The 57,392-nt window shown below is 56.2% G+C and carries 50 protein-coding genes (2 of these 50 only partly in view); 26 read left to right on the top strand and 24 right to left on the bottom strand.

The features are described 5' to 3' along the window. A protein-coding gene (locus ACYASS_RS08805) for a PepSY domain-containing protein (RefSeq protein WP_122665952.1) crosses the window boundary here: on the bottom strand, positions 1 to 175 show its 5' portion. 134 nt of this gene lie to the left of the window's left edge; 175 of the gene's 309 nt are visible here — the first part of the coding sequence; the start codon lies at positions 173 to 175; its stop codon lies beyond the left edge, outside the window. Between the two features lie 431 nt (positions 176 to 606). On the opposite strand from ACYASS_RS08805, the gene ACYASS_RS08800 reads away from it, so the two are divergent. Together ACYASS_RS08800 and ACYASS_RS08795 are read left to right on the top strand one after the other, a co-directional pair. Next, positions 607 to 1,917 (top strand): MFS transporter, encoded by a 1,311-nt coding sequence (locus ACYASS_RS08800; RefSeq protein WP_463585844.1) that lies wholly within the window; start codon positions 607 to 609, stop codon positions 1,915 to 1,917. A 629-nt stretch (positions 1,918 to 2,546) separates the two neighbouring features. Then, on the top strand, positions 2,547 to 3,257 hold the full coding sequence (locus ACYASS_RS08795; RefSeq protein WP_463585843.1) for a hypothetical protein: 711 nt from the start codon (positions 2,547 to 2,549) through the stop codon (positions 3,255 to 3,257). A gap of 5 nt (positions 3,258 to 3,262) precedes the next feature. Here ACYASS_RS08795 and ACYASS_RS08790 read toward each other — a convergent pair whose 3' ends face one another. Further along, complete coding sequence (locus ACYASS_RS08790; protein WP_463585842.1) at positions 3,263 to 4,348, bottom strand: diguanylate cyclase; 1,086 nt, start codon at positions 4,346 to 4,348, stop codon at positions 3,263 to 3,265. A gap of 160 nt (positions 4,349 to 4,508) precedes the next feature. Then, complete coding sequence (locus ACYASS_RS08785; protein ID WP_463585841.1) at positions 4,509 to 5,705, bottom strand: MFS transporter; 1,197 nt, start codon at positions 5,703 to 5,705, stop codon at positions 4,509 to 4,511. A gap of 111 nt (positions 5,706 to 5,816) precedes the next feature. Between ACYASS_RS08785 and ACYASS_RS08780 the strand changes: the two genes are divergently transcribed. Next, positions 5,817 to 6,725 (top strand): LysR family transcriptional regulator, encoded by a 909-nt coding sequence (locus tag ACYASS_RS08780; protein WP_463585840.1) that lies wholly within the window; start codon positions 5,817 to 5,819, stop codon positions 6,723 to 6,725. A 233-nt stretch (positions 6,726 to 6,958) separates the two neighbouring features. On the opposite strand, the gene ACYASS_RS08775 is transcribed toward ACYASS_RS08780, so the two are convergent. The 3 genes from ACYASS_RS08775 to ACYASS_RS08765 all read right to left on the bottom strand — a co-directional run bounded on the left by ACYASS_RS08775 (position 6,959) and on the right by ACYASS_RS08765 (position 10,385). Next, entirely contained in the window at positions 6,959 to 7,537 is a 579-nt protein-coding gene (locus ACYASS_RS08775; RefSeq protein ID WP_463585839.1) for a DcrB/PsbP domain-containing protein, read from the bottom strand. 785 nt (positions 7,538 to 8,322) lie between these two features. Beyond that, positions 8,323 to 9,678 (bottom strand): ATP-binding protein, encoded by a 1,356-nt coding sequence (locus tag ACYASS_RS08770; protein ID WP_463585838.1) that lies wholly within the window; start codon positions 9,676 to 9,678, stop codon positions 8,323 to 8,325. Beyond that, a complete protein-coding gene (locus ACYASS_RS08765; protein ID WP_463585837.1) occupies positions 9,675 to 10,385 on the bottom strand; it encodes a response regulator in 711 nt (236 codons plus the stop codon). The genes ACYASS_RS08770 and ACYASS_RS08765 overlap by 4 nt, the downstream gene beginning before the upstream one ends. A 169-nt stretch (positions 10,386 to 10,554) precedes the next feature. On the opposite strand from ACYASS_RS08765, the gene ACYASS_RS08760 reads away from it, so the two are divergent. Both ACYASS_RS08760 and ACYASS_RS08755 read left to right on the top strand, forming a co-directional pair. Next, positions 10,555 to 11,343, top strand: a complete 789-nt coding sequence (locus ACYASS_RS08760; RefSeq protein WP_463585836.1) for an MlaA family lipoprotein — start codon at positions 10,555 to 10,557, stop codon at positions 11,341 to 11,343. Next, a complete protein-coding gene (locus ACYASS_RS08755; protein WP_463585835.1) occupies positions 11,333 to 11,569 on the top strand; it encodes a hypothetical protein in 237 nt (78 codons plus the stop codon). Before ACYASS_RS08760 ends, ACYASS_RS08755 begins: the two co-directional genes overlap by 11 nt. A gap of 35 nt (positions 11,570 to 11,604) precedes the next feature. Here the strand turns inward: ACYASS_RS08755 and ACYASS_RS08750 are convergent, their stop codons facing one another. After that, complete coding sequence (locus ACYASS_RS08750; protein ID WP_463585834.1) at positions 11,605 to 11,940, bottom strand: topoisomerase DNA-binding C4 zinc finger domain-containing protein; 336 nt, start codon at positions 11,938 to 11,940, stop codon at positions 11,605 to 11,607. 282 nt (positions 11,941 to 12,222) lie between these two features. Between ACYASS_RS08750 and ACYASS_RS08745 the strand changes: the two genes are divergently transcribed. The 5 genes from ACYASS_RS08745 to ACYASS_RS08725 all read left to right on the top strand — a co-directional run bounded on the left by ACYASS_RS08745 (position 12,223) and on the right by ACYASS_RS08725 (position 16,986). Continuing rightward, complete coding sequence (locus tag ACYASS_RS08745) at positions 12,223 to 13,410, top strand: hypothetical protein (protein WP_463585833.1); 1,188 nt, start codon at positions 12,223 to 12,225, stop codon at positions 13,408 to 13,410. Between the two features lie 783 nt (positions 13,411 to 14,193). Next, positions 14,194 to 14,589: a hypothetical protein gene (locus tag ACYASS_RS08740; RefSeq protein ID WP_463585832.1), complete on the top strand. Its 396-nt coding sequence runs from the start codon at positions 14,194 to 14,196 to the stop codon at positions 14,587 to 14,589. A gap of 260 nt (positions 14,590 to 14,849) precedes the next feature. Continuing rightward, positions 14,850 to 15,500 carry a glutathione S-transferase family protein gene (locus tag ACYASS_RS08735; protein WP_463585831.1) on the top strand — a complete coding sequence of 217 codons (651 nt, stop codon included), beginning with the start codon at positions 14,850 to 14,852 and terminating at the stop codon, positions 15,498 to 15,500. Between the two features lie 86 nt (positions 15,501 to 15,586). Then, positions 15,587 to 16,345 carry a methyltransferase domain-containing protein gene (locus tag ACYASS_RS08730; RefSeq protein WP_463585830.1) on the top strand — a complete coding sequence of 253 codons (759 nt, stop codon included), beginning with the start codon at positions 15,587 to 15,589 and terminating at the stop codon, positions 16,343 to 16,345. A gap of 158 nt (positions 16,346 to 16,503) precedes the next feature. Next, positions 16,504 to 16,986, top strand: coding sequence for a hypothetical protein (locus ACYASS_RS08725; RefSeq protein ID WP_463585829.1), 483 nt, complete (start codon positions 16,504 to 16,506; stop codon positions 16,984 to 16,986). A gap of 281 nt (positions 16,987 to 17,267) precedes the next feature. Here ACYASS_RS08725 and ACYASS_RS08720 read toward each other — a convergent pair whose 3' ends face one another. Next, positions 17,268 to 18,293, bottom strand: coding sequence for a PDDEXK nuclease domain-containing protein (locus tag ACYASS_RS08720; RefSeq protein ID WP_463585828.1), 1,026 nt, complete (start codon positions 18,291 to 18,293; stop codon positions 17,268 to 17,270). A gap of 362 nt (positions 18,294 to 18,655) precedes the next feature. Continuing rightward, on the bottom strand, positions 18,656 to 19,210 hold the full coding sequence (locus ACYASS_RS08715; protein WP_463585827.1) for a BRO-N domain-containing protein: 555 nt from the start codon (positions 19,208 to 19,210) through the stop codon (positions 18,656 to 18,658). 374 nt (positions 19,211 to 19,584) lie between these two features. Between ACYASS_RS08715 and ACYASS_RS08710 the strand changes: the two genes are divergently transcribed. The 5 genes from ACYASS_RS08710 to ACYASS_RS08690 all read left to right on the top strand — a co-directional run bounded on the left by ACYASS_RS08710 (position 19,585) and on the right by ACYASS_RS08690 (position 27,300). Next, on the top strand, positions 19,585 to 21,153 hold the full coding sequence (locus ACYASS_RS08710) for an McrB family protein (RefSeq protein WP_463585826.1): 1,569 nt from the start codon (positions 19,585 to 19,587) through the stop codon (positions 21,151 to 21,153). Beyond that, entirely contained in the window at positions 21,150 to 22,442 is a 1,293-nt protein-coding gene (locus ACYASS_RS08705) for an McrC family protein (protein WP_463585825.1), read from the top strand. The genes ACYASS_RS08710 and ACYASS_RS08705 overlap by 4 nt, the downstream gene beginning before the upstream one ends. A gap of 91 nt (positions 22,443 to 22,533) precedes the next feature. Further along, positions 22,534 to 24,477, top strand: coding sequence for an ATP-binding protein (locus tag ACYASS_RS08700; protein ID WP_463585824.1), 1,944 nt, complete (start codon positions 22,534 to 22,536; stop codon positions 24,475 to 24,477). Between the two features lie 10 nt (positions 24,478 to 24,487). Continuing rightward, positions 24,488 to 25,705 (top strand): PP_RS20740 family protein, encoded by a 1,218-nt coding sequence (locus ACYASS_RS08695; RefSeq protein ID WP_463585823.1) that lies wholly within the window; start codon positions 24,488 to 24,490, stop codon positions 25,703 to 25,705. 323 nt (positions 25,706 to 26,028) lie between these two features. After that, entirely contained in the window at positions 26,029 to 27,300 is a 1,272-nt protein-coding gene (locus ACYASS_RS08690) for a DNA cytosine methyltransferase (protein ID WP_463585822.1), read from the top strand. Between the two features lie 234 nt (positions 27,301 to 27,534). On the opposite strand, the gene ACYASS_RS08685 is transcribed toward ACYASS_RS08690, so the two are convergent. The 3 genes from ACYASS_RS08685 to ACYASS_RS08675 all read right to left on the bottom strand — a co-directional run bounded on the left by ACYASS_RS08685 (position 27,535) and on the right by ACYASS_RS08675 (position 34,670). Continuing rightward, on the bottom strand, positions 27,535 to 28,782 hold the full coding sequence (locus ACYASS_RS08685; protein WP_087272475.1) for a ribonucleotide-diphosphate reductase subunit beta: 1,248 nt from the start codon (positions 28,780 to 28,782) through the stop codon (positions 27,535 to 27,537). Positions 28,783 to 29,521: 739 nt separating this feature from the next. After that, a complete protein-coding gene (locus ACYASS_RS08680; RefSeq protein ID WP_463585876.1) occupies positions 29,522 to 30,229 on the bottom strand; it encodes a methyl-accepting chemotaxis protein in 708 nt (235 codons plus the stop codon). Positions 30,230 to 31,757: 1,528 nt separating this feature from the next. Then, positions 31,758 to 34,670 carry a ribonucleoside-diphosphate reductase subunit alpha gene (locus ACYASS_RS08675; RefSeq protein WP_463585821.1) on the bottom strand — a complete coding sequence of 971 codons (2,913 nt, stop codon included), beginning with the start codon at positions 34,668 to 34,670 and terminating at the stop codon, positions 31,758 to 31,760. Between the two features lie 864 nt (positions 34,671 to 35,534). Here ACYASS_RS08675 and fhuF point away from each other — a divergent pair. Next, complete coding sequence (gene fhuF, locus ACYASS_RS08670) at positions 35,535 to 36,212, top strand: siderophore-iron reductase FhuF (protein ID WP_463585820.1); 678 nt, start codon at positions 35,535 to 35,537, stop codon at positions 36,210 to 36,212. A 77-nt stretch (positions 36,213 to 36,289) separates the two neighbouring features. On the opposite strand, the gene ACYASS_RS08665 is transcribed toward fhuF, so the two are convergent. Both ACYASS_RS08665 and ACYASS_RS08660 read right to left on the bottom strand, forming a co-directional pair. Further along, positions 36,290 to 37,033 carry a 4'-phosphopantetheinyl transferase family protein gene (locus ACYASS_RS08665; RefSeq protein ID WP_463585819.1) on the bottom strand — a complete coding sequence of 248 codons (744 nt, stop codon included), beginning with the start codon at positions 37,031 to 37,033 and terminating at the stop codon, positions 36,290 to 36,292. A gap of 193 nt (positions 37,034 to 37,226) precedes the next feature. Beyond that, complete coding sequence (locus ACYASS_RS08660; protein ID WP_463585818.1) at positions 37,227 to 38,018, bottom strand: dienelactone hydrolase family protein; 792 nt, start codon at positions 38,016 to 38,018, stop codon at positions 37,227 to 37,229. 187 nt (positions 38,019 to 38,205) lie between these two features. On the opposite strand from ACYASS_RS08660, the gene ACYASS_RS08655 reads away from it, so the two are divergent. The 5 genes from ACYASS_RS08655 (at position 38,206) to ACYASS_RS08635 (ending at position 43,903) form a co-directional block, all read left to right on the top strand. Then, the gene (locus tag ACYASS_RS08655) at positions 38,206 to 38,583 is read left to right on the top strand and encodes a hypothetical protein (protein ID WP_463585817.1); all 378 of its coding nucleotides are present in this window, start codon (positions 38,206 to 38,208) and stop codon (positions 38,581 to 38,583) included. Between the two features lie 204 nt (positions 38,584 to 38,787). Continuing rightward, entirely contained in the window at positions 38,788 to 39,465 is a 678-nt protein-coding gene (locus tag ACYASS_RS08650) for a response regulator (RefSeq protein WP_463585816.1), read from the top strand. Continuing rightward, positions 39,462 to 40,808, top strand: a complete 1,347-nt coding sequence (locus ACYASS_RS08645; protein WP_463585815.1) for an ATP-binding protein — start codon at positions 39,462 to 39,464, stop codon at positions 40,806 to 40,808. Before ACYASS_RS08650 ends, ACYASS_RS08645 begins: the two co-directional genes overlap by 4 nt. A 446-nt stretch (positions 40,809 to 41,254) precedes the next feature. Next, a complete protein-coding gene (locus ACYASS_RS08640; protein WP_122665898.1) occupies positions 41,255 to 42,613 on the top strand; it encodes a dicarboxylate/amino acid:cation symporter in 1,359 nt (452 codons plus the stop codon). A gap of 108 nt (positions 42,614 to 42,721) precedes the next feature. After that, a complete protein-coding gene (locus tag ACYASS_RS08635; RefSeq protein ID WP_463585814.1) occupies positions 42,722 to 43,903 on the top strand; it encodes a CaiB/BaiF CoA transferase family protein in 1,182 nt (393 codons plus the stop codon). Positions 43,904 to 44,316: 413 nt separating this feature from the next. Here ACYASS_RS08635 and ACYASS_RS08630 read toward each other — a convergent pair whose 3' ends face one another. Both ACYASS_RS08630 and ACYASS_RS08625 read right to left on the bottom strand, forming a co-directional pair. Continuing rightward, entirely contained in the window at positions 44,317 to 44,811 is a 495-nt protein-coding gene (locus tag ACYASS_RS08630; RefSeq protein ID WP_463585813.1) for a SprT family zinc-dependent metalloprotease, read from the bottom strand. Positions 44,812 to 44,993: 182 nt separating this feature from the next. Further along, positions 44,994 to 45,596, bottom strand: a complete 603-nt coding sequence (locus ACYASS_RS08625) for a Yip1 family protein (RefSeq protein WP_243245367.1) — start codon at positions 45,594 to 45,596, stop codon at positions 44,994 to 44,996. A 291-nt stretch (positions 45,597 to 45,887) separates the two neighbouring features. Here ACYASS_RS08625 and ttcA point away from each other — a divergent pair, with 291 nt between their 5' ends. Continuing rightward, positions 45,888 to 46,712, top strand: a complete 825-nt coding sequence (ttcA, locus tag ACYASS_RS08620; protein ID WP_122665894.1) for a tRNA 2-thiocytidine(32) synthetase TtcA — start codon at positions 45,888 to 45,890, stop codon at positions 46,710 to 46,712. Positions 46,713 to 46,807: 95 nt separating this feature from the next. On the opposite strand, the gene ACYASS_RS08615 is transcribed toward ttcA, so the two are convergent. Genes ACYASS_RS08615 through arsC form a run of 4 tightly spaced genes read right to left on the bottom strand, consistent with a single transcriptional unit; the run spans position 46,808 to position 48,873 of the window. Beyond that, positions 46,808 to 47,479, bottom strand: coding sequence for a DNA-3-methyladenine glycosylase I (locus ACYASS_RS08615; protein ID WP_463585812.1), 672 nt, complete (start codon positions 47,477 to 47,479; stop codon positions 46,808 to 46,810). Between the two features lie 29 nt (positions 47,480 to 47,508). Further along, positions 47,509 to 47,925 carry a DUF2069 domain-containing protein gene (locus tag ACYASS_RS08610; protein WP_463585811.1) on the bottom strand — a complete coding sequence of 139 codons (417 nt, stop codon included), beginning with the start codon at positions 47,923 to 47,925 and terminating at the stop codon, positions 47,509 to 47,511. After that, positions 47,918 to 48,523, bottom strand: a complete 606-nt coding sequence (wrbA, locus tag ACYASS_RS08605) for an NAD(P)H:quinone oxidoreductase (RefSeq protein ID WP_122665891.1) — start codon at positions 48,521 to 48,523, stop codon at positions 47,918 to 47,920. Before wrbA ends, ACYASS_RS08610 begins: the two co-directional genes overlap by 8 nt. Continuing rightward, positions 48,520 to 48,873, bottom strand: a complete 354-nt coding sequence (gene arsC / locus ACYASS_RS08600) for an arsenate reductase (glutaredoxin) (protein ID WP_243245364.1) — start codon at positions 48,871 to 48,873, stop codon at positions 48,520 to 48,522. Before arsC ends, wrbA begins: the two co-directional genes overlap by 4 nt. Positions 48,874 to 49,170: 297 nt before the next feature. On the opposite strand from arsC, the gene ACYASS_RS08595 reads away from it, so the two are divergent. After that, positions 49,171 to 49,638 carry a TlpA disulfide reductase family protein gene (locus tag ACYASS_RS08595; RefSeq protein ID WP_463585810.1) on the top strand — a complete coding sequence of 156 codons (468 nt, stop codon included), beginning with the start codon at positions 49,171 to 49,173 and terminating at the stop codon, positions 49,636 to 49,638. 187 nt (positions 49,639 to 49,825) lie between these two features. Here ACYASS_RS08595 and ACYASS_RS08590 read toward each other — a convergent pair whose 3' ends face one another. From ACYASS_RS08590 to ACYASS_RS08575, 4 genes are all read right to left on the bottom strand, one after another. Further along, positions 49,826 to 50,230: an META domain-containing protein gene (locus tag ACYASS_RS08590; RefSeq protein ID WP_463585809.1), complete on the bottom strand. Its 405-nt coding sequence runs from the start codon at positions 50,228 to 50,230 to the stop codon at positions 49,826 to 49,828. Next, complete coding sequence (locus ACYASS_RS08585; protein ID WP_122665887.1) at positions 50,227 to 50,664, bottom strand: hypothetical protein; 438 nt, start codon at positions 50,662 to 50,664, stop codon at positions 50,227 to 50,229. The genes ACYASS_RS08590 and ACYASS_RS08585 overlap by 4 nt, the downstream gene beginning before the upstream one ends. Positions 50,665 to 50,719: 55 nt before the next feature. After that, positions 50,720 to 51,709 carry a 2-hydroxyacid dehydrogenase gene (locus ACYASS_RS08580; protein WP_463585808.1) on the bottom strand — a complete coding sequence of 330 codons (990 nt, stop codon included), beginning with the start codon at positions 51,707 to 51,709 and terminating at the stop codon, positions 50,720 to 50,722. Between the two features lie 167 nt (positions 51,710 to 51,876). After that, positions 51,877 to 54,630, bottom strand: a complete 2,754-nt coding sequence (locus tag ACYASS_RS08575; RefSeq protein WP_243245360.1) for a response regulator — start codon at positions 54,628 to 54,630, stop codon at positions 51,877 to 51,879. Between the two features lie 258 nt (positions 54,631 to 54,888). Between ACYASS_RS08575 and cysM the strand changes: the two genes are divergently transcribed. The 3 genes from cysM to relA all read left to right on the top strand — a co-directional run. Continuing rightward, positions 54,889 to 55,791, top strand: coding sequence for a cysteine synthase CysM (gene cysM / locus ACYASS_RS08570; protein ID WP_463585807.1), 903 nt, complete (start codon positions 54,889 to 54,891; stop codon positions 55,789 to 55,791). Beyond that, positions 55,791 to 57,146, top strand: a complete 1,356-nt coding sequence (gene rlmD, locus ACYASS_RS08565; RefSeq protein WP_463585806.1) for a 23S rRNA (uracil(1939)-C(5))-methyltransferase RlmD — start codon at positions 55,791 to 55,793, stop codon at positions 57,144 to 57,146. Before cysM ends, rlmD begins: the two co-directional genes overlap by 1 nt. Positions 57,147 to 57,304: 158 nt before the next feature. Beyond that, a protein-coding gene (gene relA, locus ACYASS_RS08560) for a GTP diphosphokinase (RefSeq protein WP_463585805.1) crosses the window boundary here: on the top strand, positions 57,305 to 57,392 show its 5' end (the start). The gene runs 2,156 nt beyond the window's last position; 88 of the gene's 2,244 nt are visible here — the first part of the coding sequence; the start codon lies at positions 57,305 to 57,307; the stop codon falls past the right edge of the window.

The following is a 57,392-nucleotide window of genomic DNA, read 5'->3' as shown; positions in this document are numbered from 1 at the left end:
CATGGATGGTAAAACCAGGGTGCTTGTCCTGCGCCAGCTTGTTCAACTTTTCGAAGTCCATGATCGCGCCCGATTTGAGCAGGCCGGGGATCTGATCTGGACGAACGTCTGCCTGGGCAGCGCCAGCGGCGGCAGTAAGGGCAACAGCAGCAAACAAGGCATTCAACGTTTTCATGAGTACTTCCTTATGGTTGATCTGGTGATATTGATCGAGGGGCAACTGAATCGTTCCGTTGCCTGTTGAAACCAGATTAACCACTGATACTTAATTCACGCTTAATAATAAACGTGGGCGTCATTGCTGGTTTTAAACCCCCTGTCTTCCTGCAAGTTTTTCGGTCCCACGACATCGCGCCAATACCTGGAATCACGCAGAACCTGTGAGAGATTTTATGTTTGCCTGCAAGCGATCTCTTGATCTTGTGGGACCGGCCGGGACTGCGTGGGTTCTGTGGGAGCCGAGCCTGCTCGCGATTGGCGCGCCTCGGTTTCAGGCAGTACCACGTCACCACTCATCCAAACCCCTAGCCATTAGCCTCCTTTTTGCTATTCTTCGCGCCCTGCGACGCAGTGTCGCGTTCTCACTCTTTCGTGTCCGGGGTCCTTATGACGGCCATTGCTCGACCACGTCCTCAGCCGCTGTCCCGGGCTGACTATAAAACCCTGGGCCTCGCGGCGCTGGGCGGGGCGCTGGAAATCTATGACTTCATCATTTTCGTCTTCTTTGCGCTGACCCTCAGCCAACTGTTCTTCCCACCAGAAATGCCCGAGTGGTTGCGTCTGTTGCAAAGCTTCGGGATCTTCGTGACCGGCTATCTGGCTCGTCCGCTGGGCGGCATCCTGATGGCCCACTTCGCTGACCGGTTGGGACGCAAGCGGGTGTTCAGCCTGAGCATTCTGATGATGGCGCTGCCGTGTCTGCTGATCGGAGTGATGCCAACGTACGCGCAGATCGGCTATTGGGCGCCGTTGATCCTGCTGGCGTTGCGTATCCTGCAAGGTGCAGCGGTGGGTGGCGAAGTCCCAAGCGCGTGGGTATTTGTTGCCGAACACGCCCCCAAAGGTCATCGCGGTTACGCACTGGGCATTCTTCAGGCGGGTTTGACGTTTGGTTATCTGCTGGGCGCACTGATCGCTACCTGGCTGGCCAAGGTCTTCACCCCGGCGGAAATACTCGACTATGCCTGGCGCATACCCTTTCTGCTGGGCGGCGCTTTTGGTGTGCTCGGCGTATGGCTGCGCCGCTGGTTGAGCGAGACCCCTGTGTTCATGGCCATGTACGCCCAGCGCGAAGCAGCGACGGAGTTCCCCCTGACAGCGGTACTGCGCGAACACCGTCAGTCGCTGTTGCCCGCCGCCTTGCTGACGTGCGTACTGACCTCAGCGGTGGTGGTGTTGGTGGTCATTACCCCGACGGTCATGCAAAAACGTTTCGGCATGAGCGCCAGCGATACGTTTGCCCTCAGCAGCCTGGGTATCGTGTTCCTGAACATTGGTTGTGTGCTGGCGGGCATGCTGGTGGATCGTATCGGCGCCTGGCGTGGCGTGATTGTCTACAGCATGCTCCTGCCGCTTGGCATCGGACTGCTTTACGCCAGCCTGATCGGCCAATGGCTCGCTCCGGGCATCGCCTATGCACTGGCGGGTCTGGCCTGCGGCATCGTCGGGGTCGTGCCTTCGGTAATGGTCGGATTGTTCCCGCCCACTATTCGCGTTTCAGGTATCTCATTCACGTACAACATCGCTTACGCACTGTGGGCCAGCACTACGCCGTTGGTGCTCATCGCACTGATGCCATGGAGCCCATGGGTGTGCGTTGGCTACGTCGCGATCATGGGCGCGGTGGGACTGGCGACCGCCGCGGTATTTGGTTTGCGTCGCGGCATGAAAGTCGATGCGGTGTTCGTCAGCAACTGACAGCCTGCGCACTTGTTTGGTCGGGATGAAGCTCGTCTTTATCCTCGACTGAACGAGGGCAGGGCATGAATCCCTACCGTCCTAACCCGCACCACGATCAGCCCTTCAGTGTCCAGGCCAAAACCCCTGAGCGGACCGTTGAGCTTTTTAAAAAGCCCTCGCTGCCTCAATGTGCGGTAAAGATATTTAAATAATCAAAAGTCTGTCATCTCACAGCTAGTCAAGGTGTGGGAATATTCTTGTTGTGCGTATTCATAATGGGATTTGTTTTGTAGGCATCAAGATGAACAATATATTTGTAACGATTGGTTGTAATTGTTATTCCGAATGTTTATCGTTTCTGTCTATACAAGTCGTCGCCATTAAATTTTTAAACAGTGTTTGAGTTATTTATAAGAAGTATTCCATGTGTGTTGTAGGAATATTCTGCTAAGCGTTGTATCAGCTATGCGCGCCGTCGATACAAGGAAGGTAAATAAAGAATTCTCCTACGGATTCATCAGGGAAGAGAGTGTGACTACGCCCTTTTTATCCGTGGAACAGGTTGCTGCCCACCTGTCTCAGTGATCTGCGAACCAACAATAAAAAACTGCACACCATAAACACGTCAATAAAAAGGGAGTTATGTCATGAGCGTTTTGCTTACTCAGGGGGATGAACACGCGTGGGAGCAATCTATGCATGTACCGCTGACCGACGTGGTGCTGGGTTTTCAGCAACTGGTCGCCAGACAGGTAGCTACAACCCAAGCCCGGCTGTGTGACCAGCAAGCAGCGCTGCTTGGGCCTCAAGGCAAGTTGTCGATATTCTCCCGGCAGGTAGCGACTCAGGGGCGACAAGCGCCAGGGCTCGTTAACTTGCCGGAGTTTGACGATGTCGAGCGTCAGCAGGAGGTTGAAAAAGCCGTCGATTTTGCTTTGGGCTTCCACCAGCGCCGGACGCTGAGCGCTAACCCCTTTCACGATCTGTCACGCTCGCTGCTGTGCTGCATGGTGTTCGATGATCTGGCTGACTATACGCTGGCTGAGCGTTTCGCCGCTTACGAGGCCTTGCGTCAGCGTGATAGCCAGTACTTCATCAAACTTATCGCCACTACCCGGCACACCGTCGAGCGGCGTCTGGTTTTTACCGGGTTGCTGGAGCATTTCGATGCGCTGTTACCCATAGAGCAGAGCATTTATCCCGCCCATTACCGCCGCGCTCAGCAAAAGCATCTGGAACGTGAAGAAGCGGTTTATGGCAGGCTCGAACTGAAAAGAACCGTGAGTGAACTGCTTGAAGAGCACACGCCCGAGTGGATATTGACGCACCTGTGCACTAGCACGAGTGCTACCGATTGAACGCATCAGGACGCTGACGTTTCAGCCCCCAGGCGAGGGTAATCAATCACGGCCGGGGCTGCGGAACAGACCCGGTTTCGGCCAGTGGTTTTGGCGATATACAACGCTTTGTCGGCTTCATTGAGCCACATGGCCGCATCGCTGATATGCGGGCCAAAGGTCGAGATGCCAATACTCAGGCTCAACTGCAGGTGTGGCAGTTGCGGGTCGCGCAAGTCATTAACGTCCCGGCGCAGTTGCTCAAGGATTTCCCACGCCAGGGCTGCGCTAGTATTGGGCAGGATGACGCAGAATTCATCGCCACCGTAGCGACCTGCCAGGTCCGAATCCCGCAGGTTTGCCAACAGTGCTGTACTCAGGCGCTTGAGCACGTTGTCACCAATGATGTGGCCTTGGGTGTCATTGATCGCTTTGAAGTGATCGATGTCGATCAAGGCGATGGACGCCTGGCGGGACAGCAACTGGCTTTTGTTGAACTCAAGCTGCAACAGGTCTTTCCAGGAACCGTGGTTGATCAGGCCGGTCAGGCTGTCGGTACGGCTGAGCTTGCCCAAAATGTGCTTATGCTCGCTGAGCTTCACCGCCACCCGATAGCTCATGTAGCCGACGAACATGGGATAAAACACCAGGACCGGCAAGCAGGCGTAGATCTGCATCGGGGTACTGACGGACACGAACGGTTGTCGAAACAGGTAGAGAGAGATCGATGCGCCAATGATCTGCGCTATGCAGCCCTGCAGAAACAGACGTTTGCCGCCTGCCGCGAGGTTATGCATCGCCATCATTGCCAGCACCGTCACCGTAGGCAACGGGTTGAAACCCATTGCCCCGGCCCAGAAACCGCCTGCGAGAGAGTCGCAGAGGATGTTGCGTCGTTCTGCGTAAAAGGGTTGGCGAGAGCGGGTGGCCAGCCATAGGGCAATCGGCGGCCAGATGATCGAGTTGCACAGCATCAGTACCCAGACCCAGGCGGGAGGATGCAATAGGTACATGGTGGCCGCGACACTGAAGAACCCAATGCCTACACCAACGCTGCGAACCCAATATATTCGTTTGGCAAAGGACATTCCTTTGCCGTCGTGATTTCTCATGGCGCTCTACCGGAATCGATCTGAGGACCTTCTGGTCTTAGGTCAGAACGAAATATCGGATTTTGGCCCGCCGACAGGGAATTAGGAAGAGCCTTTTGCCATTATTGAGCAATACCGCCGTAAAAAGTCGCTGGCGGTATTGATTTGCGCCGTTCGTCGCTCATCGCCCCTTCATTTGCAGGGCTATGAGCGCCGTCGCGATGGCCAGCAGCGAGACGAATGCGGCCACATAACCCACATAACTCAGGCCTAACTGATCAATAGCCAGCCCGCCAATTACCGAGCCCAGACCAATCCCTGCGTTTGCCGCCGAGACGTTCAATGTACCTGCCAGAGCCTGGGCATGAGGAGCGGTTTTCATCACGCGGATCTGGCAGATCGGGAACAGCGCGGTATGGGCAATGCCCCAGACCAGCAAGACTACACACAGCAACGGGATGGAGCCTGCCGCTGGCACCGAGGCCGTCATGCCTATCCCCAGTAACAGCGCAAAGACGATGGTCGAACCCAATGGGCTGCGATCCACATAACGGCCGCCCAAGGTATTACCAATCAAGCCCACTGCCCCGAAGCCCATCAACCACCAGCCGACCTGTGCGGGGGCGATCTGTGCAATGCGTTCCAGCGTATCGGCCAGGTAGGTGTAAGCGGTAAACATTGCGGTAAACAACAGGATCGACAGCAGCAAGTTGACGATGAACTGCGGGTCACCGAGGATTTTTGCCTGCTTGGCCAAGCCAACCTTTTCTGTTTTAGCAATGGAGGGCATTGAGATCCACAGCAGCAAGGCCATCAACAGCGACAACAGCGTCAGGGCCCAGAAAGCGCCACGCCAGCCAACCGCGTCCGCAAACAAAGTACCCAGCGGAATGCCGAAGAGCATGGCCGCAGAAATGCCCAGGTAAACCCGCGCCACTGCTTTACCGGCGTTTTGCGGACCGGCCATCAAACTGGCGGTTTCGCTCGCTGTGCCCCAGAACACGGGCAACGCCAGAGCCGGGATAAACCGGGCAAACGCCAGCACCCAGATATTGCTGGACAGCGCAGCCAGTGCGTTGGAAGCAGCGAAAATCAGCAGGATCGCCACAAAGGTCTTTTTGCGATCAAGGTGTGAAAGCATCGCCGTCAATGGCGGCCCGAACAGCATCACCGTGAAGGCGAACAAGGTCACCAGCAAGCCCGCGTCGGAGATTGAAATCCCCAAGTCTCGGGCCATGCCTGGCAGCAGGCCAATGATCAAAAATTCGGTGGTGACGATTACAAAACCGGCCAGCGCCAGAATGGCAATCGCCAAATTGGCGCCAGTGGCGCTTGCGCCGCTGGCAGAACCAGCAGCGGTAGTGTCTACAGAAGGCATGGGTTTAACTCGAATTGAAATAATGCTGCTAGCCTATTCGAGAAACCTCTTCTTATCTTTGGTGGTTTTTCCGTGCACTATGGAATTAATTTCACTAGTTGATGCAGGCTTATGATTTCCGCTGACCGCCTCAAAGGTATCTCAACGTTCGTGGCTGTCGCCAATGCGGGCAGCTTTACGGCCGCAGCCGAGCGCTTGAGCCTGACCAATTCCGCCGTCAGTAAAAGCATTGCCCGGCTTGAGGGGCGGTTGGGCATGCGCCTGTTCGAGCGCACTACCCGCAGCCTGGCCCTGACGGAAGAGGGCACGGCGTACTACGCCGTCTGTACCCGCATCCTTGATGAACTGGCCGATGCAGAAACGGCAATGGCGGCACAGCGCTCGGAGCCCGCCGGGCATCTGCGCGTAGATTTGCCTGCCTCGTTCGGGCGCATTCACGTGTTGCCGCTTTTGCTGGGGTTTGCCGATCAGCATCCCAAACTGCGCCCGCATGTATCGTTTACCGATCGCTTCGTCGACCTGATCGAAGAGGGGGTCGATGTGGCCGTGCGCATTGGCGGCCCGTCTGCCTGGCCGTCCACCTTGGGCCATCGTTATCTGGGGACCGAGCGAGTGATCTTCTGTGCCGCTCCGGTCTATCTGCATCGCCACGGCACGCCGAAGACTTTTGATGAGTTGGCCGATCATGCTTGCGTGCTGTATGGCAAAGACCATGGCGGCACCAGCCCGTGGGTCATCGTCGACGCCACTGGGCAAACCCAGTTGCGCATGATCGAAGGACGAATTGTCGTCGGCAATGGTGAAGCTCAGGTTGCAGCGGTGGTGGCGGGCAGCGGGGTGGCACAACTGGCGACCTGGCTGATCAAAGACCAGTTGCAGCGCGGCGAACTGGTAGAAATCCTCCCGCATCTCGCTACCGAAGGCCTCGATCTGCACCTGGCCTGGCCCCGCAACCGGGAGTCACTGCCCAAAGTGCATCAGTTGGTGGAATTGCTGTCGGCGACGCTGCGGATGGATTGACACCATCGTAGGCGCCAACACGTTGGCTCTTATAAAACGACATGCAAACTACTGGATTGAAATGCATTTTCCTGTAGGAGCTGCCGAAGGCTGCGAAGCATTGACCCTGACACACCGCTATCGCAGCCTTCGGCAGCTCCTACAGGGGCGCATGTTTGCTGCGCAACAGCGTGGCTTCGAAGGCGGAGCGACGCCTCCTACGGAAAAGCAGGTCGGCTCTCTACCGGGATCCGCTACTTCCCTCCAGTAATCCCTTTCAGCAAATCCCCATGCGCCTTGGCGTCCTTCTCCAGCGAGATGACATTGACCATCGCCATACGCTTGCCTGAGGCGGCGGTCACGGTGGTGCTCAATACTTTGCCACCGTCGACACTGCCGGAAATGTCCAACTGACGAAGGCCCAGACCGCGACGCACCATCTTCTTCACGTCGCCCAACTGTTTGAAGTTCTGGTAGCTGGCCTGCTGCTGTTCGAGGGTCGCGGCGATGACGCCGCTGAGCGTTGCCTCATCATTGCTTGATACTGGCTCGGGGGAGTCGAGTGGCGTTTCAGTGACAATCACCACGCGCTTGGCGGCCTTGTTCATGTACAGCGACCCCGTCACCCCGGCGGCCCTGGCCTTGTCGTCGATTTCCGGCATCGGGTTCTTCACGTATTCCTTGGGCAGGCTGAACACCCATTTGCCTTCCAGCATCGACACTTTCTGCTGGCTTGGCGTCTTTTGCTGGGGCGCAGCGGACAGATTCGCGCCCTGTAGACCCATCGCCAATGCAGCCGTCACCAGCAGAGTTTTACAGCTAAAGAACCGCATCGAATGCCCTCGAAAAAAGCGCCGGAATGATCCCGGCTGGATGTGCTGGCATCCTGCCTCAAGGGAAGATTTATGTCGAATTGCGCCTCGCGCAATACCCCATCCCCGAATTGAAATGCATTTTTTGTAGGAGCTGCCGAAGGCTGCGAAGCTTTGTCCTGACACACCGCCTCGCGAACAAGTTCGCTCCTACCCCGACCGCGTAGGCTCAACGCTGTTGAAGGTAGGAGGCAACTTGTTGGCGAGAAGGGCTGATGCAGGTCTTCAGGTACGCCGCCTCGCGAACAAGTTCGCTCCTACCCCGACCGCGTAGGCTCAATGCTGTTGAAGGTAGGAGGCAACTTGTTGGCGAGAAGGGCTGATGCAGGTCTTCAGGTACGCCGCCTCGCGAACAAGTCGCTCCTACCCCGACCGCGTAGGGTCAACGCTGTTGAAGGTAGGAGGCAACTTGTTGGCGAGAGGGGCTGATGCAGGTCTTCAGGTACGCCGCCTCGCGAACAAGTTCGCTCCTACCCCGACCGCGTAGGGTCAACGCTTTTGAAGGTAGGAGGCAACTTGTTGGCGAGAGGGGCTGATGCAGGTCTTCAGGTACGCCGCCTCGCGAACAAGTTCGCTCCTACCCCGACCGCGTAGGCTCAACGCTGTTGAAGGTAGGAGGCAACTTGTTGGCGAGAAGGGCTAACGCGGTTCATCAGGCACGCCCGCTTCGCGAATAGCTTGCTTACAGAATTAACGTCGCACATCAGTTCGCGGGCAGACGGAGAATTCCATCGTTTAGCACCACCTCAATCTACCGGCAGCGCCACCTTCACTTCGAGCCCGCCGCTGCTTCGGTTCCTCAACGTCAACGAGCCGCCATGTTCAAGCACCGTGGCACGGGCGGTTGGCAGGCCCAGGCCTACGCCGCCTGTGTTCTTGTTGCGCGAGCCCTCGATACGGTAGAAGGGCGCGAACACCTGTTCATGCAACTCCGGAGCAATACCCGGCCCGCGATCCTGCACCAGGATTTCGACCCAGCCAGTACGCGAGCGGAGCTCAACGCGGGCTTCGTGGCCGTACTTCAAGGCGTTATCAATCAAATTGACCAGCGCACGCTTGATGCCGATCGGGCGCCCCACGTACACGAAACGATTGGCGCCCACACACTGCACATCAATCCCCGCATCCTTGAAATCATCGACCACCGTGAGCAGCAGTTCAGCCAGATCAAACGCCGTGGGCTGTTCCAGTCGGGCGTCGTCGCGGAAGAAGTCCAGCGCAGAGTTGACCATCGTCTGCATCTCATCCACATCCCGGAACAGCTTGCTTTGCTGCTCGGCATCTTCAATGAACTCCCCGCGCAGCCTCATCCGCGTCAAGGGCGCCCGCAGGTCGTGGGAAATGGCGGCGAGCATTTGCGTACGGTCGTTGAGGAAGTGCCGGATCTGCGCCTGCATGGCATTGAAGGCCAGGATCGCCTGACGTATCTCATGGGGGCCGACGACCGGGATGGGCGGCGCGCGAAAGTCCTTACCAAACCGCCTGGCTCCTTTGGCAAAACGTTCAAGCGGCGTCGCCAGGTGTCGAGTGGCAATCAGCGCCACCACAATGGTCGACAGCAGCGCCAGAAAGATCACGATCAGGTTGCGCTCAAACGGGTCGAGCCCCCAGTTGCGCGTCGCCATGGAGAACTGCACCCAAGAGCCGTCGTTCAGTTGGATCAGCAGTGCATACGGTCGCCCGGCCTGTTCCGCGCCCCAGTCCCTCGGCTCATAGGCCTCGATAATTGCATGGGGCATTTCCAGTAAATCACGTAAAAACTGCTGCCCGTCTTCGAAGCCAGGGTCGTTGGTACTCGGCAGGTGTGCATCTTCACGGCGGGCTAACCATTGCACGTCGAACACCTTGTCGCTGGCCGCGACGGCAATGCTGTTGCGCTGCTCCAGAGGCGCAGCGTTGATGATGCGCGTGATGGTCGCAGCCTTTTCCATCAGGCCGGTTTCCAGAATTGGCGGCCGCGCCCAGACACCTGCCAGCAACGTAAAGGCGCCATTCAAAGCGAGCGAAGTGAGCATCGCCAGCATGGTGGTCAGGGCGATCCAGCGCGCGACCGTGTCATGGGGGCGATTCCATCGGGTGCGCAACGCCGAGAAAAAACTCATCGCTTCACCACCGACGGGCTGAACAGGTAACCGCCGTTGCGAATCGTGCGGATCATCGGCTCACTGTGAATATCCGCCTCCAGTTTGCGTCGCAGCCTGCTGACCTGCACATCGACGCTGCGATCAAACGCGTCGTACGCCTCGCCACGTGCCATGTCCAGCAACTGCTGGCGGGTGAGAATGCGCCGCGGGTGCTCGGCAAACACCAGTAGCAACTCGAACTCGCCGGTGGACAGCGGGATCATGACTTTTTCCGGTGAGCGCAACTCGCGGCGGGTCACGTCCAGCTGCCAGTTGGCAAACTCAAGGATCGAGCGCGAAGAGTCGCTCGACACCGTTGCCGCTTCCCCCACGCGCCTGAGCACGGCACGCACACGCGCCAACAACTCCCGGGCGTCGAACGGTTTGGTCAGGTAATCATCGGCGCCCAGCTCCAGGCCAATGACCCGGTCACTCAATTCGCCCATGGCAGTGAGCATGATCACTGCAATCTTGTGCTTGGCACGCAACTGCTGACAGAGCACCAGACCGCTTTCACCGGGCAGCATCACGTCGAGGATGATCAGGTCCGGTAAACGCCGCTCCACAGCCTGCCACAGCGCAGGACCATCGGTGGCGACCTCGACGCTGTAACCATGCTGCTCAAGGAATTTCTGCAAGAGGGCGAGGACTTCAACATCGTCGTCGACCAGTAGTAAATGACTCACGGTGGGCTCGCTGCCGGAATGGATGTGCAGCGCCTATCTAAAATCATTCGCGGCGCCGCGTCATATATTTCAACTCGGTAATAAAGCGACGAGCGCGCAATAAAGCAGAAATCTTCAGGCAAAAAAGCGCAGGCAGGATCAGCGCCAATCCTTGTCGAGATCACCTTGCATGCCCACTCTCAAATGCGCTTCGCCTGTTGTTCGCTGTTCAGTTGCCGGTTTTGTTGTCGTGCTTGTCAGTGGATGCGCCAGCCCGCCGTCTACCCCGATTGGCCCCTGCGATAACGTCAGCTACACCCTTCATGACCCGGCAGAACCGGTCAACCGCGGCATCTTCGCCTTCAACCGCACGGTCGATGATTACGCCCTGGCGCCGGTGGCCCGTGGTTACCGCCACCTGCCAGATTTTTTCCAGACGGGCGTTCACAACTTCGTCGCCAACTTCGGGGAGCCCAAAGTATTCATCAACGACCTGCTGCAAGGTAATGGCGAGCGTTCAGTCGCCACCTTCGGGCGCTTCGTGATCAACACCACCGTGGGCATCGTCGGTTTGATCGACGTCTCGGGCAAGATGGGCATCGAGCGCCATAAGTCAGACTTCGGCCAGACCTTCGGCGTGTGGAATATCGCCAACGGCCCCATCGTCGAACTGCCATTGCTCGGTACCGGCAACTTGCGAGATGCGACCGGCAAAGTGCTGAGCTTCGTGGTCGACCCACTGGGCAGCAACAGCGACACCGTGCAGACCCTGGGCACGATCAATACCGTCGGCGGCATCGTGGATGGCCGCGCTGAAGCCTTGCCGTTCACCGACCAACTGCGCAAGCAGCCGGATTACTACGCGGCCCTGCGTGACACCGTGGCCCAGAAACGCGCCAACTTCGTGGTCGAAGGCAAATCCGGCGCCGTCGTCCCAAGCCTTTCAACTTGCCCTGGCGGTGAAGCCGATGACGAATAAAACCGAAGCCCTGGTGCTGCACCGCAGAACCCGCAACCCCAACCCCGCGTCGCTGCACAGCCGCGAAATCGAACTGCGTGTGGCCGATGATGGCCGTCACGTATTGCTGAGCCGCTACGTCGAATTGTTCAGCCACGATGATGCGGCCTGGTGCACGGTGCGTCATCATCGCGTGCCGTTGGCGAGCATGATTCGCTGGATGATCAGCAATGGGGTGGAAGGATAGTTTTCGACGTGTGGCGAAACTTGCTTGGATGAAGATCACTTAATCTTCATCGGTGCAAAGATCGCCCGAATCCCGCGGCACTTCGGATAATCCGCACACCCCCAGAAATTCCCCCCGGCATTCGCCCCAGTGCGCGCCACTTTCAGCACCATCACCTTCTTGCAGTGCGGGCAAGCTGGCGCTTTCGGCCCGACGGGAGCCTTGAGCACTGCCTTCGGTTTGACCTTCCTGACCTTCGGTTTGACAGGCTCAACTGGCGGCGCATTGAGCACCTTATCCTCAACCACCTGCAACTCGGCGACACGCTCACGCTTGCCTCTTAACCAGGCGGAAGCACGAGCAAGCAACGTGTTAAGTCGAGAGAGTTTCACAGTGATAAACCTGATGGGGCAGAAGCGGGCAGGGGGCAGACTTTACCGCAAACGACGTGGGACCGGCTTTAGCCGGGAGGATGTCATTCCAGACGAAGGAAACACTGCGAATGTACTGGCTCTCTCGCGGCTAAAGCCACTCCTGCGGCCACCATCAATCCTTGGTCTGACAGGCTTTTTTCGACATTCACCGTAGGACCATTCTGATTCACTCGCGCCCCCGTCACCGCCGCCTGAAGCCTTGCTAGGCTCCGCTCCTTTGACCAGCAAGGAGCCGGTGTCATGGCCGACAGACCCAAGATCAACCCCAACAACATGGAGGTTGAAAAGCGCTATGCATTCGGCCAGCGGTCTCCTGAGATTGATCCCAATCCGCCCATCCTCGACGCACCTCAATACCCCTCTTCCCACAACTACAGCTTCGAAAATCCGCAGCCGCGCACCTTCATCGCTGCCGAAACCGCACCCGCCGCCGAGCCCGGTTTTTACATCGTGCCGCAAAGCGTCTCGACGTACGACTTCTACCACGGCCTGTTCGACAACATGCCCGCCAGCGCCTTGACCAAATTCAGTGTCCTCAACCCAAACCTTGAGGACATCGTCAAAGCGGGCACCCTGATCGTACTCAGCGACCCTAACAACACCTCATGCACCTACGCCGAATCCCAACTCATGCAGGCGGCCCATCAGGTTAAAGCCGCACTGGCTCCATTGACCCCTGACGAAGCTGACTTCATGCATCGCCATGCAGCGGAAATTGTCACGTTTACCGGCCAGACCTCTACCTGGCTTGGTATCAGTGCAGCCGTGATGGAAAAACACTTGGCCCAAATGGCCAACACCCTTAAAGACATAGAAACACTGCACAAGAACAGCTTCCTTAAACACGGCCACCTCAACTCCCCGGAATTCTTCGCCCAGCGCAAAGCACTCCTTAGCCAACTAGACGCCCATCTTCTGAAGTCCACCCGCCTGCGTAGCTTCACCACTTTGAGTGACCATCACAGCCTGAAGAAAGCCCTCGGCATCTCCACCCAGAGCCTCGTCCACCACTGGAAACAAGCCGGTGGCCCGAAAAGCATTCACGGCTACTCAACCCACGTCAAATCCGTAAGCAAAGCTGCCAAGTACATGAAAGCGGGTGGCTACATCGGTATCGGCATTGGCGGCGTTTCAGGGGTGCTTGCGATTCAGGAAGTGTGCAGAGGCAAAGATGCGGAGGCGTGCAGGAAGATTAAGTTTACGGAAGGGGGGAAGTTTGCTGTTTCGACGGTGGGTGGCATTGCGGGCGGCCAGGCGGGATACGCGCTTGCCCCCGCAGTCTGTGTTGCGCTCGGTGTTTCAACTGGTGTCGTCGGCGTCGCATGCGCAGCGGTTCTGATCGCAGGTGGGGCCTGGGCTGGTACTAACTATGGGGGAGACGGTGGGGAATGGTTTGGTGGGTATATCTATGAGAAAACTCAGCCATGACTTGGGAAGGATTTTGGCAGTCGTGGTGGGCTTTTGGATTCGTGATGGGGCCTTTCGTACTCTCCATATTCACCTTTATCGTCTGTATTTACATAAGCAATCGCCATTTGGACGCCATGCTGGACGCCTTGAAAAGCAGCCGACACATCGTAATTCATGGCGCAGGTTTACGGCATCAGGGGTGGTTTGGGCGCGCAATGCTTGCCACAAAAATTGGCGGAGTGGTCCTGTTTCCTGGGCCGCTGATTCGGGCTGGAGAAATAGATTCCGATGACATAAGAAACTTCCCGAGGCCGCTCGCACGGCTAATTAAGGCTCATTTAATTCTTCTACTGGTAGCCGTTGTTTGGGGGGCGATAGCTTGCGTAGCGCTAAAACTGAGGTGACTCAATGAGCGACGAGACTCATCAATGATCTGGTTAAAGCTTGTACTCATTAGCGCTCCGTTTCTGCTTACCGTAGTGACGTTCATCTTCAATACATACATCGGTAACCGATATTTGGACACGATGTTGGATGCGTTGAAAAACAGTCGGCATATCCTGATCCACAGTGCGGTGCTACGTCATCAGGGTTGGTTTGGACGCGGCCTTCTGGTCACCAAAATCAGCGGCGTTGTGATTTGGCCCGGCCTTTTAGTCCGAAAGGGTGATGTGGACGGCGAGGACATCAGAAATTCTCCTGCCGATCTCAGGTTTCTATTGAAGATTTACTTGTGGCTTCTCTCATGCGCATGCGCTGGGTTCGTAATCGTTTACGTGTTCGCGAAGTTGAGGTGACCTGATGGAACCTGTTATCGAAAACTTCTGGAAGTCATGGTTCGCCTTTGTGTTTGTGGCCGGGCCTTTTCCAATGATTATTATTGGCCTCGCTTTCAACCTATACCTAGGACACCGCTATATGGACGCGATGTTGGATGCATTGAAAAACAGTGACAAGTATCGCTGGAGTCGTGGTTCTACTGACTCTATGGGTTGGAGGGGACGGCGCTGGGAGGCTGCCAGAATCTCCTTCGAAATACTGTGGCCCGCAGCTGCAATTCGGGCGGGTCGACTCGACGCGGATGACATTGAAAATTTCCCTGCGTATCTCAGGCTACTGCTTCATATTTCCGCTTGGTCGAGCCTGATTGGAATCATCTGGGCCTTAGTCTCTTACCTCATGCTGAAGCTGAGATGACAGGTAGAAGCTGCCGCAGTGTTCTTGGCACCACGCTGTCGCGAAGCAAGCTCAGACTTGTAGGAGCGCACGAGCATCGCGAGGCCGCGATAGCGGTGTATCAGATACGCCGCCATTGCGGCCTCGCGATGCTCGGTGGAGCGCTACCCCAGCCGTCCCACGTCTCCGCTGTTGACCGCAAGACAGCGCGGTGACATGGACACCGGGACGACTTCGATCAAGGTAAGCTAGCCATCATCCAACCAAGACCAGGAGGCTGCATGCTTGAAGTGTGGGGAAGGCGTTCATCATTCAATGTTCAGAAGGTCATGTGGCTCATCGGCGAGCTGGGCTTGCCCCATGAGCACATTCCGGCGGGAGGCGAGTTCGGTCTCAAAGACACCCCCGAATTCCTGGCGATGAACCCGCACGGTCGAGTGCCCGTCATCAGGGACAGCGACGGGACGGTCGTCTGGGAGTCACACAGCATCCTCAGGTATCTGGCGGCACGTTATGGCGGGGCAGCATTCTGGAGCGATGACCCTGCATGTCGCTCGCAGATAGACCGCTGGATGGACTGGTCCCAGAGCACGCTGCAACCGGCGTTTCTCACGGGCGTGTTCTGGGGCTTTTACAGAACGCCCGAAGCCCGGCGCGACATGAACGCTGTCGATAAAAACGTGGCCCTCTGTGCGCAATATTTCCAACTGCTTGACCACGTCCTGAGCACGCAGGACTTCCTCGCCGGTACGCACCTCACGTTGGCAGACATACCCGTCGGCACGAACCTCTACCGCTATTTCAATCTGGATATTCCGCGCCCTCATATTCCCCACGTCGAGGCGTGGTATCAACGGCTGCAAACCCGTGCAGCGTTTAAAGAGCACGTGATGCTTCCATTCGGGGAATTGTTCGGGCGGCTGGATTACTAGTCCGGGCTGGCAGCCGGGCGGGGCGCTCATTGCGCCAAACAGGAAACGTGCCTCAGACTCCGCGCACAATTTCAGGAGCTAGCCGCATGACGACTGCCAGACACGACTTCACCACTCAACTTCTCATGGACGCAGGTATTAACAGTGGGATGCGCGTGCTGGACGCTGGCTGCGGAATGGGCGACGTGGCCTTTCTGCTCAGCAGCCTCGTCGGGGAGACCGGAGAAGTCGTGGGCATTGATCACGATGACAATGCGCTCGCGACGGCCCGCAGCCGTGCGGGTGCGAATCAACAACCTTCGCCCACTTTCATTCAGAGCGGACTGCTTGACCTCCCTGCATCGGTCGGCACGTTCGACGCCATCGTCGGTCGGCGAGTGCTCATGTATCAAGCAGACACCGTTGCGGCCGTCACGGCGTTGGCAAAGCAACTTCGTCCAGGCGGCGTCATGGTCTTCCAGGAACACGACACCACCCTGGCCCCGGCCAGCGTCGACGCGTTTAACCTACACAGGCAAGCGCAAGGCTGGATACAGCAAATGATCGCGCGCGAAGGCGCCGACCTGCACATCGGCTTCAACCTGCACGCCATCTTCACCAAGGCCGGGCTGGCTGTTGAAAATGTGCGCGCCGAATGCATCCTTCAAACGCCTGACAGCCCCTACGCCCTGGGCTACATCGTGCGCGCCTGCCTGCCACGCATCATCGCGCTGGGCGTGGCGACAGTAGACGAAGTCGACATCGAAACCCTGCAACACCGCCTGGACGAAGAACGCACCCAGTCCGAAAGCATCTACATCGGCGACGTCATGTTCGGCGCATGGGCCCGCAAGCCTGGCGCCTGAAAAACACCCGCCGCCCCTGTAGGAGCGCGCTTGCCCGCGAGGCGGCCACCTCCCACCAGCCAGCACCTGACCGCGTGATAAAGTGGCCGCGCTCAAAACAGCGGCTTGGTGCTGTCGAGCGCAATAACGCCAGACAACGAATCATCCAGGATGGACGCATGAAACAGATATTGCTCGCCGCGCTTCTTCTACTCGCGCTTTCCGGATGCGCCACCGGGCCTGGCTCAGGCGTTCGGGAAAAAATCTGGTACGCCGAAGCCGAGCAGCCGCGAAGGACACCTTGGCATGCCTATTTGATGTTCATCGACGACACCCACTTCATCTACTGGCGTACCGTTGTCGACCCGGATCAAGTTCTCAAGAACTTTGACTACCACACCAAAAACAACGGGCCTGAAGTTGATGTGCCCACCGTGTTTACACGCACCGGAGACCGTATAACCGCCGAGTCGCGCACTCCGCTCAAAAAACAGAATGGTGAACTCGTCTACACGACCGTGCACACCTTCAATGGACGCTTTATCGGCGACACGCTGGAAATGGATTTCCAGAGAACAACTGTCTGGCCTTCTCGGCCTGCTTTTTCTGAGAGCGTGATTCGATGGTCGATGAAGCGGCTCAGCACCCTGCCAGGCAAATGACGTAAACGTCGGTAGAGACACAAGGGCTCAGGCTGGCGAGGCCCAGCGGCGGGGCGCTGATACTTGCAACGCTTGGCCTCTGCTGCTCATGGAGCGGCTGATCACGAGAACGAAGATTGCGCAGTCATGTAGGAGCCGAGCTTGCTCGCGATGACGGCCGCCCATCCAGCATCAACCCCAGAGCCATAACAAAAGCTGTCGGCCTGGCAGGGGGAGCGATCAGCCAGATTACCGAGGCCCAGGAATGACTACTCGCTTGAACCTCGACACCCCGCTCGACCTCAAGGGCCATCGCAAGCCTGAGTATTCAACGCATAAAACTCATGCAGCTTTGCCTGCAGCAGCTGTTTGTCCGGCAATTGCGTTTGATACTCAGCCACCATCGCCGGGGACAGCGAGCGATTCAACGCGTACTCCACCACTTCATCTTCCTTGCTGGCGCACAGCAGTACGCCAATTGCCGGGTTTTCGTGGGGTTTGCGCACGTCACGATCCAGTGCCTCAAGGTAAAAGCCAAGCTTGCCCAGGTACTCCGGTTCGAAACGTCCCACCTTCAACTCAAAGGCCACAAGGCAGTTCAGACCCCGATGGAAAAACAGCAAATCCAGCGCGAAATCGCGGCTGCCTACCTGTACCGGATACTGCGAGCCAACAAAGCAAAAGTCTCGCCCCAGCTCACCGAGAAAGTCCTTGAGGCGCTGCACTAATCCTCGATGCAAATCTGCTTCTCCGTGCCCGCTTGGCAAGCCCAGAAACTCGAGCATATAAGCATCTTTGAAGACGCTGAGGACGCCGGGATGAATGTGTGACACCGCTGGTGTCACTTTTGCCGGGCTTAGAATGCTGCGCTCAAACAAGGCTGTTTTCAGATGCCTTTCCAACTCCCGTTTAGACCACTTCTCCTGAATAGCCAGCCGCAAATAAAACTCACGTTCTTCGGCCCGTTTGCTCTGGCTGAGGATGATCAGGTTATGGGTCCAGGGTATTTGTCTCACCAGTGGTGAGACTTTTTCGTCATCCCGATAGGCCTCGTAAAACTGGCGCATTCGGAACAGGTTAGGCCGGGTAAAACCCCGCAGCCCAGGCTGACTTTTCGCCAGATAAATCGCCAGTTGAGCAACGACGCCTTCACCCCATTGCGCGTTATCAATCTTGTCACTGATGTAAGCCCCTACTTGCCAATACAGCTGGATCAACTGCGTATTAACGGTCTGCAGCGTGGTTTGCTTGGCCGAGTTGATCAGTTGCGCGATCTCAGCGAAACCGCTTTCAAGAGAGCCATCAACAGACGCGATTTGCTTGCTCATTTCAGAAGTCCTGCGGGCGAAAAGGACGCGCAAGATAGGGGGCGAATCGCAGGCTGTCGAACAGCCAAAACCGCTGGCAAGCGGCTGTCTGGTCACATCGCGAAGGTGGCAGAGTTTTCAAAAACGTCCGTGGATCAAGGCTTGTAGCCAAGTAACCCACGGTGGCCTACACCCACCCATGAAACACCCTACGACGCCTCCGAACGATGCTGATAAATAAACCAGCGGTTTCTGATCACGGATAGCGCCCTGTAGGAGTGAGCTTGCTCGCGATGGCGCCAGCCCAGCCGCCGAATTCCATCACAGACAAACACCCCCTGTAATAACCACGGTCACGGCAATCTACCTTCCTCGCAACAACCTCAGCCCCGCCAAACCGCCCGCCACCACGACAACAGCCCCTTACCCCGCACCGAATCCTCCGGCAACTGCCCATGCGGCAACAGCCTCGGCATATCCCGCAACCTGATCCACGGCTCACTGCGCCAGTTCAACAGACACACCGACAACTCCGGCCATTGCAGCAGACTCAAACTCGGCGCGTTGTCATTGCGCGGCACACCATCACGCACGCAAGGCACCACCTCATTAGTAATCCAGCGCCGCAACGCGCGCTTCTCCGCATGACAGTGATACACCAGCATCTCGTAGATACCCGACTCACTCACCATCAACTCCTCCTCAGCCCCGTAATGAGCACCGAGCAACACCATACGACGCTGATCCTCATCCAGCTTGCGTGTTGTGCGCTCATTCAATGGCCAGCTCATCAACCGACCGAAGTCTCGGGCACAGAACCAGACCTGGGATTCAAGCAGGACCGTGCGCAGTGGGCGGTGATGGCGGTGGAAGGTGGTGGGGATTAGGGCTTCGGGGGTGGGTTGCCTGGGAGGTTGGGTGGAGTCGAGGTTTGGCATCTGGTGATCTCTGCTGTGCACTTTTTGTAAGAAAGGTGTCGGGAGTTAAGAAACCTCACAGCAGAAAAGGCCGGACTTATTCCCCTTGCGGGTCTTGTATTGGTCCACTCCCGACATGACAGAGATTTTAGGACGTGCAGCCGTGAGCCGCAGGTACAAATAGTCCGCATTTTATCGGGAGCGGTCAGGCCGCTGCTGTGAGTCTCTTTGTGCGTTTCTTAGGCGCGGTGCAAGGGTAGGGGGTGGTAGCGGGGTGGACAAGGAGCAAAGCTGTAGGGCATTTCTGAAAATTTTCAGCGCTGATCGCGGTAGCGCTTTACCCATACTGGCCATCTGGCTATGGTGTCGGAATCTTCCTACAAGGATGTTCCCAGATGTCGTCGCTCAATCAAATTTTCTTTGGCCCACCTGGCACGGGGAAAACCTACGCAACCATTGAGGCGACGCTGGAAATTCTTGATCGACCCTATCTCGACAAGCACAGAGATAGCCGCAAAGTGCTAAGTAAGCGCTTTAGAGAACTTCTCGCCGCTGGTGACGTGCGATTTGTAACGTTTCATCAGAGCTTCAGTTATGAGGATTTTGTTGAAGGGTTGCGGGCTGTCACGGGACCTAAGGGCCAGATTAGTTATGAGGTGGTTCCGGGCGTTTTCAGAGCGCTTTGTGAACCAGTGAAAAAGAAGTCTACGAGATCAGTAAAGAGAAAAGTGCTAGCTTTTAAACCCGGTGATACATACGGTACTGGCTACAAAGTTACTCGAGCTACTGCTGATGTCGTTGAGATACAAAAGCCTCAGGGGAAGAAATTCGAAATTGGGATGAGCCTTCTAAATGGCTTATCTGATTACGTGAAGGCGGGCGATATAACTATCGATGATCTGCGCAACGGTCAGTGGGACAAGAAAATTTCTGGTTCTACGCTTGAGCCGTATCTGGTTAATGGCTACAAAAATTTGATCCCCGCCTTGGTTTCTCAGTTAGCTGCTCATATAGGTAAAGTCTCTGATGTAGTTGAGCCGAATGCGACTGAAGAGGCTAGCGCCAAAGTCCTTATCATCGACGAAATCAATCGCGGCAATATTTCCCGTATCTTCGGCGAACTTATTACCCTTATCGAACCGTCCAAGCGTGCGGGTGCGGCTGAAGCGTTAGAAGTCACGTTGCCCTATTCGAAGGAGCGATTCAGCGTTCCTAGTAATGTTCACTTGATCGGCACGATGAACACAGCCGACCGTTCGTTGGCTGCACTGGACATCGCTCTTCGCCGACGCTTCACGTTTATCGAAGTGCCGCCTCGTCCGGAGTTATTAGCAGGGGTGGAGGTAGAAGGCGTTGCTATCGATGAACTGCTCAAGGTGATGAATCAGCGTATTGCGGTGCTGCTTGATCGGGAACACTGCCTGGGGCACGCATACTTTATGGAGCTTACGTCTAAGTCCTCCCTGGAGGATTTAGAGGATATTTTCAGCAAGCAAATATTGCCGTTGTTGCAGGAGTATTTCTTCGAAGATTGGCAGCGTATCCAGTGGGTACTCAATGATCAGCGCAAAGCCGTTGAAAATCGCTTCCTGATCCAGCCAAACCAAGACATCAGCGCCCTATTTGGTGAGTCGGCCACGGTCAGCTCTAACAATGAGCGGTGGGAACTTAACCTTGCTGCCTTTGAGCGCGTTGAGGCTTACCTAGGAGTTATCGACCATACAAAACAACTGGCTCAGTCGCCTGTTGTGAAGGAAGCGAGCGAGGACGGTGTGACGGTACGGCTTCTCGCATCAGGTACTGTTGAGGTTTTTCGAGACGGGCGACGTGTTACGGCAATGCCGGTACTGCGAGAGTTGGCAACGAAGTACGAGATACCTATTGAGTTCGGTTCGGGCTCAAAGCTCAATACCCGGCACTTAGGTGCAAGAGTTATCAAAGCCTTGACTGGTCACAAAGGGTGAAAACCAACCTGACGGTTCGAGAATATGCCCGGCTAACAACCAGTCATGTTCCCAACCCAACCCTTGATGTGGCCCAAGTCTCAACTTCGGCCTTCGATTGGCTGTGCGAGCAAAGCTCGACGTTTAGCAAAGCCGGTGCAGCGCTGGTTCAGATCGAAGGCCGCCAGCTACTCAAGCTCGACAACTATGTGGGCGCGTTGGAAACACCCTGTGGCACGCGCATCGAAATCCTGCCTAAGCATTTTGAGGAAGGCGACTGCATCCAGCAGAGCCGAGCATTGCTCAGGCGTATGATTCAAAAATCTCTAAATCTTCCCACTCGCGAGGTCGGCGCCACCGCACTGCAACGCTTCGATGCGCCACTGACCGAATGGGTCATAAGCAGCTTTCTCGGAGCGCTTGATCACCTGATCAAGCGTGGCCTGCGTTTCGACTACCAACGAGTTGAGGAAGAGCAGCGCTACCTACGTGGGCAACTCAACACTGCCCGACAAATGCGTCAGCCACCTGGGCGACAACACCACTTCCAGATTCGCCACGACATATTCCTTCCCGACCGCTCCGAGAATCGCCTACTCAAAACGGCGTTGGATATCGTTTGCCAAACAACCCAAGACCCGAGCAATTGGCGCTTGTCTCACGAATTGCGGTCAATACTGCTAGAAATCCCCATCAGCTGTGATACGACCCAAGACTTCAAGCAGTGGCGTAACGATCGGCTGATGGCTCACTACCAACCAGTCAAAACCTGGTGCGAGCTGATTATTCAGCAACAAACACCGCTAGCGATTGCGGGTGAATGGCAGGGTATGAGTTTGCTGTTCCCAATGGAGAAGCTCTTCGAGTGTTATGTCGCCGCTTGCCTGAAGGATTCCCTACCCAAAGATGCAACCCTGCACGTTGAGCGTAAAACCGAATACCTCTGCGAGCACAAGGACAAGAAAGTGTTCCAGCTACGGCCTGACATGATGATCACGCAGGGGGATAAAAGCTGGGTATTGGATACGAAATGGAAACGCTTAGATGCCGGGGCAGGTAGCAAAAACTATGGTCTGAGCCAATCTGATTTCTATCAGCTTTTTGCCTATGGCCATAAATACCTTGGAGGGCAAGGAGATCTGGTGCTGATCTACCCTAGTCAGGCAGCGTTACATGAGGCATTACCATTTTTTGAGTTTTCTGAGGGGTTGAGGTTATGGGTGATGACTTTTGATTTGAATGCACAGCGATTAACTTCGGTGGATAATTTAGGAATCAGTGTGGAGAACTCTTTGTACGATTGTATATAGTGTCGCGATTATATGTTTCCTAGTAGCTTGTGCAGTACGTCGTATAAGGCTTTAGAGATTAAAATTAATATGATTGCTGAGGGATCGAGCGATGAGTGCAGAGTTACAGCAGGCTAAGCAGAGAATTCAAGATGGTGAGAGTCAGAAGTTAATTGATGATATTATAAATAAGCTTGGGATGGGGGAAGTGTCCGAGGCAACACTTTCTACGGATGAAAAAGTTTTAGCTCGAGTTACCGATGGTATATACAGGCAACCTTCTTCGGCTATCCGAGAACTAATATCAAACGCATATGACGCAGACGCTACCAATGTCTGGATCGATACTGATGTTCCTAAGTTTGAAAATATGACCATTCGAGACGATGGTAATGGAATGTCTGTAGAGATTTTGACAAACCTTATTCATCATATTGGTGGGAGCGCTAAACGAAGTGGCGAGGAAAAAAAAGCTGCATTAGGTGTTACTTCCGTCGAAGATTCTACTCTCAGTCCGAACAAAAAAAGAAAAGTGATAGGGAAGATTGGTATAGGTCTTTTTAGTGTTGCACAGCTTACTAGGCATTTTTCCATTGTTACCAAGCAAGTAGGTACAAACTATTATTTGATTGCTGATATAGTTCTTAATAACTATTCTGAGCAGGTTGTTGCGAAGCAAGAGGAGCGTGGCAAAGGATTCGATACTGGACTTGTTAGGATTAGGACGGAAATAACTGATAATATTAGCGCTCACGGAACTGATATTATATTAAAGAACATAAAGAAAAGTGCCAGGGATCAATTAAAGAGTGTCGATATTTGGCTGCAAGAAAGTGCGGAGCTTGAGGAGAAAAAGGAACTCAAGGTCAAGAAGCAGTTTCATATAGGTTGCACAAATCAAGATGATAAAGATCTAATTGAGGTTAAGCCAAGTCTGCCATGGCTTGATGGTGATTTGGCAGATGTTAAGTTTATGAAACTTTACAATGCAATGATCAGTCGCTCAGCTAAAACAGTCTCCCCGAAGTTGGAAGATGATTTAGATAGCTATTTGAGTATGCTCTGGAGTCTCGGTCTGTCAGTTCCAGTGGATTACATTGATAAGCATCCATTTCTATTGACGGGCGAGCAGTTTCCAGTCGTATACCATCTAAATAACTCGCCAAAAAGTAAAGCTGAAAAAGTCGAGTTGAATGTCAACGAAACTATAAAGGATAAATTTTCATTTTCAACAAATACATTGCCGATAGGGTTTAATGTTTTTATTGATGGCGTTCAGCTGTTTCGCCCTGTGAAGTTTACCGATCTTCCTGCAACTGGAGCTGTAGTGAAAGACCCAATCCTTTTCTTAGGTGGGGCTAATCCAGATATGGCGAAATTTGGCGAGACTATCAGTGGCGGAAACTTAGCTTTTGAGGCCTATATTCTTTGGTGTCCGAAAGTAATTCCTAAAGAGCATAACGGTGTATTGCTAAGAATAAATAACGCTACTGGGGTGTTGTTTGATTCTACCTTTATGAAGTATCAAGTTGCTGAGCATGTTATCAAGGGGCAGTTAACTATCGAAGTTTTTGTTCGCGAGGGATTGGATTCAGCATTGAATATCGATAGGGAGTCTTTCAATATTGCGCACCCTCATTACCAGATAATAATGCGATGGCTTCATGATGCGATGCGCAAGGTGGTAGCTAAGTATAAAGAGGTTAAGAGGGAGAAGGCGGCAGTATCTAGAATTCATAAAGGTATCGCGTTTGGAAAGGTAGTAGAGAAAGTTGTTTCTGATGTTGCGATATTTCGTGGTAAGGAACGTGACGATATCAGATCTGTTTCAATTACCGTTAAGCCTGAAAAAGCGATTGATAGTTATTATATTAACTCTACTCGATTTCAAAATTGGGCCGGAGTGACGAAGACCAGTACTGAGCAAGAGTCAGGGCTTCAGGAGAAGGTTAAAGCCATTATTCAAACTTTGGATGCATTTGATTTGCTTGAATCACTGCTTGATGAAGAGCGTGATGCGTTGTTTGAGGCAATTTCCAAAATCGTGAGCGCTTAGGATGAGCATAATGACCATTTCAACTGAAGAGTTTGTTCCTGATTTTGAAGATTTTGGCCTAGATCAAAGCGAAACCGAACATGCCGCTGATGCTCATCCGGATAGTGTAGTCGGAGAGCGCGTAGGCGATTTTTTGCCATGGCACAAGCCTAGGAAGCAATGGATACGTGATCGGCAATGGTGGGGGCAGATCGAAAGGCACATATTACCTAGTATGCCTGGTACAAATAATGTACGTTATTTTGGTTTGCCTGGAGCTGATCTTTTAGATGTTATGTTTCTCCAGCAAAAGCTTTCAGTATTTGAGAAAAACGTTTTTGTCATGGGGTTGATCAATGGCGATAATGACTGGGAGAGTGCTCAGAAGCAGCTTAGTAAAGCACTGGATTCTACAGGGCTACATAAAGATTCAAGAGTCGAAAAGCTTGATTTTGATCATCTTGAAAACTCTGCATCCTTAGCATATCAAAAAATGTTAAAATTTGGCAATTTTGATGTGGTTAACCTTGATTTTTGCGGGAATATAATTGCACCATCTTTAAGATCTAGACGTTTGGATGCTATTCAAAATTTATTGCAATATCAGTTTCAGGTGGTACCAAATAAATGGCTTCTGTTTCTCACGACTAGAACCTCAAAATCTAGTTCGTGCTTAGAAACCTTTGAGAAATTAGTTTGCTCTTTGGAGTCAAACTTAACAGTGAATGAATTTTCGGATGCTTTTAAGAGTCTTTATGGTGATCTGACTACGGATAGTGCGCGCACTGATGAAAAGAGTGAGAAGGCAGATCAGGATTTTATAGATATATATATCCTGAGTGTGTTCAAGTTTATTGTTGCTTGTTCCTTTTCGCAAAGTTTTAAGATAAAACTGGATAGCTGTGTTAAATATCATATTGACGGTGAGGATGCGGATAGCGACATGGTGTCTATCTCTCTCGTGTTCACTAGGATTTTGTTCCTGCCGGACGGGCGCACTGCCGAACCGGATTTGAGTGAGCCGATATTGGCTGTTCGAGGCTTGAATAAGCTAAGGAACATGCGAAGCGTTGATGAGATAATAACAGAAGATATTGCTTGCTACGTTTCATGTGTTCGTCAAAAAATGAGTCTCTTGAGCCAGGCAGGCAGAGGTGTCGAAGACTACTTCGATAAAATGTGTTTAAAGGATATTGCTGCTTTGGGGGTGGGTGCTGACGATCTTAAAGCTATGATTGCAGCTAGTTAGTGGTTTTTGTATAAGGCGAATGCGACATGCATTCGCCTTTTTCTCTATAGGCGGCTAAGTTTTTGAAGGACGGTGTTCCATGTGAATTTGCGGTTAGATAGAGGATGTCGCATAGTGGTTAGGCAGCGTATTAATATTGTGCTCTAAAATGAATGAAAGTTGAGATATCTCCTACCTCGATAGTGCAGGAGCTGCCTATCTTTTCCACTGATCCCTTTGCTAGCAAGGCTGCTTGCGTTAAGATATTCACTTAAATTATTAATAAGTCATGCGTCTTGGCTTTTGTTTTTTTGTCAAGTTTTTTGTTTTGAGGTTGCTTGCCCATGCGCTTTATAGATGTCTTTGCAGGCTGTGGCGGACTGTCGCTCGGATTGCTCAAAGCGGGGTGTACGGGCGTGGTTGCAATCGAGAAGAACCCCATGGCCTTTGAAACGTTACGACATAACCTGATCGACGGCGCACGCTATCAGTTTGAATGGCCCGATTGGTTACCTACACAGGCGATGAGCTGTGAGAATTTTCTAGGTAATTACAAAGCACGTATTTCCGAGATGAGGGGTACTATCGATTTGATGGTCGGGGGGCCTCCTTGTCAGGGTTTCTCCAATGCTGGACGACGAGACCCCAATGATCCTCGTAACAAAATGGCTGAGCATTATCTAGGCCTTGTGAAGCTGATCAGGCCCAGTTACATAGTGATCGAAAATGTAAGTGGATTTAATAGTCCCTTCACTAAAGCTTTAGGTTCAGAAAACCCTGAAAAAACTTCTCAATCTCAAACATATGCTGATTTTATTTCAAATCGTCTTTCTGCAATTGGATACAAAGTGTCTAGAGGAAAAGTTAATTGCTCAGATTTTGGTGTTCCTCAAAATAGACACAGATATTTGATAATGGCGTCTCTACTTGATGATGCGCTCTTTGAGAAGCTAAGTATAAGTAAGTTGGAGTTTAAGCTTTCGAAAGGGCTGAGTTTGTTACGAGACTCAACCTCGCACGAAGCATTGGCGGATTTGGAGATTGAATCTAAAGAGCTAGTTTCTAATACTGATTCTGGTCGTCCTGGGTTTAAGGAGTTGGCTTATATTCAGCCTGATATTCTGTCTCCATATTTGAGGTTGATGCGTGACGGGTACGATGCCTCCCCTAATAGTATGCGGCTTCCAAATCATAAGCCAAAAACTATTGATCAGTTTCGGAAGGTTATGTCTGTATCTACACCTGGGAAATCATTGTCTAAAGCTCTGCGTGATGAATTGGGCATGAAAAAGCATGCCATAACAGTTTTGGACAGGAACTCTCCGGCGCCAACAATTACCACTCTTCCTGATGACGTTATTCACTATAGTGAATGTAGAATACTAACTGCTCGTGAAAATGCTCGTTTGCAGTCATTTCCTGATTGGTATGAGTTTACTGGAAAGTATACGACTGGAGGGCAAGCAAGGAAGTTAGATTGTCCTCGTTATACGCAGATTGGTAATGCTGTTCCGCCTCTTCTTTCAGAGGCGATTGGGGTGTTGCTTAGGGCGCAATTAGAGCAGAATGTTTGGGCTGAAAACGCCGCAGAGGATAATGCAGATATGCATTTATAGTTGTAACTTCACTTTGTGATTCAGTGAGTGCTCTGCGCTTTGGGCTAGTAATTTGCCGAGGTTCATAAGTAAAGCGTTTTTAATATATGGAAGCATAGACCAAAAGTTAAATAGTCCCTGTTTGTCCTCAGATATCTAGACGTTAACCCAGAGCAGCACTGCCCCGCCTGCAATAAAAAAGGGCCACCTTCTCAGGCAGCCCTTTCATTTGAAGCTTGTCAGTTCGGGATCAAATCAATCCCAGCTCAACGCCCCACCAGTCTGATACTCAATAACCCGAGTCTCGAAGAAGTTCTTCTCTTTCTTCAAGTCCATGATCTCGCTCATCCATGGGAATGGGTTAGTGGTGCCTGGGTACTCTTCTTTCAAACCAATCTGGCTCAGGCGACGGTTAGCGATGAACTTGAGGTAGTCCTCCATCATCGCGGCGTTCATGCCCAGTACGCCGCGCGGCATGGTGTCGCGTGCGTATTCGATTTCGAGCTGGGTGCCTTGCAGGATCATCTGGCTGGCTTCTTCCTTCATTTCGGCGTCCCACAGGTGTGGGTTTTCGATTTTGATCTGGTTGATCACGTCGATGCCGAAGTTCAGGTGCATGGATTCGTCGCGCAGGATGTATTGGAACTGCTCGGCGACGCCGGTCATTTTGTTGCGACGGCCCATGGACAGGATCTGGGTGAAGCCGCAGTAGAAGAAGATGCCTTCCAGTACGCAGTAGTAGGCGATCAGGTTGCGCAGCAGCTCTTTGTCGGTTTCGACGGTGCCGGTTTCGAACTTCGGATCGGAGATCGAACGGGTGTATTTCAGGCCCCAGGCGGCTTTTTTCGCGACCGATGGAATCTCGTGGTACATGTTGAAGATCTCGCCTTCATCCATGGCCAGCGATTCGATGCAGTACTGGTAAGCGTGGGTGTGGATCGCTTCTTCGAAGGCCTGGCGCAGGATGTACTGGCGGCACTCCGGGTTGGTGATCAGGCGGTACACGGCCAGTACGAGGTTGTTGGCAACCAGGGAGTCGGCGGTGGAGAAGAAGCCCAGGTTGCGCATGACGATGCGGCGCTCGTCGTCGGTCAGGCCTTGTGGGTCTTTCCACAGGGCGATGTCGGCGGTCATGTTGACTTCTTGCGGCATCCAGTGGTTTGCGCAACCGTCCAGGTACTTCTGCCACGCCCAGTCGTACTTGAATGGCACGAGCTGGTTAAGGTCGGCGCGGCAGTTGATCATCATTTTTTCGTCAACGGCAACGCGGGCGCTGGCGCCTTCGAGTTCAGCCAGGCCTTCGGCGACGTCCAGTGCGTCCAGTGCTTTTTTGGCACGGATCAGGGCAGGGGAGTCTTTTTCGGTAACGGCGCGAGCTTCGGTGGCTGCGGCGCCACCGGCGCTGTCGAGGCGGTCCATGTTGGCTTCGTTAGCGTGACCGGCGTTGGTTGCTTTGGTGGCTACTTCGCCGTCTTCTTTATCGAATTCGTCCCAGCTCAGCATGGTGGAAGCTCCTGAATTTCAAAGGATGTAGTGCCTGCGTCGAGTGGATGACGCTGGCAACGGAATTTTCGGGTATTACTCAGGATCGACCTGATGGTGGTGCAGCGGGTCGATCAATGGATTTGCTGCCGCGGCTGTGGGCCTTACAGGCGAGCAAAACGGGGACTCAAGGTGGCTTTCAGGCAAGACAGCATTGCGTGTGCAAAGGGTCATTTGAGTACCTTGGAGCGAGCGCGGGATTATACAGATTTCGCCCGACACTTGTTCATCCGTGACTGCGTTTGAGGAAGGATTTTCGCTTTTTTCTTTTGCATTTGCGGGTTCATTCTCAGCGGAGAAGGTATGGCCGTAAATGCGGCGGAAATCCCTTATGTAGTGTTTTTCATATTTCGAAACACAGCATATAGGTCATGAGGGTGTCCGGCAACGTGTCGTTGCGACGCATTTGCGGTATGGGATTCTGGCTTGACGGGGGTCAATGTTTCTCTATGCCTTGGATAGCGGGGGCTGTGGCGGGGAGCGGCTTCGCGGTGAAGATTTTTAGGTGACCAACGGTTGGTCGGAGGGGAGGTTGGCTTGTGGGTAATATTTGGTCTTGTTCAGGGTTTGATGGTGGGCAGGTAGTTGTGGGAGCTGAGCTTGCTCGCGATGGTAGCGCTGCGGTCTGAAGTTGTACCGCGTTATCGTTTATCGCGGGCAAGCCCGGCTCCCACAGGGGGCGTGCCGGGGCGGACTTGGGTTAGCCGACTTTGAAGAACGCCACTTTCTGAGTGAGGCGGTCTGCCAGTTTTGCCAGTTCGTGGCTTGCGGTGGCGACTTGTTTTGATCCGCTTGCGGACTGCACAGTTGAGCCGTGGATGCGGTTGATGTTGATGGCGACTTCTTCGGCCACGCTGTTTTGCTGCACCGATGCGCTGGCGATTTGTGCATTCATGCGGTTGATGGCGCCCACTTCCTGACTGATCTTGGAAAGCGCGCCTTGTGCGTTGCGTGTTTGCTCGACGGTGCGGCCGACCAGCTCGCAGTTGTCACGCATGGTTTGCGCGGCGGTTTCAGTGCCGCTTTGCAGGGTGCTGATCATGTCGCGGATGTCTTGGGTCGAGCGCTGGGTGCGGTTGGCCAGCGAGCGCACTTCATCGGCGACCACCGCAAAGCCTCGGCCGTGCTCGCCAGCGCGCGCCGCTTCAATGGCTGCGTTGAGGGCCAGCAGGTTGGTTTGGGTGGCGATGGAGTTGATCACGTCGATCACGCTCTCAATCTCTTCACTTTGTTTGGATACCCGCTCCACGGTCAGGGTGGTTTCCGCCAGTGAGGTGGCCAGGTGTTCGATCGCCAGGGTGGTGTCGGCGACCAACTGGTTACCGCTGGCCACTTCGCCATCGGCCAAACGCGTTGCGTCAGCGGCTTGAGACGCATAACCGGTGACTTCGTTGACGGTGGCTGCCATTTGCGTGATGGCGGTGGCGACTTGTTCTGCTTCACGGGTTTGCAGGTTTATCTGGTCGTTGTTGGTGATCGACGTGGCGGACAACAGCGTGGACGACTGGTTGACTTCCTGAGCGGCCATGCGCACTTGGGTAATGGTGTCGGACAGGCGGCTGAGGGCTGTTTTCAGCACACCCATCACGCTGTCGGGGTAGGGCGTGACGATGCTTTGTTGCAGGTCGCCCGCTGCCAAACGTTGGATAGCCTGAGCCACTTCGGTGGGTTCTGCGCCGAGGGTGGATTTGACGAAGCGGATGATGAGGACCGACAGGAAGATGCTCAGCAGCAGGGCCACGCCGGTCGCCAGCAACATCAAACCGCGAAACTGGCTGGCAGTGGTTTGCACTTCATTGAGCTGCGATTTAATTGACGCTTCTTCGTAGTCGATCAAGGCGTTGATGCGCTTGAGCCACTCGCTGTAGTCGGCGGATATCTGATTGAGCAGTAATGCCTGGGAGCCCGCAATGTCGCCGCTGCGCCGCAGGCTGATCAGTTTATCGGTGGAGGCGAGGGTGCGCTGTTCGATGTCTTTGATGGCGCGCAGCATCGATTGCTCTTGCGGGCTGACAGTGTTGCTTGCGTACAACTGGTCCAACGGGGCGGCCGAGTCGACGTAGTCTTTTTGCAGGCGGCTGACTTCAGCGAGGTGGGTTTCAAGATCACGATCATTATTGACCAGCACGGCATCGCGAATGGCGATCGCGCGGTTGTGAACGCTGCCCCGGAAGTTGATGGCGTAGCGTTGCACTTTGGCGGCATTGTCGCTGACGTCTGCCAGGGTCGAGTCAATGAACCCAACCCGCTGGATACCCACGGCGGTAATCAATACAAGCAGCGAAACAACGGCGGCAAAGCCTAGGCCGATGCGGGACGCGAGGGAGATCGGGTTTTTCATGAGGTGAACTCGTGGGGAACAAACTGCTGAAGCGCGCTGGTATCAATGCGCCATCTGTTGCGGGTAGCGGGAAGATATCCTCAGGTGGTATTGACGCCCAATTGAGGGTGGCTACGGGATGGATAGTGTCATGCTATCGGATTTTCTAACCCATTCATTTGAATGGATATGGGCGTTTTTACGACGGTATCGGAGCGAACGCTTTCGTTTGCCGAGCATTGAATCTGCAGGAGCTCACCGAGGTTACGAGGCCAGCGATAGCGTTTTGTCTGATACACCGTTATCGCTGGCCTCGTAACCTCGGTGAGCTCCTACAGGATTGGGCTTGATTTAGAGGGAGCTGCGGTGTCAGGTTGGGTTGTTGCGATAGGTTTTGAGTAGGTCTTCGCGAGTTGGAAGAGGACGGGCGATATCGAGTTTAAGCGAGGGGAACGCGTTGTCACGCGGGCGATCTGTGCAGGAGGCGGTTTGGAGGGGGGGAAGCCGGGAGGGTTTGAGGCTCCCGGTTTGTATTTCGGTAGTTACAGCAGAGTGACCTTATCGCGGGCAAGCCTCGCTCCCACAAGGGAAGCGAGGTCTGCCTTGCTGCCAATGCTTATTGGCAAGCTTCGCAATCCGGCTCGTCGATAGCACAGGCCTTAGGCACTGGTGCCGGGCCGGCTGGTGCTGCTTCGGTTGGACGCGGGGCGGTGATCGCCGAGTCGTCCGGGCCGTGGCCGCCGCTCGATACTGCGTTGAGCTTGCCGGTGTTGACGGTGGATTTCTCGGTGCTGGTCGCAGCCAGGGCACGGAGGTAGTAAGTGGTTTTCAGACCACGGTACCAGGCCATGCGGTAGGTTACGTCCAGTTTCTTGCCCGATGCGCCAGCGATGTACAGGTTCAGGGACTGAGCCTGGTCGATCCACTTCTGGCGACGGCTTGCTGCGTCAACAATCCACTTGGTGTCAACTTCGAACGCGGTGGCGTACAGGTCTTTGAGTTCCTGCGGGATGCGCTCGATCTGTTGTACCGAACCGTCGTAGTACTTCAGGTCGTTGATCATGACCGAGTCCCACAGGTCGCGGGCTTTGAGGTCGCGGACCAGGTACGGGTTGATCACGGTGAATTCGCCCGAGAGGTTCGATTTCACGTACAGGTTCTGGTAAGTCGGTTCGATCGACTGCGATACGCCAGTGATGTTGGCGATGGTCGCGGTCGGTGCGATGGCCATGATGTTGGAGTTACGAATACCTTTCTGTACACGGGCACGTACTGGCGCCCAGTCCAGGGTTTCGTTCAGGTCAACGTCGATGTACTTCTGGCCACGCTGTTCGATCAGGATTTGTTGCGAATCCAGCGGCAGTACGCCTTTGGACCACAGGGAACCCTGGAACGTCTCGTAAGCGCCACGCTCGTCGGCCAGGTCGCAAGACGCCTGGATCGCGTAGTAGCTGACAGCTTCCATCGAACGGTCGGCGAACTCGACAGCCGCATCGGAACCGTAAGGGATGTGCTGCAGATACAGCGCGTCCTGGAAGCCCATGATGCCCAAGCCCACTGGACGGTGACGGAAGTTGGAGTTCTTCGCTTGCGGCACGGAGTAGTAGTTGATGTCGATCACGTTATCGAGCATGCGAACGGCTACGTCGATGGTGCGCTTGAGCTTGTCGGTGTCCAGCTTGCCGTTGACGATGTGGTTCGGCAGGTTGATCGAGCCCAGGTTGCAGACCGCGATCTCGTCCTTGTTGGTGTTCAGAGTGATCTCGGTGCACAGGTTCGAGCTGTGAACCACGCCCACGTGCTGCTGCGGGCTACGCAGGTTGCACGGGTCTTTGAAGGTCAGCCATGGGTGGCCGGTTTCGAACAGCATCGAGAGCATCTTGCGCCACAGATCTTTGGCCTGGATGGTCTTGAACAGCTTGATCTTGCCTGGGTATTCGCTCAGGGCTTCGTAGTACTCGTAACGCTCTTCGAAGGCTTTACCGGTCAGGTCGTGCAGGTCCGGTACTTCGGAAGGCGAGAACAGGGTCCATTTGCCGTCATCGAAGACACGCTTCATGAACAGGTCAGGGATCCAGTTGGCAGTGTTCATGTCGTGGGTACGACGACGGTCATCACCGGTGTTCTTGCGCAGCTCGATGAACTCTTCGATGTCCATGTGCCAGGTTTCCAGGTAAGCACACACAGCGCCTTTGCGCTTGCCACCCTGGTTAACGGCTACAGCGGTGTCGTTGACGACTTTCAGGAACGGTACAACGCCTTGGGATTTGCCGTTGGTGCCCTTGATGTACGAGCCCAGCGCGCGAACCGGTGTCCAGTCGTTGCCCAGACCGCCTGCGAATTTGGACAGCATGGCGTTGTCGTGGATGGCGTGGTAAATGCCCGACAGGTCATCCGGAACGGTGGTCAGGTAGCAGCTGGAAAGCTGCGGACGCAGGGTGCCGGCGTTGAACAGGGTAGGCGTCGACGCCATGTAGTCGAAGGACGACAACAGGTTGTAGAACTCGATGGCGCGGTCTTCTTTGGCTTTCTCTTCGATCGCCAGGCCCATGGCCACACGCATGAAGAAGATCTGCGGCAGTTCGAAACGCACGCCATCCTTGTGGATGAAGTAACGGTCGTACAGGGTTTGCAGGCCTAGGTAGGTGAACTGCTGGTCGCGCTCGTGGTTGATCGCCTTGCCCAGTTTTTCCAGGTCAAAGGTGGCCAGGATCGGGTTCAGCAATTCGAACTGAATGCCTTTGGCGATGTACGAAGGCAGCGCCTTGGCGTACAGGTCGGCCATTTCGTGGTGAGTGGCGCTTTCGGCCACTTCCAGGAAGCCCAGGCCTTCAGCGCGCAGGGTGTCCATCAGCAGGCGGGCGGTCACGAACGAGTAGTTCGGCTCACGCTCAACCAGGGTACGGGCGGTCATCACCAGTGCGGTGTTGACGTCTTTCATCGCCACGCCGTCGTACAGGTTTTTCAGGGTTTCGTTCTGGATCAGGTTGGCGTCGACTTCAGCCAGGCCTTCACACGCTTCAGTAACGATGGTGTTCAGACGACCCATGTCCAGCGGCGCAACGCTGCCATCGGCGCGGGTGATGCGGATCGAAGGGTGGGCGTCGACCGGTGTGTCGGTGCCACGAACGGCACGCTCTTTGGAGCGCTCGTTACGGTAGATCACGTAGTCGCGAGCAACTTTCTGCTCACCGGCACGCATCAGGGCCAATTCAACCTGGTCCTGGATTTCTTCGATGTGGATGGTGCCGCCCGAAGGCATGCGACGTTTGAAGGTCGCGGTAACTTGTTCGGTCAGACGGGCCACGGTGTCGTGGATGCGCGAAGACGCAGCGGCGGTGCCGCCCTCAACTGCAAGAAACGCTTTGGTGATAGCGACGGTGATTTTGTCATCGGTGTAGGCGACGACGGTGCCGTTACGCTTGATCACGCGCAGCTGGCCGGGAGCGGTCGCGGACAGATCCTGTTGGGACTGGCTTGTCTGCGGCGCCGGATTCGGCGAGTTCTCGCGAGTTGTGTCTGTTTGCATGGGTGTCTCCACGTTCTCTATGTTTGTTTGGGTGCTGATTAAGCACCCACCGATCCGGTTTGTAGGCATTCAGTCGACAAGCGTCGGCTGTAACGACCTCAAAACGGAATGGGGATGGCGGATTTCACCGTCCCTGGCTTTGAAGTCAAAAAGGCAGCGAATCGTTGCTCGCTGCCCTGGGGAATCTGTTGGATGGTGCCTGTTAAATATTGCAACAAATGCTCGGATTCGTTGCGGTCGAAGGGGGTATGCATGCTCAGGTGTATGGGGCGCTGCTTTGGCTGCTGATTGAGCCGTTGGTTCCACCCTCAAGACCTAAGAAAAATGCTTGAAATCCCTATTCGACTTGTGTTGGGTTTTTACCGTGAAACCCTACATGTAGGGTTGTTGTTGAAGCCGGGCTACAAGATAAAGCGTTTTGGACACCAATTGCAACGCACTACCTGTGGATAAAGCTGTGTGTAATCGATGTATGAAAGCTCCGTATCCCGTGTAGGCCGCATAACTACTGGACCGACGCGCTTGTGAGGCTTATTAAGGTTTTTTTACACGGCTCCGTGGATTTTTGCGGGCGCGAACCCTATCACAAAAAATGCCCCTGGCAAGGGCGGTTTGGCATGTGGTGTGCTTGGGGGCAATGGCCGCTAGAATTGTGCGGTTTTGTGGTTTGGCGGATGTTTTTGCGCAAATGCAGATGCTCTTCCTGTAGGTGCTGCCGCAGGCTGCGAAGGTGGTTCACCAGACACATTGTTTCGCAGCCTTCGGCAGCTCCTACAGGTTGAACGGTTGCCGCGGGAGAGTGTGGTGTCATGGACGCAGTCGCAGTTCGTGCAGAATGAGAGCCCCGTTATCTTCAGGAAACCCATGACCCACCCATTATTCAGCGGTGTACTTGAATGCTTCGGGCAGGGCCTGCTGGCGGACGACGATGCGCGCTCGGTGCGGTCGCTGCCAGAGCTTTTACAGGCCGAGGCGCTGGATGCGCTGTTGCTGAATATCTATGGCGCCGGGTTGCTGGCCAGTCATCGGCCGGTGTTGGTGTCGCAGTGGTCCAAGTATTACTTCATGCAGTTGATCCCTCCGGTTCTGGTGGCGGGGTTGGTGAAGGGGTGGCATTGGCCATTGCCGCTTGATCAGATTGCTGTGGCGCTGGACGAGCGTGGTGTGCCGGTCGGGTTGCGGTTTCTTGGCTTGGGCGAGCGTCAGCCTGCGCAATTCAGCAGATTGCTGGATGACAATCTGCATCCCTTTATAGAAACGCTCAGTCGGCTGGGCGATGTATCGCCAGCTGTGTTGTGGGGCAATGCCGGGGATTACCTTGAGCGCTGCCTTGTGCAACTGGGCGCTTTGACTGACATCTCGCTGGACGCGGGTTATGGGTTACTGCGCAGCAAGACCCTGAGTGATGGGCGACGCAACCCGCTGTTCAATGCCATCCGCTATGTAGGCGAGCCGCCACGTCGACAGCGGCGCAGTTGTTGCTTGAGTCATCAGGTGGAGTGGGTGGGGCGGTGTGAGCATTGTCCGACAGGAGCAGATTAGCCTGGTCAATGTAGGAGCTGCCGAAGGCTGCGAAAGCGGTGTGTCAGACAAATCTCTTTCGCAGCCTTCGGCAGCTCCTACAAATCCTGTTTTTTATTGGCAGGCACCGCCACCAGACTCAACACATGCTCGCCCTGCACGCTGAACTGCCCTTCCAGCTCTTTGCCGTTGTGCCATTCGCTGGACAGGTCAGTCAGCAACCGCAAGCGTGCATGACCGTCGGCAGACCAGTGCAGCAACTGAGCGTCTTCGAAATAGAAGCGCTTTTGCACAATGGGATAAAGCGCTTTGAACAGCGCCTCCTTTATAGAGAAGGTCAGCGTGACGTGCAGGGCGAGCTGTTCAGCAGGCCCTGCAGCCATTTGCTGCATTTCCCATGGCGTAAGAATCTCCCCGGCCAGGCGGGTGGCACGTTCTACGCTCAGCAGGTTTTCAGTGTCCAGCCCCAGGCCGCGCCAATGCTGTTTGTTGGCGACGATGGCGGCTGCCCAGCCGGTGCTGTGGGTGATGGACCCGCAGATATCCGTCGGCCAGATCGGCGCGCGGTCTTCACCGATGTCTGGCACCCAGTCGCGGCCGTCCAGATGCTGCAGCGCTGCCCTGGCGCATAACCGGCCTGCGAGGAATTCGGTTTGCCGTTTGGCGACAGAACGCTGAATGCTGGCCGGAGGCGTGATGACGCAACGCTGGAAGTCGCCATCCGCGAGCTGTTTGGGATCGAAATGACCGCTGACCAACGCCACATTTGCCAAGGCGTGAGGCAAGGGCCAATGGTGGTGGAGGGCAGGGCAGCAGGCTGGGAGTTGCGGGGTTTCAGTCATGGACGGCATTTTGCCGGGGGAATGCGGTGCTGGGAAGCGACTCGCTGAAGGCGTGCACTATAGGCCGGCCCACATAGATCCTGTAGGAGTGAGCTTGCTCGCGATTAGGCCGGTACATCTGATACATGTCCAGCGCTGGGAATACAGCTATCGCGAGCAAGCTCGCTCCTACAGAGGGGGCGTCCTGGGCGGTTTAAGCGCCAAACACTTTCTTCAAGAAGGCCTGCATGTCCTTCCACGAGCTTTCATCGGCCGCTTTGTTGTAGCCGATATCAGGGCCGCCGTGTTCGCCGTGGCTGAGGCGGTCGGCGTCGGGGTTGGTGAAGCCGTGTTTGGCGTCGGCGAGGCTGACGAACTTATAGTCGGCACCAGCCTTGTCCATTTCATTTTTGAAGGCCGCGACGTTTTCCGGAGTGACCATGCTGTCTTTGGCGCCATGCTCGACCAGCATTGGCACTTTCACGCCGGGTTGGGCCGGGGTGTTGGTGACCAGTGCGCCGTGGAAGCTGACCACGCCAGCCAGCGGTTCGCCGCGACGGGCTGCATCGAGAACGATCTTGCCGCCGAAGCAGTAACCAATGGCGGCGATTTTCTCCGGATCGGTCTGGGGTTGTTTCTTGAGTTGCTCCAGCCCTGCATCAAAGCGTTTGTTGGCGGCGTCGCTGTCTTTCAGGGCTGCCTGCATGAAGGCCATGGCGTCTTTGGGGTGTTCGGTGTTCTTGCCTTCGCCATACATGTCGATAGCCATGGCGCTGTAGCCCAATGCTGCAAGATCCCGGGCGCGACGTTTGGCGTAATCGTTCAGGCCCCACCATTCGTGGACCACGATGATGCCCGGACGCTGGCCTTTGATGGCATCGTCATACGCGTAATAACCCACCAGCGGGGTACCGTCGGCACTTTTATAGTTGACCTGTTCGGTCTTGATGGCCGCTTGGGTCAAGCCGGCCAGGCCCATCATCAGCAGTGCAATCCAGAAACGCATGATCTACTCCTTCTATACAGCGGGTGGGAATGGTGAAGAAGACTAGCGCATTGTGATGGGTGTTTTTTTATTGGGTGCGGTAGATAGTTGTTCAGCGCGGGTTCAGCGGGTGTTCAGGGCCGGTTCAGGGCGCGCAGACTAGTCTTGTGTCGTACCTGAACAGCGCCTGGCGCGAGAGGACTACACCATGATGACGTTCAACAAGTTTTTCCTGGCTCTGGCTTTTCTTGGCGGCAGCGCTGCGGCGCAGGCGGCAGACGGCGGTAATGAAGCGTCCCGAATGCCGCTGAACAAAAGCGGCGAGCGGGTCGAAAGGTTTGGCGAGAGCAGCAGGGCTTACGGCGGTAGTGTCTGGAGCCAGGACTTGAGTCAGCAGGGCGATGATCAGCCTCACGCCGACCGGCTATATTATTCGGCAGCGTATGACAGCCTGTCCGGGACTTACAACGGTGTGCCGGTCGCGCAGAAAACGCTGTCGGGGCACTATGATCTGCACCAGACTCATGTGGCCGTGCTGAATGCTGAAGAGGGTAGCTCGCAAAGCTGGAAGCCGGTGCAGCAATGATGCTTCGCGAACAAGTTCACTCCTACAAGGATGGCGGTGTGTCAGGTTGGACCGTTGCTTTTCTGTAGGAGCCAACTTGTTGGCGAGGCGGTGTGTCAGCAACGATGCTTCGCGAACAAGTTCACTCCTACAGGGATAGCGGTTTGTCAGGTTGGTCGGTTGGGCTGTGTTTGATTTTAATGAAATGTCACCCGGGAGAGCTTCATGAAGTTGCTGGTGGTTGAGGATGAGGCGTTGTTGCGCCATCACTTGCAAACCCGATTGACCGAGGCAGGCCATATTGTCGAGGCGGTCGCCAACGCTGAGGAGGCGCTGTATCAGGTTGGCCAGTTCAATCACGATTTGGCGGTGATCGATCTCGGGCTGCCAGGCATGAGCGGTCTGGAGCTGATTCGTCAGTTGCGGATCCTGGGCAAGGCGTTTCCGATTCTGATCCTGACCGCTCGCGGCAATTGGCAGGACAAGGTCGAAGGGTTGGCCGCCGGGGCTGATGATTACGTGGTCAAGCCGTTTCAGTTCGAAGAGCTGGAGGCGCGCCTCAATGCATTGCTGCGTCGGGCCAGCGGGTTTACCCATTCGACTATTGTGGCCGGGCCGCTGCTGCTTGATCTGAATCGCAAGCAGGCGACACTCGATGAGCAACCGTTGGCACTGACTGCCTACGAGTACCGGATTCTCGAATACTTGATGCGCCACCATCAGCAGGTGGTGGCCAAAGAGCGTCTGATGGAGCAGCTCTACCCCGATGACGACGAGCGCGATCCGAATGTGATCGAGGTGCTGGTCGGCCGTCTGCGGCGCAAGATCGAAGGCACTGTGGCTTTCAAACCTATCGAAACCGTTCGCGGCCTGGGCTACTTGTTCAACGAGCGCTGTACATGATTCGTTCGCTGCACCTGCGCCTGTTGATCGGCGCGGCGACCCTGGCGGTTATTTTCATGCTGCTGATGCTGCCTGCCTTGCAGGGCGCATTTAGCCTGGCGTTGCGTGGCTCTATCGAGCAGCGCCTGGCCTCGGACGTGACCACGCTGATTTCGGCGGCCCGGGTCGAAAATGGTCGTTTGTTGATGCCGTCGGTGTTGCCCGGCGAGCAGTTCAACCTGCCCGGCTCACGCTTGCTGGGTTACATCTATAACCGTCAGGGGGAGCTGGTCTGGCGCTCGCTGGCCACTGAAGATGAGTACATCGATTACCAGCCGCGGTATGACGGCAAGGGCAGCGAATTCAGCATCATCAAGGAATCCAACGGCGAAGAGTTCTTCGTTTATGACGTGGAAATCAAATTGTTGGGCGGCCGTAATGCCGCTTTCAGTATTGTCGCCCTGCAACCGGTGCGCGGTTATCAGGAAACTGTCACCGCGCTGCGGCAGAAGCTTTATCTGGGTTTTGGCGCGGCATTGATCGTACTGCTGGCGCTGCTCTGGCTGGGGCTGACCTGGGGGCTGCGTGCCCTGCGGGGTTTAAGTCAGGAGCTGGACCAGGTGGAATCCGGCCAGCGCGAAAGCCTGAGTGAAAATCATCCCAGCGAACTGTTGCGCCTGACCGGCTCGTTGAACCGCTTGTTGAGCAGTGAGCGCGAGCAGCGTATCCGTTACCGCGATTCCCTTGATGACCTGGCGCACAGCCTGAAAACGCCGCTTGCGGTGTTGCAGGGTGTCAGTGAAAACATCGCCAAACGCCCTGAGGATGTGGAACAGGCGCGCATTCTGCAATCGCAGATCGAGCGCATGAGTCAGCAGATCGGCTATCAACTGCAGCGGGCCAGCCTGCGTAAAAGCGGGCTGGTGCGTCATCACGTGCCGCTCCGGCCTGTGGTGGAAAGCCTGTGCAATACCCTTGAAAAGGTCTATCGCGACAAGCAGGTCAAGGTGACGCTGGAGTTGCCGGACGAATGCGTGGTGCCAATGGAAGAGGGCGCGTTGCTGGAAATGCTCGGCAACCTGTTGGAAAACGCATACCGGCTGTGCCTGGGACAGGTGCGCGTCAGCTTGCGCACTTCCGGCGCCGGGGATGAATTGTGCGTCGAAGACGATGGCCCTGGCGTGCCGCAAAGTCAGCGCGAACGCATCCTGCAACGTGGCGAACGACTTGACCGGCAAAACCCCGGGCAAGGCATTGGCCTGGCGGTGGTCAAGGACATCATCGAAAGCTACAACGCGCGGCTAACGCTGGATGACTCGCCGCTGGGCGGGGCTGCGTTCAGAATTCATTTCTTTGCGGGGTAGGCCCGCTGCTGCGCGTGGCGCTGTTGGAGCGAGGCTTGCCCGCGAAGAATGATGACGCGGTCTTCTCGACCTACCTCATCGACTGATTCGCGGGCAAGCCTCGCTCCAACAGGTCGCCCGCGCCATAAGCGTATTGGCCTTTAACAGTGGGTGGCAATTTGCTGGCGATGTCGGCGGATACCCGCCACTCCTGCTGATTTTCTTCCGTCAATCGGCGGAAATCCGCCACCTCTGAGCGGTTCTGCAAACCGCAGCTAAACTCCAACACACCGGTTTACATGCGTTTCAGCGTTTTTCGCGAAAGTGGCATGAGCCTTGCGATACGTGTGAGAGGTCTGCCCGTGCAGCTCGACAAAACAAATCCCTCCAGTTGCAGGAGGGTTAGCTCGTTAGGTACCGCGTTCATCACATGACTTGATGGCGCCGGTACTCTTGAGGATCTTTCCATGACGACTCGTCAGCCCCTGTATAAATCGCTGTACTTCCAGGTCATCGTAGCCATCGTGATCGGTATTCTTATCGGCCACTTCTATCCTGACACCGGCAAGGCCCTCAAGCCGCTGGGCGACGGGTTCATCAAACTGATCAAAATGGTCATTGCCCCGATCATCTTCTGTACAGTTGTTAGCGGTATCGCTGGCATGCAGAACATGAAGTCGGTAGGCAAGACTGGCGGCTACGCGCTGCTGTACTTCGAAATCGTCTCGACTATCGCCCTGCTGATCGGTCTGGTTGTGGTCAACGTTGTTCAGCCGGGTGCCGGCATGAACATCGACGTAAGCACGCTGGATGCTTCCAAGATCGCTGCTTATGTCACCGCGAGTAAGGATCAGAGCGTCGTCGGCTTCATCCTCAACGTGATTCCGAACACCATCGTGGGTGCGTTCGCTAACGGCGACATCCTGCAAGTGCTGATGTTCTCGGTGATCTTCGGCTTCGCGCTGCACCGCCTGGGCGCTTACGGCAAGCCGGTTCTGGACTTCATCGATCGCTTCGCCCACGTGATGTTCAACATCATCAACATGATCATGAAGCTGGCGCCAATCGGTGCTTTCGGCGCCATGGCGTTCACCATCGGTGCTTACGGTGTGAGCTCGCTGGTGCAACTCGGTCAGTTGATGATCTGCTTCTACATCACTTGCGTAGCGTTCGTTCTGATCGTGCTGGGTGGCATCTGCCGCGCTCACGGCTTCAGCGTTCTGAAACTGATCCGCTACATCCGTGAAGAGCTGCTGATCGTACTGGGTACTTCCTCTTCGGAATCGGCACTGCCTCGCATGCTGATCAAGATGGAACGCCTGGGTGCACAGAAATCGGTAGTGGGTCTGGTGATCCCGACTGGCTACTCGTTCAACCTGGACGGTACTTCGATCTACCTGACCATGGCGGCCGTGTTCATCGCTCAGGCGACCAACACCCACATGGACATCACCCACCAGATCACGCTGCTGCTGGTTCTGCTGCTGTCGTCCAAAGGTGCTGCTGGCGTGACCGGTAGTGGCTTTATCGTACTGGCTGCAACCCTGTCGGCTGTTGGCCACCTGCCGGTTGCCGGTCTGGCGCTGATCCTGGGTATCGACCGTTTCATGTCCGAAGCCCGCGCACTGACCAACCTGGTCGGTAACGCCGTAGCCACCGTTGTAGTTGCCAAGTGGGTTGGCGAGCTGGATACCGACAAGCTGCAAACCGAGCTGGCTTCCGGTGGTCGTGGTATTGACAACACCGCTCCAGTAGATGATCTGGGTGTTGCCGAGCTGGCTGAAGAGCCAGTGACCCGCCCGATCCCGACGCGTAAACCTGTTTAACGACAGCCCGCGTCACTGAAAAAAGCCCATCTTCGGATGGGCTTTTTTTATGGCTGCGATTTGCTTGGCTACGCTCAAGGCATGATTCGATGCTGTTATGGAGGTCCCATGCAAGGCCCGTTGTCGTCTCTTAAAGTGCTGGATTTCTCGACGTTGCTGCCAGGCCCGTTTGCGTCGTTGCTGCTGGCGGACATGGGCGCCGAGGTGTTGCGCATTGAATCACCCGGGCGCATGGACCTGTTGCGTCAGTTACCGCCCCATGATCAAGGCACATCAGCCAGCCATGCGTACCTGAACCGCAATAAGCGCAGCCTTGCGCTGGACCTCAAGCAGCCAGTCGCAGTGGAGGTGATCAAGCGTCTGGTGCTGGAGTACGACATTGTGCTGGAGCAGTTTCGGCCCGGTGTCATGGAGCGTCTGGGCATTGGCTATGAAGTGCTCAAGGCGCTCAATCCTCGGCTGATCTATGTTGCGATCACCGGCTATGGGCAAACCGGACCTTATCGGGAGCGTGCCGGGCATGACATCAACTACTTGGCAGTGTCGGGCATTGCCAGCCACACCGGGCGCACAGAAGGTGGCCCGTTGCCGCTGGGCTTTCAGGCAGCGGATGTGGCGGGCGGTTCGCTGCATGGGGTGATTGGCCTGTTGGCCGCAGTGGTAGCCCGGCAACAGACCGGGCGCGGCCAGTATGTTGACGTGAGCATGACCGACTGCGCGTTCAGCCTGAATGCCATGGCCGGGGCAGGCTATCTGGCGTGTGGCGTGGAGCCGGATCGTGAGGCGCAGATGCTGAATGGCGGCAGCTTCTATGACTATTACCGCAGTCGCGATGGGCGCTGGTTTTCAGTGGGCAGCCTTGAGCCTGTGTTCATGCAGGCGTTATGTGCCGCGTTGGGACGTCCCGAGCTGGCAAGCCAGGGGTTGTCGGCCCGCCCTGAGCTTCAGGCCAGTTTGAAGAATGAATTGCGGATGGAGTTTGAAAAACGCAGCTTTGAGGACCTGCAGGCGTGTTTTGCCCAGATTGATGCGTGCGTCGAGCCGGTGTTGAGTCTGTCTCAGGCCGTCGAGCATCCACAGTTACAGGCCCGGCAGGTGGTGACTCAGGTGCCGAGGGAGGACGGCACGTTACAAGCGCAAATCGCCTGCCCGCTGAAGTTTTCCGAAGGGTTGGCGGCTCCCCGCCACATCGGCGCACGGCTGGGCGCAGATGGCCTGCAGGTGCTCGCGGAGCTCGGCTATAGCGAAGAGCAGATCGGCGCGATGCGCGAAACCGGGGCCATTCTATGAGTGCAATGACGTCCCGCCAGGCGCGAAATTCATTCGCGAGAGATGGGGGCGGCGGCAAATATTCTTCGCCTGAAAGATCGCTTTCGCGAATGAATTCGCTACTACCGTTGTCGTTCGTTTCAGGCTGGAAGTGTGGCGGATAAATGACATACCGGTAGGAGCGAATTCATTCGCGAGAGATGGGGCAGGCGGTAAATGTTCGTCGCCTGAAAGATCGCCTTCGCGAATGAATTCGCTACTACCGTTGTCGTTCGTTTCAGGCTGGAAGTGTGGCGGATAAATGACATACCGGTAGGAGCGAATTCATTCGCGAGAGATGGGGGCGGCGGCAAATATTCTTCGCCTGGAAGATCGCCTTCGCGAATGAATTCGCTCCTACCGTTGGAGTTCGTTCCGGGTTGGAGTGCGATGCCTCACTCCAACCGTGTTTCGCCACTGAATACCAGTGTTTCCCGGCAGCTTCGGCACAGGTAGCGGCGGCCTTTACGGACCATCTGGTGGCGTTGTGGCGAAAACGGGAAGTCGCTTTCCGGGCAGGGGCAGCGGTAGATGTAACGGGTCACGGTGCGGCGTTTGATAGCGTAGGTGTGGCAACGGTTGGGCGGCAACTCGTAGACACCACGCATGATTAACTGCCACTCCTCGCCATGAGGCTGGATGCGGTCGCCGAACAATTGGTGGGCAATCAGGTGTGCGACTTCGTGAGCGACGGTCTGGCGCAGGAAATCTTCGCTGTTTTCCCGGTACAGCTGAGGGTTGAAGCGCAGCATGTTCTCATGCAGGTGCGCGACACCGGCTTTCTGGCCGCGCAGCTTGAGGCTGACAACCGGGCGTTTGAAAGGGCGTTTGAAAAAGGCTTCGGCTTGTTGGTAACAGGTTTCGACGCGGGTGTTGAGTTGCTCAGGCATGCTTCATCGGTCTCCAGAGACGCCGAGTATGCCGTATAAGGCCGGAGTATCGAAAACTCAAGCTGCCCAATGGTCGTAATGGCGTAACAGATACCCTTGCAGGAGCTGCCGAAGGCTGCGAAACGGTTTTACATGACACGCCAATTCGCAGCCTTCGGCAGCTCATAGAGAGATGTGCCGCATCAGTTTGTATATTCCGGCCCGACACCGATGCCCCACAGCACTACGGTGAAGGCCATGATTGCGACAAGCACCACCAGACCCACCGCCAGAATCGAACTAGAGAACATGAAGCCTTCGTCGGCGGGGACCTTCATGAAGGTGGGGACGCCCACATATAGCAGGTAAACCGTGTAACAGATGGCGGCGGTGCCCACCAGCATGCCCAGCCACAGATGTGGATAAAGCGCTGCCAGCCCGCCGAGGAACAGCGGCGTTGCCGTGTAAGTCGCAAAAGCGATACAGCGCGCCAAGCTGGGTGTGGCGTCGTAGGTGCGGGCCATCCAGTGAATGAAACCGCCCATGATTGCGACACCGGCGAGCATGGCGATGTACGACATGATCGTCATCCAGATCGCACTTTCATGGGTCAGCATGACGGGGGCTCTTTCACCAATGACCCAACCCATCTGCGTCGTGCCGATATAAGCCGAAACCGCCGGGATCGCCGCCAGGATCAGCGTGTGCGTGAGGTACATGTGGCCGATGCTTTCCTCTTTTTCGCCACGGATCTCTTGCCATTCCCGGTCGGGATGTGTGAACAGTCCCCAGACGTGGTGGATCATGTGGATTACTCCTTCCTGTCAGCCGTAGCGCGTTCTGTTAGGAGCTGACTTCCTGGCGAGGCGCTGTGGCAGGGCGCGAGCTTCGCGAACAAGTTCGCTCCTACCCTTTGGATGCCAGCTCAGTAGGAGTATAGGAAGCGCAGACCTGGGCTTTAGAGTCATTGGGCATGTCCAGCACCTTGCTTATAGCCCGATGCAACAACGTAACAGGCTTCAGCGATACAGGAATTATGCGTAAAATACCGGCCCTTTCATCCTGTCTTCTCGTCATCGCAACCGGATACCAGCGCCATGGGCACCCTTTCAGTCAATCAGAACAAACTGCAGAAACGCTTGCGTCGCCTGGCGGGAGAAGCCGTTGCCGACTTCAACATGATTGAAGAGGGTGACAAGGTCATGGTCTGCCTGTCCGGCGGTAAAGACAGCTACACCATGCTCGATGTGCTGATGCACCTGCAGAAGGTCGCGCCAATCAAGTTCGATATCGTCGCGGTGAACATGGATCAGAAGCAGCCGGGCTTCCCCGAGCATGTGCTGCCAGCCTATCTGGAGACGCTGGGTATCGAGTATCACATCGTCGAGAAAGACACCTACTCGGTGGTCAAGGAGCTGATCCCGGAAGGCAAGACCACGTGCTCGCTGTGCTCGCGTCTGCGTCGCGGCACGCTGTATACCTTTGCTGACGAGATTGGCGCGACCAAGATGGCGCTGGGGCATCACCGCGATGACATCGTCGAGACGTTCTTTCTCAACATGTTCTTCAACGGCTCACTGAAAGCCATGCCGCCGAAGCTGCGCGCTGACGATGGCCGCAACGTGGTGATCCGCCCATTGGCGTACTGCCATGAGAAGGACATTCAGGCCTACTCCGACTTCAAGAACTTCCCGATCATCCCGTGCAATCTCTGTGGCTCTCAGGAAAACCTGCAGCGTCAGGTGGTCAAGGACATGCTTCAGGAGTGGGAGCGCAAGACACCGGGCCGTACCGACAGCATTTTCCGCAGCCTGCAGAATGTCATTCCGTCGCAGTTGGCTGACCGCAACCTGTTCGACTTCACCAACCTGCGCATCGACGAAACCGCCGCGTCTCGGTTTGTGAATGTGGTGAATATCTAAAGGCGGTTTCTGTAGGAGCTGCCGCAGGCTGCGAAGCGCATTGGCTGATACGTCGCGATTCGCAGCCTTCGGCAGCTCCTACAGATTTAGTAGACTCAGTGATTCACCGTAAACGCCAGCATTGCTGACAGCTGGCACAGCGGCCTGCCGCTTTCGCTTTGCCATTGGTTGAACACTTGCTGGACGATGGCCTGATCGCGTTTGCTGGTTGGCACTTTGTCGACGATCTTCTGTGCGTTGAGCGCGGCTACCACGTCCCAGGTGGGAATAAAGGTGTCTTTGCCGACCATGCGCAAGAAACGCGGTGCAGACAGCCCGCCCATCTGGTTGCCGTGTTTGGCCAGGTACTGCCAGAGCCCGGTAATGTCATCTACTGGCCATTGAGCGATGAAGTTGCCGAAGCTGCCGTGTTCCTTTTCGATGTCCAGTACCAGTTGGGCGTTACGCGGCACGCTTTTGAGCTTGCCCAGGTGGCGAATAATCCGCGCATCCTGCATCAGCCGTTCAAGGTGGTCGGCGCCCATGAGCACCACTTTTTCCGGATCGAAACGGTAAAACACCTCTTCGAAAGACGGCCATTTGGCGTCCACCAGACTGTGCTTCAAACCTGCACGAAACACCCGCAAGGCCATGGTCGACAGGTAGCGGTCGTCGCTAATGGCTTGCAGTTGTTTACTGGTTTTAGGTGTTGGCAAATGTGATTCAAGGGCTTTAGCCGAGCCGAAGCGGTTCAGGCAGTACTCATTCAGCCATTTGTAGTCGTGCATTACTGCTCCAGAAAATGATGCGTACAGCCTCAGACTTGGCCTTCGCCCGCAAGTTTGCGGTTTCGCTGAAAAGTCCATCTGATGTACAGCAGGGCGCTGACGAATACGGTCAGGCTGGCAAGCATTTCCAGCACGCCGAACAGAGCGCGGTTGGGATCGAACGCGGCCAGCGCACCTTTGATGAAGTACAGGTTGACCACAAAACACAGCCACGAATACGCGCGTGGGCTACCGCTGATGATCCCCGGTGCGAACAGCAGCAGCGGTACCAGTTCGATCAGCAGAATCACCCAGGGTCTAGCGCCATGCAGGTCGGCAATACCCAGGTAATAAATGCTCAGCAGCGCGATCAGCCCGAGAAAACTGGTCAGGCTGATCAGGCGGCTGATCTTCACGCGTGGTTCAAGCCAATCCAGCGCAGGCAGGACTTTGGGCTTTTTAGCCACGGGACGGGTCCAGCAGCAGGGCGGTTTTCGCCAGGCGCTGACCGAGTGCGCGACACAGTTGGGTTTCGTGCGGGTCCAGCGGACGCTTGCCGTCCGGCCCGGCGTGGTGGCTCGCGCCGTATGGCGTGCCGCCGCCGCTGGTTTCCACCAGTGCCGATTCGCTGTAAGGCAGGCCGGTGATCAGCATGCCGTGGTGCAGCAACGGCAGCAGCATCGACATCAGGGTGGTTTCCTGGCCGCCATGCAGGCTGGCGGTGGAGGTGAACACGCTGGCCGGTTTGCCCACCAGCGCGCCGGTCAGCCACAGGTTGCTGGTGCCATCCAGGAAGTATTTGAGCGGCGCAGCCATGTTGCCGAAACGCGTCGGGCTGCCCAGGGCCAGGCCCGCGCAGTTCTTCAGGTCATCAAGGGTCGCGTACAGCGCGCCACTTTCCGGGATGCTTGGCGCCACGGCTTCACATTCGGTCGAGATGGCTGGCACGGTACGCAAACGCGCTTCCATGCCGCCCAGTTCGATGCCGCGGGCAATCTGCCGGGCCATTTCGCTGGTAGAGCCGTTGCGGCTGTAGAACAGAACCAGAATGTAGGGCGTGCTCATGGCAAAAGCTCCAGGACGTTTTCCGGTGGGCGGCCGATCACGGCCTTGTCACCGGCCACCAGAATCGGTCGCTCGATGAGTTTTGGATGGGCAGCCATGGCAGCGATCAGGGCGTCGTCACTCAGGCTCTTGTCTGCAAGGTTAAGGGTTTTGTAATCATCCTCACCGGTGCGCAGCAGTTGGCGGGCGCCGATGCCCAGCTTGCTCAGCAAATCGCGCAGTTGCCCGGCGTCGGGTGGGGTTTCCAGGTACAGCACGATGGACGGGTTCAGGCCGCGGCCTTGCAGCAGTTCCAGCGCGCCGCGTGATTTGGAGCAGCGCGGGTTGTGATAAAGCGTCAGATCGGTCATTTGAAGGTCGCATCTTGCGTAAGGTGGCGGCTATTCTACCCGCCATAGGACCTGGGCTAAACACCGAGCGGTGATCGGTCGCAGGTTTGAGTATTCGATGAGAGTCGCCCCGGCGTCCCTGACACCACGCTGTCGCGGAGCAAACACTGGCCTGTAGGAGCTCACCGAGGTTACGAGGCCAGCGATAGCGGTTTATCTGACACACCGCCATCGCTGGCCTCGTAACCTCGGTGAGCTCCTACAGGATTTGGGTCAACTCTGAAAATTGCATCTTGTTTGATAGGAGTGAGGAACAACATGGCGAGGCGATTGGCAGCAGTAGTGGCATTGGTCGGCAGTATGTTGCTGGCGGGGTGTGGCGTGGATCTGGGGACTGACCAGAACGGCCAGAAAGTTGCCAGCGAGCGTATCGACAAGCATTGGCTGGTGATCAATTACTGGGCTGAATGGTGCGGCCCGTGCCGGGTTGAAATCCCGGAACTCAATCACCTGTCGGAAGAGCTCAAGGACCAGAAGGTGACGGTGCTTGGCGTCAACTTCGACAACTTGCAGGGCGAAGAACTGAAAACCGCCAGCAATGCACTGGGCATCAAGTTCACGGTATTGGCTCAGGACCCGGCTGCGCAGTATGACCTGCCGCCGAGCGAGGCATTACCGGTGACCTACATCATCGACGACAAGGGCAAGATGCGCGAGCAGTTGCTGGGCGAACAGACCGCCGCCGGTGTGACGGCGAAGCTGAAGGCGCTGCGCGGGGAGGGGTGAAATCTAATAGGCAGGAAAAACCTCTATCGGCTGCACCATCGCCTCGCGAACAAGTTCGCTCCTACCGGGCAGTGCCGTGTCAGGTTGTTCTGGTAGGAGGCAACTTGTTGGCGAGAGGAACTGACGCGTTTATTCAGGCACACTCGCGAACAAGTGCGCTCCTACCGGAAATGGTGCAACCCAGGGTTCAACCCTCTTCCCAGAACCTCAACGGTTTGCCTTGCGCAGGCCAAAGGCGCAGTTGGTCGATGGGGGAAATGTCCCAGCGCTGGACTTTGCCAACCGCTTGCAGGAAGCGCTGCTCTTGCTCCATCAACGCCGGGGCGCACATTTTGCGGGTGCTGCCGACGGCGCCAAACGTAATGGTTTCGTCCTGCAGGGTGTACGAGGCGAACCAGTGGTTGCAACCCGCATTGCCGTAAGCACGGCCATCGGCGCCCAGAGTCATGGTCAAGTGGCTGCTGTCGATCAGCGGACGTTCGCCGATCCATTCCAGCACGTAGCTTTGATCATGCTTGATCGGCAGCGGTTGGGACGCACACCCGGTCAGCAAGGCAGCACCGGCCAGTGCTGACAGCACAAACGGTTTCATGCAGCTTTCTCCTGGCACTTCTTGCACACGTGCTTCTCGCCTTCGGATTTCCAGCCCAGTTCGGCGATGCGTGCCGAGGCGGCAGGTTTCTGTGCGGCAACGCCAGCTTTGGCGTCGACCATGAACTCGAAGTCCAGCACTGCGCCACAGCTGTCGCAGTTGACCTTCCATTGATGGATAGCCAGTTCGTCGAACACCGGGCCCTTGGCCACGGCAATCCATTGACCCGGCGGGTTGATCAGGTGCCGTACCTTCTCGACCTGCAGGCGCATGTGCAGGGTTTTACTGCCCTTGATGGTGACTAGCAGCTCGTCACGGTCGTGGATCGAGCCGCCGTTGCCGGTCACTTGATAGCGGCCGGGCGCCAGGGTGCGGCACTCGGTCAGGGTGTGTTGCGGGTTGAGCATGCTGTAACGGAAATCGTGTTCGGCCATGAGGTCCTCCAAATTGCGCGCATCCTATCACGCACATGCGCCATTTCTCCCCTCGCTAACTCGCCACCAGATTTTGCGCTGAACCACTGGCCCAGGCGTCAATGTTGTCCAGCGTGGTCTGCGCAATGGCGCCGAGCGCTTCGTGGGTCAGAAAAGCCTGATGAGCGGTCACGATAACATTGGGAAATGTCAGCAAACGGGCGAGCACGTCGTCTTGCAGCGGGTGGTCGGAGCGGTCTTCGAAAAACAGCAAGGCTTCCTCTTCGTAAACATCCAGCCCCAGATAACCCAGCTGTCCGCTTTTCAATGCTTCGCTCAAGGCCGGGGTGTCGACCAATGCGCCGCGCCCGGTATTGATCAGCATGGCGCCGGGTTGCATGGTCGCCAGGGAGCGGGCATTGATCAGGTGTCGGGTTTGCGGGGTGAGCGGGCAATGGAGGCTGATGATTTGCGCCTGTTGCAGCAGTTCGTCGAGGCTCAGGTAACGTGCGCCAAGCGCCTCGACCTGTGGGTTGGGGAAGGGGTCATATGCCAGTAGCTGGCAACCGAAGCCGGACATGATCCTGGCAAAGGTTGCGCCGATCTGCCCGGTGCCGACGATGCCGACGGTTTTGCCCACCAGATCGAAGCCGGTCAGGCCGTGCAGGCTGAAGTCGCCATCGCGGGTGCGGTTGTAGGCGCGATGCAAGCGGCGGTTGAGGGCCAGGATCAACGCGACGGCATGTTCAGCGACGGCATGCGGTGAGTAGGCGGGCACCCGCACGACGCTGATCCCTAATTGCTGTGCGGTTGGCAGGTCAACGTGGTTGTACCCGGCCGAGCGCAAGGCGATCAAGCGTGTGCCGCCAGCAGCCAGACGCTCCAGCACTGGGGCACTGAGGTCGTCATTGATGAAGGCGCAGACCACCTCGTGGCCGTCCGCCAGGGCGACGGTTTCCAGTGTCAGGCGTGCGGGTTGGAAGTGCAGCTGCAGGTTGGCGGGCAGATGAGCGGCAAGGAAACTGTCGCGGTCGTAAGTCTGGCTGCTGAAGATCAAAATGCGCATCTACGGTTCCTTGTAGTTGGGGGAGATACCGGATCCTGTAGGAGCTTCCGAAGGCTGCGAAGCATTTCACTGATACACCGCGATCGCAGCCTTCGGCAGCTCCTACGGGTCCTGTGTTTGGCGCGAGCCAGCGCAGTGCTCTGGGCAGCGGGCTCACACCCGTCAAATCAGGCACTCACCCGAGCTTCATCGGCCAGACGTTTCATGGCGGATTCCAGTTCGTCCAGTGCTTCGTCGACTTGTGGTGCATTTTGCTTGAGCAGGGTTTCGCTGCGTTGACATGCAGCACGTAATTGCGGAACTCCACAGTATCGGGTTGCGCCATGCAGACGATGTACGCGTTCAAGCAGGGTGTCTCGATCATCGGCTTCACGGGCTGCGCGGATTGCGTCGCGGTCACCATCCAGCGAGGCCAGCAGCATGGCCAGCATGTCAGCGGCCAGATCGGGTTTGCCAGCGGCCAGTTTCAGCCCTTCGTTGTGATCAAGCACCTGCAGGTCCGCGCTGCGGTGGCTGGACTCGACCGGCCGTTCGGGGGCTTGATTGCGCAACGCCAGACCGGTCCACTTCAGCACCACCTGGGCCAGTTGCCGTTCACTGATGGGCTTGGTCAGGTAATCGTCCATGCCGCTTTGCAGCAGTGCACGTTTTTCGTTGGCCATGGCGTGGGCGGTCAGCGCAACGATAGGCAGCGATGAACTCTGACGTTCGGTCTCCCAGGCGCGAATCGCTTCGGTGGTCTGGCGGCCATCCATGCCGGGCATTTGCACATCCATCAGCACCAGATCGAAGGTCTCGGTCTGCACCGCGTGCAGCGCCGCGTAGCCGCTGTCCACTGCGGTGACATCGGCGCCCATGTCTTCCAGCAGGGTTTGCACCAACAACAGATTGGCCGGGTTATCGTCCACGCACAGCAGGCGCGGTGGACGGCTCGAAAGCGGCTCTGCTGCATCGCTGCGCTGGGTGCGAGGGCTGATCAGTTCGCACAAGGCACGACGCAGTTTGCGGGTGCAGGCCGGTTTGGCCTGCAGTTGGGTATAGACATCCGGAACGGCCAGCTGGAACAGCGCCTGCTCGGTGGTCGGGCAGAGCACCAGCACTTTGCAGTCGAGGTTTTCCAGGTCCCAGATGTGCTGGCGCAAGCGCTCCGGTGGCAATTCGTGAGCGGTGATGCCCAAGACCGCGAGGCTGATCGCCGCCGGAGTTTGATGCGCGGCGGTGACGCCGTTGAGCAGGTTTTCCAGATTATTGAACACCAGCGTCTGCAAGCCGCAGTCTTCCAGTTGGTGCTCAAGTGCCTGACGGGCCAGATCGTGTTGTTCCAGTACGGCGACCCGCAGCCCTTGCAGCGGCAGGGCAGGCAGGTCTTCGATATCGTCGCGCGCTTTGGGCAGGCGCAGGCTGATCCAGAATTCCGAACCTTCACCGGGCTCGCTGTCGACGCCAATCTCGCCACCCATCTGTTCGATCAGGCGCTTGGAAATCACCAGGCCCAGGCCGGTACCGCCTGGCTGGCGGGACAAGGAGTTGTCAGCCTGACTGAAGGCCTGAAACAAGGCGCGTACGTCCTGGCTGGAAAGGCCGATGCCGGTATCTTGCACGCTAATGCGCAGTTGGGCGCTGTCTTCGGTTTCGTCCTCGACCATGGCCCGGGCGACGATGGTGCCTTCGCGGGTGAACTTGATCGCGTTGCTGACCAGGTTGGTCATGATCTGTTTCAGCCGCAGCGGGTCGCCATGCAATGACAGCGGCGTGTCGCGGTACACCAGGCTGACCAGCTCCAGTTGTTTGGCGTGGGCCGCCGGGGCGAGGATGGTCAGGGTGTCCTGCAGCAGGTCGCGCAGGTTGAACGGCACGTTGTCGAGGACCAGTTTGCCAGCCTCGATTTTCGAGAAATCGAGAATTTCGTTGATGATGCCCAGCAGGCTGTCGGCGGACTTTTCAATGGTGCTCAAGTAATCGTGCTGGCGGGGCGTGAGTTCGCTTTTTTGCAGCAGGTGAGTAAAACCGAGAATGCCGTTGAGCGGGGTGCGAATCTCATGGCTCATGTTGGCCAGAAACTCGGATTTGATCCGGCTGGCTTCCAGCGCTTCTTTGCGCGCAAGGTCCAGCTCGATGTTCTGGATTTCGATGGTCTCCAGATTCTGTCGTACGTCTTCGGTCGCCTGCTCGATGCTGTGCTGCAATTCTTCCTGAGCATTTTGCAGCGTGGCCGCCATGCGGTTGATGCCCGAGGCCAGTTCATCCAGCTCCAGGCTGCCCAGCGGCGGCAGGCGGGTTTCCAGATTGCCGTCCTTGAGTTGGGAAACTGCCTGTTTGATCAGGCTGATCGGGCCATTGATCGTGCGGCTCATGCGCAACGCAAGCACCGCGGTCAGGCCCATGCCTGCCAGGATCAGCAGCAGGCTGAAGAACATGCTGCGATAACCGCGCAACAACGTGCCGCTGTGGGTCAGCTCGACTTCGACCCAGCCCAGCAGGCGGTCGGCTTCATCGGGAATCAGCTCGCCGGTCAGGTGACGCTGGCGACCAAGCACCGGCAGCAAATAGCGTGTCGCGTCATTGCCAGTGCGTTGCAGGAGTCTGGTGCCGCTGCCCTCCGGGGGCGGGTTGATCATGCTCGGCCCGGCATGGGCCAGTGGTTCCCGGTCCTCGCCAAGGAACGATACAGATCGCACATCGTTTTCTTCCAGCGTCTGCACCGCGATCCGCTCAAGCAAGGCGCTGTCTTTGCGATCAAGTGCCTGCGCGGCGAGAGGTGCCAGCTCCTGGGCAATCATTTCGCCGCGCTTGAGCAACTGCGCCTGCAGGTCGCTCAGTTGCATCCAGGTGAAATACCCCCCCAGCAGCGTCGCCATAATGATGGCTGGCACGATGGTCAGCAGTAGCACGCGGCCTTTGATACCCAGCTTTTTCAGCACACTTGTTTCTCCAGCGGGCCAGAATGGCCGGTGATCTTCACGCGGCTTGAAGGTTGGCGGATGTCAGGTTGATGCGGGCAAGTGTAGCTATTTAAGCGAACGCAATCGCGCATATTACCCTTACTGGGTGGAGGGTGGTCTGCATCGTGAGGCAGTGCGTTATTCCATTTGGCGATAATGCCCGCACTTTGCGTGATATGGGCTTTAAGCGTTTGCCGTTATGATAGGCGCCCCCGCAGTCTGGATTGCGAATACGCCATGACCCTGCAGTACCAAACAATCGCCGATTGCGTCGGCAACACCCCGCTTGTGCGCCTGCAGCGCATGGCGGGTAATACCAGCAATACGCTCCTGCTGAAACTGGAAGGGAATAACCCTGCCGGTTCGGTCAAGGACCGTCCTGCGTTGTCGATGATTACCCGTGCAGAACTGCGTGGCCAGATCCATCCCGGCGACACGCTGATTGAAGCGACCTCTGGCAACACCGGCATCGCCCTGGCCATGGCTGCGGCGATCAAGGGTTACAAGATGATCCTGATCATGCCTGATAACTCCAGCGCCGAGCGCAAGGCCGCCATGACCGCCTATGGCGCCGAGCTGATTCTGGTCAGTAAGGAAGAAGGCATGGAAGGTGCCCGTGACCTGGCTGAGCGGATGCAGAATGAAGGCCGGGGCAAGGTGCTCGATCAGTTTGCCAACGGTGATAATCCGCAGGCGCACTACACCAGCACCGGTCCGGAGATCTGGCAACAGACCGGCGGCACCGTCACTCACTTCGTCAGTTCCATGGGCACCACAGGCACCATCATGGGTGTCTCGCGTTACCTGAAAGAACAGAACCCGAATGTACAGATCGTCGGTCTGCAACCGATGGAAGGCGCGGCCATTCCCGGTATTCGTCGCTGGCCGGAAGAGTACCTGCCGCGTATCTATCAGGCCGACCGTGTTGACCGCATTGTCGACATGGCCCAGATCGAAGCCGAAGACACCATGCGTCGACTGGCCCGTGAAGAAGGCATCTTCTGCGGCGTGTCCTCGGGTGGTGCGGTAGCGGGCATGCTGCGACTGTCCCGTGAAGTCGAAAATGCGGTCATGGTCGCGATCATTTGTGACCGTGGCGACCGTTACTTGTCGACCGGCGTTTACGACGCGCCCAACTGATGGCCAAACATGAAAGAGGCCTGCGCTTCCAGCCAGCAGGCGGTACCCGGGCAAACCAGATCCCGACCGGCAAGAAGCAGCGACTGACGATTGAGCGCCTGGCAAACGACGGGCGCGGCATCGCGTTTTTTGAAGGCAAGACGTGGTTCGTTGCGGGCAGCCTTGCAGGCGAAGAAGTTGAAGCCAGAGTGCTCAATGCCCACGGCAAAATCGTGGAAGCGCGTACTGAGCGTGTGTTCCAGGGCAGCGCCATGCGTCGTCCGGCGCCGTGTGCGCACTTCGGTCGTTGCGGTGGTTGCAGCGTGCAGCACGTGCCCCACACTGAACAGCTTGCCCTGAAACAGCGCATGCTGGCGGAGCAATTGCAGCGGGTCGCGGGAGTCGAGCCAGAGCAGTGGGCGGCACCGCTGACCGGGTCGGAATTTGCCTACCGCAGGCGCGCCCGGGTTGCCGTACGCTGGGACGTCAAGGCCAAACGGTTGGACGTGGGGTTTCGTGCGGCTGCCAGTCAGGACATCGTGACCATCGATGAATGCCCGGTGCTGGTACAGGCCTTGCAACCGGTCATGATGCAATTGCCGGGCATGCTGAAAAGCTTCAGCAAGCCGCAGGTGCTGGGGCACGTGGAATTGTTCCACGGGACGTCGAACGCTGTGCTGGTTCGACACACTGCACCCTTGGCGGAGAGTGATCTCGACAAATTGAAAGCCTTTTGCCATAACCATGACGCACAACTATGGTTGCATGGTGAGGGTGATCCGCAACCGGTAGATGCTTCGCAGACGCTGGGCTATCGGTTGGAGCCCTGGAATCTGGAGCTTGCATACCGGCCGGGAGATTTCATTCAGGTCAACGCAGCGGTGAATACTGCGATGATCGAACAGGCGCTGGAGTGGTTGGCACCCCAGGCTGATGAACGGGTACTGGATCTGTTTTGCGGGCTGGGCAATTTTGCCCTGCCATTGGCGAAACAGGTCAAAGAGGTGGTGGCGGTCGAAGGGGTTGCGACCATGGTCGAGCGTGCCACCAGCAACGCAATGAGTAATGATCTGCACAACGTTGAATTTCATCAGGCGGATCTGTCGCAGCCGCTGGACAAGGCGCAATGGGCGGCGCAAGGCTTTAGCGCGGTGCTTCTGGACCCGCCGCGTGACGGCGCTTTTGAGGTGGTACGCAAGCTCAAGGCGTTAGGTGCGCAGCGGTTACTTTATGTTTCATGTAACCCGGCAACTTTGGCTCGCGACACTGTCGAATTGGTCAATCAGGGCTACAGATTAAAACGTGCCGGCATCCTCGATATGTTTCCACAGACAGCGCATGTCGAGGCGATGGCGTTATTTGAAGCGAGTAAGTAAGCAGCGGCTCAAGGAATCGGGTGCGCAGCTTACATGGAGTCTCGTTTAATCCGACTGGCCCGCGAATACCAGTCCTCGCTTGCCCGGCGAGGAGTGTTCGCTCAAGAAGGTCAGCGACTGTAGGCGCTATTCATCGCGCCTTAGGGAAGGTAAGCAACATGGTACAGGTGAGAGCACACCAGCCGATAAACACAGACGGCAGTATCAATCTCGACGCATGGCTTGATCACGTGGTCAGCGTCGACC

This window comes from Pseudomonas sp. HP_14, from assembly GCF_055283875.1.
Note: the sequence above shows the minus strand (reverse complement) of the source record. Positions and strands in the feature narration are given on the sequence as shown.

Bases quoted from the DNA above. Each gene is read 5' to 3' on its own strand.
- ACYASS_RS08755 (WP_463585835.1), top strand. From the start codon at position 11,333: ATGACGAATAAAACCGAAGCCCTGGTGCTGCACCGCAGAACCCGCAAC.
- ACYASS_RS08695 (WP_463585823.1), top strand. From the start codon at position 24,488: ATGACCATTTCAACTGAAGAGTTTGTTCCTGATTTTGAAGATTTTGGC.
- cysM (WP_463585807.1), top strand. From the start codon at position 54,889: ATGACCCTGCAGTACCAAACAATCGCCGATTGCGTCGGCAACACCCCG.
- ACYASS_RS08690 (WP_463585822.1), top strand. From the start codon at position 26,029: ATGCGCTTTATAGATGTCTTTGCAGGCTGTGGCGGACTGTCGCTCGGA.
- ACYASS_RS08800 (WP_463585844.1), top strand. From the start codon at position 607: ATGACGGCCATTGCTCGACCACGTCCTCAGCCGCTGTCCCGGGCTGAC.
- ACYASS_RS08710 (WP_463585826.1), top strand. From the start codon at position 19,585: ATGTCGTCGCTCAATCAAATTTTCTTTGGCCCACCTGGCACGGGGAAA.
- ACYASS_RS08700 (WP_463585824.1), top strand. From the start codon at position 22,534: ATGAGTGCAGAGTTACAGCAGGCTAAGCAGAGAATTCAAGATGGTGAG.
- ACYASS_RS08630 (WP_463585813.1), bottom strand. From the start codon at position 44,811: ATGCCTGAGCAACTCAACACCCGCGTCGAAACCTGTTACCAACAAGCC.
- ACYASS_RS08665 (WP_463585819.1), bottom strand. From the start codon at position 37,033: ATGACTGAAACCCCGCAACTCCCAGCCTGCTGCCCTGCCCTCCACCAC.
- ACYASS_RS08650 (WP_463585816.1), top strand. From the start codon at position 38,788: ATGAAGTTGCTGGTGGTTGAGGATGAGGCGTTGTTGCGCCATCACTTG.
- ACYASS_RS08790 (WP_463585842.1), bottom strand. From the start codon at position 4,348: ATGAGAAATCACGACGGCAAAGGAATGTCCTTTGCCAAACGAATATAT.
- ACYASS_RS08780 (WP_463585840.1), top strand. From the start codon at position 5,817: ATGATTTCCGCTGACCGCCTCAAAGGTATCTCAACGTTCGTGGCTGTC.
- ACYASS_RS08685 (WP_087272475.1), bottom strand. From the start codon at position 28,782: ATGCTGAGCTGGGACGAATTCGATAAAGAAGACGGCGAAGTAGCCACC.
- ACYASS_RS08725 (WP_463585829.1), top strand. From the start codon at position 16,504: ATGAAACAGATATTGCTCGCCGCGCTTCTTCTACTCGCGCTTTCCGGA.
- ACYASS_RS08645 (WP_463585815.1), top strand. From the start codon at position 39,462: ATGATTCGTTCGCTGCACCTGCGCCTGTTGATCGGCGCGGCGACCCTG.
- wrbA (WP_122665891.1), bottom strand. From the start codon at position 48,523: ATGAGCACGCCCTACATTCTGGTTCTGTTCTACAGCCGCAACGGCTCT.
- ACYASS_RS08720 (WP_463585828.1), bottom strand. From the start codon at position 18,293: ATGAGCAAGCAAATCGCGTCTGTTGATGGCTCTCTTGAAAGCGGTTTC.
- ACYASS_RS08785 (WP_463585841.1), bottom strand. From the start codon at position 5,705: ATGCCTTCTGTAGACACTACCGCTGCTGGTTCTGCCAGCGGCGCAAGC.
- ACYASS_RS08795 (WP_463585843.1), top strand. From the start codon at position 2,547: ATGAGCGTTTTGCTTACTCAGGGGGATGAACACGCGTGGGAGCAATCT.
- rlmD (WP_463585806.1), top strand. From the start codon at position 55,791: ATGGCCAAACATGAAAGAGGCCTGCGCTTCCAGCCAGCAGGCGGTACC.
- ACYASS_RS08740 (WP_463585832.1), top strand. From the start codon at position 14,194: ATGGAACCTGTTATCGAAAACTTCTGGAAGTCATGGTTCGCCTTTGTG.
- ttcA (WP_122665894.1), top strand. From the start codon at position 45,888: ATGGGCACCCTTTCAGTCAATCAGAACAAACTGCAGAAACGCTTGCGT.
- ACYASS_RS08715 (WP_463585827.1), bottom strand. From the start codon at position 19,210: ATGCCAAACCTCGACTCCACCCAACCTCCCAGGCAACCCACCCCCGAA.
- fhuF (WP_463585820.1), top strand. From the start codon at position 35,535: ATGACCCACCCATTATTCAGCGGTGTACTTGAATGCTTCGGGCAGGGC.
- ACYASS_RS08775 (WP_463585839.1), bottom strand. From the start codon at position 7,537: ATGCGGTTCTTTAGCTGTAAAACTCTGCTGGTGACGGCTGCATTGGCG.
- ACYASS_RS08745 (WP_463585833.1), top strand. From the start codon at position 12,223: ATGGCCGACAGACCCAAGATCAACCCCAACAACATGGAGGTTGAAAAG.
- ACYASS_RS08635 (WP_463585814.1), top strand. From the start codon at position 42,722: ATGCAAGGCCCGTTGTCGTCTCTTAAAGTGCTGGATTTCTCGACGTTG.
- ACYASS_RS08680 (WP_463585876.1), bottom strand. From the start codon at position 30,229: ATGGCAGCCACCGTCAACGAAGTCACCGGTTATGCGTCTCAAGCCGCT.
- ACYASS_RS08760 (WP_463585836.1), top strand. From the start codon at position 10,555: ATGCCCACTCTCAAATGCGCTTCGCCTGTTGTTCGCTGTTCAGTTGCC.
- ACYASS_RS08660 (WP_463585818.1), bottom strand. From the start codon at position 38,018: ATGCGTTTCTGGATTGCACTGCTGATGATGGGCCTGGCCGGCTTGACC.
- ACYASS_RS08625 (WP_243245367.1), bottom strand. From the start codon at position 45,596: ATGATCCACCACGTCTGGGGACTGTTCACACATCCCGACCGGGAATGG.
- ACYASS_RS08675 (WP_463585821.1), bottom strand. From the start codon at position 34,670: ATGCAAACAGACACAACTCGCGAGAACTCGCCGAATCCGGCGCCGCAG.
- ACYASS_RS08655 (WP_463585817.1), top strand. From the start codon at position 38,206: ATGATGACGTTCAACAAGTTTTTCCTGGCTCTGGCTTTTCTTGGCGGC.
- arsC (WP_243245364.1), bottom strand. From the start codon at position 48,873: ATGACCGATCTGACGCTTTATCACAACCCGCGCTGCTCCAAATCACGC.
- ACYASS_RS08640 (WP_122665898.1), top strand. From the start codon at position 41,255: ATGACGACTCGTCAGCCCCTGTATAAATCGCTGTACTTCCAGGTCATC.
- ACYASS_RS08585 (WP_122665887.1), bottom strand. From the start codon at position 50,664: ATGGCCGAACACGATTTCCGTTACAGCATGCTCAACCCGCAACACACC.
- ACYASS_RS08595 (WP_463585810.1), top strand. From the start codon at position 49,171: ATGGCGAGGCGATTGGCAGCAGTAGTGGCATTGGTCGGCAGTATGTTG.
- ACYASS_RS08580 (WP_463585808.1), bottom strand. From the start codon at position 51,709: ATGCGCATTTTGATCTTCAGCAGCCAGACTTACGACCGCGACAGTTTC.
- ACYASS_RS08730 (WP_463585830.1), top strand. From the start codon at position 15,587: ATGACGACTGCCAGACACGACTTCACCACTCAACTTCTCATGGACGCA.
- ACYASS_RS08590 (WP_463585809.1), bottom strand. From the start codon at position 50,230: ATGAAACCGTTTGTGCTGTCAGCACTGGCCGGTGCTGCCTTGCTGACC.
- ACYASS_RS08615 (WP_463585812.1), bottom strand. From the start codon at position 47,479: ATGCACGACTACAAATGGCTGAATGAGTACTGCCTGAACCGCTTCGGC.
- ACYASS_RS08735 (WP_463585831.1), top strand. From the start codon at position 14,850: ATGCTTGAAGTGTGGGGAAGGCGTTCATCATTCAATGTTCAGAAGGTC.
- ACYASS_RS08770 (WP_463585838.1), bottom strand. From the start codon at position 9,678: ATGAGTTTTTTCTCGGCGTTGCGCACCCGATGGAATCGCCCCCATGAC.